Annotated in this window: 41 protein-coding genes, 1 tRNA gene and 1 pseudogene; 11 read left to right on the top strand and 32 right to left on the bottom strand. The window is 45.8% G+C overall.

The annotated features are described in order from the left end of the window. Positions 1-86: 86 nt before the first annotated feature. The gene (locus GXP22_06710; protein ID NOX09164.1) at positions 87-917 is read right to left on the bottom strand and encodes a methyltransferase domain-containing protein; all 831 of its coding nucleotides are present in this window, start codon (positions 915-917) and stop codon (positions 87-89) included. After that, positions 917-2,866: a c-type cytochrome gene (locus tag GXP22_06705; GenBank protein NOX09163.1), complete on the bottom strand. Its 1,950-nt coding sequence runs from the start codon at positions 2,864-2,866 to the stop codon at positions 917-919. Before GXP22_06705 ends, GXP22_06710 begins: the two co-directional genes overlap by 1 nt. A 143-nt stretch (positions 2,867-3,009) precedes the next feature. Between GXP22_06705 and GXP22_06700 the strand changes: the two genes are divergently transcribed. After that, positions 3,010-3,663 (top strand): PilZ domain-containing protein, encoded by a 654-nt coding sequence (locus GXP22_06700; GenBank protein NOX09162.1) that lies wholly within the window; start codon positions 3,010-3,012, stop codon positions 3,661-3,663. An 8-nt stretch (positions 3,664-3,671) separates the two neighbouring features. Continuing rightward, positions 3,672-4,160, top strand: a complete 489-nt coding sequence (locus GXP22_06695; GenBank protein ID NOX09161.1) for a hypothetical protein — start codon at positions 3,672-3,674, stop codon at positions 4,158-4,160. Here GXP22_06695 and radA read toward each other — a convergent pair. From radA to rnr, 10 genes are all read right to left on the bottom strand, one after another. After that, positions 4,142-5,515 (bottom strand): DNA repair protein RadA, encoded by a 1,374-nt coding sequence (gene radA / locus GXP22_06690; protein ID NOX09160.1) that lies wholly within the window; start codon positions 5,513-5,515, stop codon positions 4,142-4,144. The two genes, GXP22_06695 and radA, sit on opposite strands and share 19 nt — an antisense overlap. Then, entirely contained in the window at positions 5,499-5,666 is a 168-nt protein-coding gene (locus GXP22_06685; protein NOX09159.1) for a hypothetical protein, read from the bottom strand. Before GXP22_06685 ends, radA begins: the two co-directional genes overlap by 17 nt. Next, positions 5,663-6,769 (bottom strand): alanine racemase, encoded by a 1,107-nt coding sequence (alr, locus tag GXP22_06680; GenBank protein NOX09158.1) that lies wholly within the window; start codon positions 6,767-6,769, stop codon positions 5,663-5,665. Before alr ends, GXP22_06685 begins: the two co-directional genes overlap by 4 nt. Next, positions 6,766-8,139 (bottom strand): replicative DNA helicase, encoded by a 1,374-nt coding sequence (gene dnaB, locus GXP22_06675; GenBank protein ID NOX09157.1) that lies wholly within the window; start codon positions 8,137-8,139, stop codon positions 6,766-6,768. Before dnaB ends, alr begins: the two co-directional genes overlap by 4 nt. Positions 8,140-8,268: 129 nt before the next feature. Continuing rightward, positions 8,269-8,721, bottom strand: a complete 453-nt coding sequence (gene rplI / locus GXP22_06670) for a 50S ribosomal protein L9 (protein NOX09156.1) — start codon at positions 8,719-8,721, stop codon at positions 8,269-8,271. Positions 8,722-8,766: 45 nt separating this feature from the next. Then, positions 8,767-9,663 (bottom strand): DUF2232 domain-containing protein, encoded by an 897-nt coding sequence (locus GXP22_06665; protein NOX09155.1) that lies wholly within the window; start codon positions 9,661-9,663, stop codon positions 8,767-8,769. A gap of 68 nt (positions 9,664-9,731) precedes the next feature. After that, on the bottom strand, positions 9,732-9,956 hold the full coding sequence (rpsR, locus tag GXP22_06660; protein NOX09154.1) for a 30S ribosomal protein S18: 225 nt from the start codon (positions 9,954-9,956) through the stop codon (positions 9,732-9,734). Between the two features lie 37 nt (positions 9,957-9,993). Continuing rightward, on the bottom strand, positions 9,994-10,455 hold the full coding sequence (gene rpsF, locus GXP22_06655; protein NOX09153.1) for a 30S ribosomal protein S6: 462 nt from the start codon (positions 10,453-10,455) through the stop codon (positions 9,994-9,996). Positions 10,456-10,603: 148 nt separating this feature from the next. Next, on the bottom strand, positions 10,604-11,347 hold the full coding sequence (gene rlmB / locus GXP22_06650) for a 23S rRNA (guanosine(2251)-2'-O)-methyltransferase RlmB (GenBank protein ID NOX09152.1): 744 nt from the start codon (positions 11,345-11,347) through the stop codon (positions 10,604-10,606). 6 nt (positions 11,348-11,353) lie between these two features. After that, on the bottom strand, positions 11,354-13,849 hold the full coding sequence (gene rnr, locus GXP22_06645; GenBank protein NOX09151.1) for a ribonuclease R: 2,496 nt from the start codon (positions 13,847-13,849) through the stop codon (positions 11,354-11,356). A 108-nt stretch (positions 13,850-13,957) separates the two neighbouring features. On the opposite strand from rnr, the gene GXP22_06640 reads away from it, so the two are divergent. Beyond that, positions 13,958-14,044, top strand: a tRNA-Leu gene (locus GXP22_06640). Between the two features lie 38 nt (positions 14,045-14,082). Here the strand turns inward: GXP22_06640 and GXP22_06635 are convergent. The 11 genes from GXP22_06635 to GXP22_06585 all read right to left on the bottom strand — a co-directional run bounded on the left by GXP22_06635 (position 14,083) and on the right by GXP22_06585 (position 22,499). Next, positions 14,083-14,289, bottom strand: a complete 207-nt coding sequence (locus GXP22_06635) for a hypothetical protein (protein ID NOX09150.1) — start codon at positions 14,287-14,289, stop codon at positions 14,083-14,085. Then, positions 14,277-15,494 (bottom strand): organoarsenical effux MFS transporter ArsJ, encoded by a 1,218-nt coding sequence (arsJ, locus tag GXP22_06630; protein ID NOX09149.1) that lies wholly within the window; start codon positions 15,492-15,494, stop codon positions 14,277-14,279. Before arsJ ends, GXP22_06635 begins: the two co-directional genes overlap by 13 nt. Continuing rightward, a complete protein-coding gene (locus GXP22_06625; GenBank protein ID NOX09148.1) occupies positions 15,495-16,496 on the bottom strand; it encodes an ArsJ-associated glyceraldehyde-3-phosphate dehydrogenase in 1,002 nt (333 codons plus the stop codon). 235 nt (positions 16,497-16,731) lie between these two features. Continuing rightward, the gene (locus tag GXP22_06620; protein ID NOX09147.1) at positions 16,732-17,070 is read right to left on the bottom strand and encodes a metalloregulator ArsR/SmtB family transcription factor; all 339 of its coding nucleotides are present in this window, start codon (positions 17,068-17,070) and stop codon (positions 16,732-16,734) included. 62 nt (positions 17,071-17,132) lie between these two features. Further along, positions 17,133-18,356 carry a diguanylate cyclase gene (locus GXP22_06615; GenBank protein ID NOX09146.1) on the bottom strand — a complete coding sequence of 408 codons (1,224 nt, stop codon included), beginning with the start codon at positions 18,354-18,356 and terminating at the stop codon, positions 17,133-17,135. Next, complete coding sequence (locus GXP22_06610; protein ID NOX09145.1) at positions 18,356-18,817, bottom strand: hypothetical protein; 462 nt, start codon at positions 18,815-18,817, stop codon at positions 18,356-18,358. Before GXP22_06610 ends, GXP22_06615 begins: the two co-directional genes overlap by 1 nt. Further along, positions 18,814-19,908, bottom strand: a complete 1,095-nt coding sequence (locus GXP22_06605; GenBank protein ID NOX09144.1) for a hypothetical protein — start codon at positions 19,906-19,908, stop codon at positions 18,814-18,816. Before GXP22_06605 ends, GXP22_06610 begins: the two co-directional genes overlap by 4 nt. 157 nt (positions 19,909-20,065) lie before the next feature. After that, positions 20,066-20,413 carry a cytochrome c gene (locus GXP22_06600; GenBank protein ID NOX09143.1) on the bottom strand — a complete coding sequence of 116 codons (348 nt, stop codon included), beginning with the start codon at positions 20,411-20,413 and terminating at the stop codon, positions 20,066-20,068. 71 nt (positions 20,414-20,484) lie between these two features. Continuing rightward, entirely contained in the window at positions 20,485-20,766 is a 282-nt protein-coding gene (locus tag GXP22_06595; GenBank protein ID NOX09142.1) for a cytochrome c, read from the bottom strand. A gap of 13 nt (positions 20,767-20,779) precedes the next feature. Next, entirely contained in the window at positions 20,780-22,003 is a 1,224-nt protein-coding gene (locus GXP22_06590) for a hypothetical protein (GenBank protein NOX09141.1), read from the bottom strand. Positions 22,004-22,157: 154 nt separating this feature from the next. After that, positions 22,158-22,499 carry a hypothetical protein gene (locus GXP22_06585; protein NOX09140.1) on the bottom strand — a complete coding sequence of 114 codons (342 nt, stop codon included), beginning with the start codon at positions 22,497-22,499 and terminating at the stop codon, positions 22,158-22,160. A gap of 174 nt (positions 22,500-22,673) precedes the next feature. On the opposite strand from GXP22_06585, the gene GXP22_06580 reads away from it, so the two are divergent. Continuing rightward, positions 22,674-23,468 (top strand): transporter substrate-binding domain-containing protein, encoded by a 795-nt coding sequence (locus GXP22_06580; GenBank protein ID NOX09139.1) that lies wholly within the window; start codon positions 22,674-22,676, stop codon positions 23,466-23,468. A gap of 3 nt (positions 23,469-23,471) precedes the next feature. Next, on the top strand, positions 23,472-26,444 hold the full coding sequence (locus GXP22_06575; GenBank protein NOX09138.1) for a PAS domain S-box protein: 2,973 nt from the start codon (positions 23,472-23,474) through the stop codon (positions 26,442-26,444). A gap of 6 nt (positions 26,445-26,450) precedes the next feature. On the opposite strand, the gene GXP22_06570 is transcribed toward GXP22_06575, so the two are convergent. Then, positions 26,451-27,305: a class I SAM-dependent methyltransferase gene (locus GXP22_06570; protein ID NOX09137.1), complete on the bottom strand. Its 855-nt coding sequence runs from the start codon at positions 27,303-27,305 to the stop codon at positions 26,451-26,453. Positions 27,306-27,946: 641 nt separating this feature from the next. On the opposite strand from GXP22_06570, the gene GXP22_06565 reads away from it, so the two are divergent. The 4 genes from GXP22_06565 (at position 27,947) to GXP22_06550 (ending at position 31,793) form a co-directional block, all read left to right on the top strand. Then, positions 27,947-28,555 (top strand): hypothetical protein, encoded by a 609-nt coding sequence (locus tag GXP22_06565; protein NOX09136.1) that lies wholly within the window; start codon positions 27,947-27,949, stop codon positions 28,553-28,555. Between the two features lie 2 nt (positions 28,556-28,557). Continuing rightward, positions 28,558-29,946: a hypothetical protein gene (locus GXP22_06560; protein NOX09135.1), complete on the top strand. Its 1,389-nt coding sequence runs from the start codon at positions 28,558-28,560 to the stop codon at positions 29,944-29,946. A gap of 102 nt (positions 29,947-30,048) precedes the next feature. Next, positions 30,049-30,528 carry a hypothetical protein gene (locus tag GXP22_06555; GenBank protein NOX09134.1) on the top strand — a complete coding sequence of 160 codons (480 nt, stop codon included), beginning with the start codon at positions 30,049-30,051 and terminating at the stop codon, positions 30,526-30,528. Between the two features lie 662 nt (positions 30,529-31,190). Next, complete coding sequence (locus GXP22_06550) at positions 31,191-31,793, top strand: VPLPA-CTERM sorting domain-containing protein (protein ID NOX09133.1); 603 nt, start codon at positions 31,191-31,193, stop codon at positions 31,791-31,793. 73 nt (positions 31,794-31,866) lie between these two features. Here GXP22_06550 and GXP22_06545 read toward each other — a convergent pair whose 3' ends face one another. Together GXP22_06545 and GXP22_06540 are read right to left on the bottom strand one after the other, a co-directional pair. Next, positions 31,867-32,595: a hypothetical protein gene (locus GXP22_06545; GenBank protein NOX09132.1), complete on the bottom strand. Its 729-nt coding sequence runs from the start codon at positions 32,593-32,595 to the stop codon at positions 31,867-31,869. Then, the gene (locus GXP22_06540) at positions 32,592-33,158 is read right to left on the bottom strand and encodes a sigma-70 family RNA polymerase sigma factor (GenBank protein ID NOX09131.1); all 567 of its coding nucleotides are present in this window, start codon (positions 33,156-33,158) and stop codon (positions 32,592-32,594) included. The genes GXP22_06545 and GXP22_06540 overlap by 4 nt, the downstream gene beginning before the upstream one ends. Positions 33,159-33,374: 216 nt before the next feature. Between GXP22_06540 and GXP22_06535 the strand changes: the two genes are divergently transcribed. Then, positions 33,375-35,537: a hypothetical protein gene (locus GXP22_06535; GenBank protein ID NOX09130.1), complete on the top strand. Its 2,163-nt coding sequence runs from the start codon at positions 33,375-33,377 to the stop codon at positions 35,535-35,537. 197 nt (positions 35,538-35,734) lie between these two features. Here the strand turns inward: GXP22_06535 and GXP22_06530 are convergent. The 5 genes and pseudogenes from GXP22_06530 to GXP22_06510 form a co-directional block, all read right to left on the bottom strand. After that, positions 35,735-35,821 (bottom strand): annotated as a pseudogene (locus GXP22_06530) (VPLPA-CTERM sorting domain-containing protein). 926 nt (positions 35,822-36,747) lie between these two features. Beyond that, complete coding sequence (locus GXP22_06525) at positions 36,748-37,431, bottom strand: VPLPA-CTERM sorting domain-containing protein (GenBank protein ID NOX09129.1); 684 nt, start codon at positions 37,429-37,431, stop codon at positions 36,748-36,750. Positions 37,432-37,721: 290 nt separating this feature from the next. Further along, positions 37,722-38,516, bottom strand: coding sequence for a DUF2797 domain-containing protein (locus GXP22_06520; GenBank protein ID NOX09128.1), 795 nt, complete (start codon positions 38,514-38,516; stop codon positions 37,722-37,724). A 48-nt stretch (positions 38,517-38,564) separates the two neighbouring features. Then, entirely contained in the window at positions 38,565-39,680 is a 1,116-nt protein-coding gene (locus GXP22_06515) for a response regulator (GenBank protein ID NOX09127.1), read from the bottom strand. A gap of 11 nt (positions 39,681-39,691) precedes the next feature. After that, on the bottom strand, positions 39,692-40,606 hold the full coding sequence (locus GXP22_06510; protein ID NOX09126.1) for a response regulator: 915 nt from the start codon (positions 40,604-40,606) through the stop codon (positions 39,692-39,694). Between the two features lie 237 nt (positions 40,607-40,843). On the opposite strand from GXP22_06510, the gene GXP22_06505 reads away from it, so the two are divergent. After that, on the top strand, positions 40,844-43,150 hold the full coding sequence (locus GXP22_06505; protein NOX09125.1) for a PAS domain S-box protein: 2,307 nt from the start codon (positions 40,844-40,846) through the stop codon (positions 43,148-43,150). A gap of 2 nt (positions 43,151-43,152) precedes the next feature. Here GXP22_06505 and GXP22_06500 read toward each other — a convergent pair whose 3' ends face one another. Next, positions 43,153-43,593, bottom strand: coding sequence for a CBS domain-containing protein (locus GXP22_06500; GenBank protein ID NOX09124.1), 441 nt, complete (start codon positions 43,591-43,593; stop codon positions 43,153-43,155). Between the last annotated feature and the right edge of the window lie 228 nt (positions 43,594-43,821).

Here is a 43,821-nt window from a genome sequence, read left to right as displayed (position 1 = left end):
CGTTTCTTTATGTTGATGGTATGTTGAACTTCCATCATGGCGCATTACGACGCCGTATTAAAGGGGGAGGAGACCATCTCATCACCCTACCTCACTGCGCTAACGAAATGAACGGGGACATCCAGCCATAGGCCTTTCTCTGTCATCAGGGGCTCCAACTCAGCCAGATGATCGACTTTTAACTGTTCCAGTTGTTGTTCAGTGAGTTGCTCCAGATAACGACGAAATCCGGTATTCCAGATCACATCCCACCATTCATCAACCTTCATCAGATGATAACCACATTGCTCCTGATGCACCTCAATCTGACTCCAACCGGCTTGCTGTAATAACTTTTCACATTGCTCTGCCGTTGCCAGCCTATCCCAGGTATAGGTTCCGTTCTCACCGGCGAGCTTAACACCCAGGGCTTCAAAGCGTGCCGATAACAAAGCCCCCATCGGTTGAAACGCCCCTTTAACAAAGCAACTCAAGACAAGACGACCCTGAGAACAAGTTACTCGCCGCCATTCTTCCAATGCTGCCTGCATATCCTCAATAAAAAACAGGCCGAATGAACAATAAACCGCATCAAAATAATTATCCCGAAATTCCAGCTTCGAGGCATCCATCTCATGCAAATCAACATTCTGCAACGCCAACCTACGCATATTATGGTAGGCGACATCCAGCATACCGGGAGAAAAATCAATACCAATTACGCGTCCATTACCCCGCCCCATATTCTGCGCTAGCGACAATGCCAGGGCACCGGTGCCGGTTGCAATATCCAACACCTTACTATCTCTTCCCGGCGGGAAACGATAGGCCATGCGATCGGCACAAAAGGGAAAGAAACGCGTTGCCGCACCATCATAAACCGAAGACAAACGATCAAATAAGGCAGCAACATCTTTCTGATAAGGTGATAACTTCATTATGATTTCGCTATAACACGTTGATACAACACCCAGGCAAGGGCACTAAACACTAGAATACCCTGGGTCAATAAACCCTCCTGACTGGGATATACGCCGAGCAGATCAATACGTGGAAAATCAACCATAGTCAGGGAGAATATTCCAGCCTCCTGCATCGCAGCAATACCCTTACCGGAAAAGATCACTGCCAGTACAAACAATAAAACAGCATTCACATTAAAGAATAGACGCAGTGGTAAGCGCGCACTAAATTTGAAGATCAACCACGCCACAAACACTAAAATAACCGCACCCACCGACATCCCGGCAAGTAAGCTACTCTGACTCTCCTCACCACTCTGTAACCACAAGGTTTGATAAAACAATACCGTCTCAAACACCTCACGATAAACAGCCAGAAAAGAAATAAAGGCAATGCCCCACAAAGTCCCCTGACCCAGGACACTATTCACCTTCTCATGAATAAATAATTGCCACTTGCGTGAATGAGCCAGACTATGCAACCAATAACCCACATAAAGCAGCATCACTGCCGCCACTAATGCGGCTATGCCTTCCGTCAGTTCACGACTGGCACCGCTAATCGACACTACATGCGAAGCAACATACCAGGTGACACCACCCGCGAGTAATGCAATCACCCAACCCGCATGGAGATAACGCAACCCATCCCTACGTTCAGTCTTGACCAGAAAGGCTGCAATCGCCGCCAGTACCAGAATAGCCTCAACACCTTCACGCAACAAAATGAGCATGGCACTGAAAAAAATCATAGCAGGTGACAAAGAAGTACTACTCATACGATTGGATGCCTGGTGCAACAGATCTTCCAACATATCTACCTGTGCGACCACTTGGGCAGTATCTACCTGCTTCTTAATCAATGAACGATAAATTGCCATTTCACGTTCAATCTTTAATGCCAGCTCACTATCAATCAGCCGTAGACCATTCTCGGCTAATTCAAATCCCTCCAGATAAGCCGATATTGCATATTGCTGCGCCTGTTCGACATCACCGGCAAGATAACGATCCCGACTCACCTTTAGCTCACGAATACTAAACAACAGGGTATCCTGCTCTGATGGCTGCGCACGATTCATGGATTCGGGATTGGCACGAAGATAGGCAAACAGGGCAACGCCTTCCTCACCATAATGTTCTCTCACCTCATCCGTCGAGGTATTCGTCACACTGGAAATATCGGGAAATAATGGATCACCCGTTTGTTGCTGCCAGAGCAGTCGACCCTGTTGACGCTGCATATCATTATCTGCAAAACCACTCACATAAAAGGCCAGCATCCAACGTTGTTCATCACTATAATTACTAAAACTCCTCATCGCCGTGCCATTAACGCCCAGACTAATACTATTATAAATAGCGTAAAGGCTACGTGCGCCCTGCCATGTTGCATCACTAAAATTGGTTGGCGTGGGAGTATAACGAGAGGCAACAATACCGTTACCTTTGCCGCTATCACCATGACAGGCCGCACAGTTTTCCATATACAGTGCCTTAACCCCCGATAATAGCGGGATAATCTGTGGCGCAATGGATACATCATAGGTCTCGATCAGACCCAGACTAATTTCCTTACACAGATCAGCCACCCGCTGTGGCGCCGCCTTGGCATCAATCAATCGAACCAGTTCTGTAATCTTCTGCTCCAGCACCCTTTTGCCCGGTCGATTGGGCAGCTGACGAATCTTTTGTAACAAATTACCGGAAAATTCCTGCTGTTCAGCATATTCATCCCAATTCAATACCATGCCATCGGCTACTGCACGACGGTAATCACCGGCAACATAGTTCAATAGATGCATAATCATCTGTTGATCCTGTGCCGCCATATCGGCATCATCACTCGCCATAACAAGAGGTGAGCATAACGACAGGTAAACAGTCAGCAGAACTTGTAAAACAAAATACCTCAGAAACTTCATAGTTAATGATCCAGAATAACGCAAATGAGAATGATTATTAATTAGGTGTATTGTATAGAACCCTTTTCCCTATAGCAAGTAACGACTAATAAAGGCTATACTCTGAAACAGCCTATATTAATCATTCTTGATCAGGAGCAAAGATGAGCGATACCAACACAACCTCTCACGCTAGTTTACAAGTAATCATTGGCCCTCATACCGGACGCCATATCGAACTCACTCAACACCGAACTCAACTAGCGCACCCCGGTACGCACAACGTCACCATCAGTTGTGAAGACGAAGGTTACTATCTGTCTTATACCGGCACCGGTTATACCCCGGTCATTAACAATCAGGATGTTGATAGCGAAGGTCAGCTACTCGCCAATAATGACCTGATTAATATCGGTGCTATCCAGTTAAAATTTATTCTACACGATACCCAGAGTTCTCAGGATCAACAGCGCCAGTTTAGTCGCATCCCCTTCTCTGCCGTCGTCAATCTAAGTAGTGGTCGATCAACAACAGAGTGCAAACTCATTGACATATCTCTGCGTGGGGCATTGATTGAGCGCCCGGATGAACTCTCAAGCTGTGAGGATGATCATTATTTGTTAACCCTGAGTCTCAGTGAATCTGAAAAGATATCAATGGTTACCCGGGTGACTCGCATTAATGATAATGTGATCGGACTGGTGTGTAAGGATATCGACCTCGATAGCATCACCAACCTGCGCCGACTCATTGAACTTAATCTCGGTGATCATGAAATGCTCGAACGCGAACTGGGTGAATTAGGCGAACTAAATTAATCACCCGGATGGACAAGTTTTTTATCCTGGGTCTGCCAAGAAGCCGGACTTACTGGTTAAGTCAGTTTCTGGGGTGCATGCATGAAGGCCTGTACTATTATCCTGATTACCGTTTATTCATGGAGTCAGAGCACATTGGTGACAGTACAACATGCTACACCGGGATAAAAGATTACATCACCAACTACAAAAAAGTCATTATTCACCGCAAAGAGGAAGAGGTTATAGCATCCCTCACTCATGTCTTTGGTGAAAATGACTATAGCTTTATTGAGAACGATGCCCTCATCCTCAAAGAAGAGCAAGGCCTGCACGTTATGTTTAACGACATTAACGAGAGACTTCCTGAGATATGGCGATTTTGCAGGAATGAGAGTTATGATATTGACAGGTCAAATGAGCTGATAAGAAAAAGACTCGAGAATAAATTTATGATTAGTGAGACCATGAGGATTATCCACGCCAATCAGGGGTCACCTCAAGACTCCGCTAAATAATCAATCACCTCAGACAAACGATTAGCGGCAAGGATCTCCATTCCCTTCAATTGCCCACCACGCGGAGCATTGGCCGCTGGAATAATGGCCTTTTTGAAACCATGCTTCAACGCCTCCTTCAGACGTTCCTGACCATTAGGTACCGGACGAATTTCACCTGCCAAACCCACCTCACCAAAAATAATCAGATCACGCGGTAGCGGACGATCACGAAAACTGGAGAGAATTGCTAGAATAACAACCAGGTCAGCCGCCGTCTCACTCACCTTAACACCGCCCACCACATTAACAAACACATCCTGATCCACCATTGGGATACCCCCATGTCGATGTAATACTGCCAGCAACATGGAAAGACGATTCTGCTCCAGCCCCAAAGTGACACGCCGCGGCTGCCCCAGATGACTTTCATCCACCAGTGCCTGCACCTCGATCAATAATGGCCGCGTGCCCTCACGCGTTACCATAATCCCGCTGCCTGCCACCGTATCCTGATGCCGCGACAGAAACAGGGCAGAGGGATTATTAACCTCCTTCAAGCCCTTGTCAGTCATGGCAAACACACCCAGTTCATTGACTGCACCAAAACGATTTTTGATCGCCCGAACCAGACGATAACGGCCACCCGGATCACCCTCAAAATACAGCACCGTATCCACCATGTGTTCCAGCACCCTGGGGCCTGCCAGCGTACCCTCCTTGGTCACATGACCAATCAGGAATAACGCCGTACCCGACTGTTTGGCATAGCGCACCAACTGAGCCGCACATTCCTTGACCTGTGCCACCGAACCCGGTACCGATTGTAGCTGCATCGAAAACAGGGTCTGGATCGAATCCAACACCATCACCTGTGGGCGCTCACGCTGCGCCACATCCAGAATACGTTCAACCCGAGTCTCCGCCAGCAGATGAATACCGTCCGCATCAAGCCCCATGCGTTGCGCACTCAGAGACACCTGCTCAGGCGATTCCTCACCACTCACATACAAGGTCTTCAAACGCCCCCCCAGACCCGCCATCGCCTGCAATAACAATGTCGACTTACCAATACCAGGGTCACCCCCCAACAGGATCACAGAGCCCGCCACCAGACCACCGCCCAGCACCCGATCCAGCTCATCCATCCCCATTGAGATACGAATATCCTTACCCGCGACAACCTTGGATAACAACACCACCCGGCCATCACTCTTGCCCGCATAACCCGCCAGACGCGTCGATACCGGAGCCCCCTCAGCCACCGTCTCCTCCAGCGTATTCCAGCCCCCACAATCCGTACATTGCCCCGCCCACTTGGGTGAACTTACCCCACAGGCACTACAGATATAGACTGATTTATTCTTTGCCGACATCAACACACCCATCCAATACTGTAACCCACTGAAATAACACAAGAGATAGGGATGGCTCCTTTCTATCAGAGACCCTTGCCCGCATGGACGCGGGCGTGGAGCCTACATGGATGTATTCACGGCGCGTCTCTGATAGAAAGGGGTCATTCATATCTCGGATTCACATCTCGATTTCATATCTCCACCCACATACTCAACCGCTACCCGCCCCGCCAACCCACAAACCAGCTCATAGGGGATCGTCATTGCACAGGCCGCTATCTCTTCAACCGGCAGACCCTTACCCCAAAGCGTCACCTCAGCCCCCACCGTCACCGACAGACCACGTAGATCCACTGCAATCATATCCATTGATACCCGACCCAGCAATTGTGTCCGTTGCTGATCCACCAATATCGGTGTACCGGTCGGCGCATGGCGTGGATAACCATCGCCATAACCAATCGCCGCAATTCCTACCGTCATATCCTGCGGACACTCCCAGTCACCGCCATAACCCACACGGTCTCCCCGTTTGAATTGATGCACGGCAATCAACTGGGTAGTCAGGTGCATAACCGGTCGCAAGCCATCATCCACCGCACAGCCATCCAGTAAAGGTGATATCCCGTACAACATTAAACCTGGACGCACCCAGTCATAATGTAAATCTGGCCATGCCATAATGGCTGCTGAATTGGCCAATGAGGCCTCACCTCCGATCTCATTAAGTACAGTTTGAAAGGTGCTACCTTGCTGTTGAGTATAACCAGAGCCCCGGTCATCGGCACAGGCGAGGTGTGAAAACAAACGAATACTGGAAATGACATCCATTGCGCTCAGTTGCTGATGAATCTCTGCTGCCTGCTGTGGAGAAAAACCCAGCCGATGCATACCCGTATCGATCTTTAACCATATAGCAATAGATCCGCTAGCGGAAAACGCTGTCAAGACAGCAAGCTGTTCTGCATTATGAATCACTGGCTCCAGCCCCAGAGCAATCACCTCAGTTAATTCATCCGCAGAAAAGAACCCCTCCAGCAGGACAATCGGCATGACTATACCCGCATCACGCAACTGCCTCGCTTCTTCCACACAAGCGACTGCCAGGGCATCAACATCAGTAAGGGCATGGGCTATCGCTAACAGGCCATGACCATAGGCATTGGCCTTAATAACAGCAATAATTTGACTATCAGGGGCGAGACGGCGAACTTGCGCCAGATTACTGCGCAGTGCAGCCAGATCCATACGAGCACGTACAGGACGGCTCAATAGGATTCACCATAATCACCAAAGGCGGCATTTTCAAAGCGAGTATATTTACCCAGGAAGGTCAGTTTACAGGTACCAATAGGGCCATTTCGTTGCTTACCAATAATGATCTCAGCCGTCCCCTTGTCAGGACTATCCTCGTTATAAACCTCATCACGATAGATAAAGACGATTAAATCGGCATCCTGCTCAATAGCACCAGACTCACGCAGATCAGACATCACCGGACGTTTGTTCGGGCGTTGCTCCAGACTACGATTGAGCTGTGACAAGGCGACCACTGGCACCTCCAGTTCCTTTGCCAGCGCCTTCAACGAACGGGAGATTTCGGAGATCTCGGTGGCACGATTCTCTTTGGAACCATGCACCTGCATCAATTGCAGGTAATCAATAATAATTAGCCCAAGATCACCGTGTGTACGCTTCAGGCGACGCGCACGAGCACGAATCTCGGTGGGAGAAAGTGCCGGAGTATCATCAATAAACAAGGGGGCTTTATTCAGCAAACTGGTGGCCGATGACAGACGCGGCCAGTCATCATCTTCCAGCTTACCGGTACGAATCTTGTGCTGATCAATGCGTCCCAGTGATGACATCATACGCATGGCCAACTGATCACCCGGCATTTCCATACTAAATATAGCCGTTGGAACATTGTTCTTGATCGCTGCATTCTCAGCAATATTCATGGCAAAGGTGGTCTTTCCCATGGAGGGACGACCGGCAACAATCACCAGATCAGCCGATTGCAGACCGGCGGTTTTGTCATCAAAATCAGTAAAACCGGTAGACACACCGGTGATGGGATCATCGAGATGAAATAATTCCTCGATACGATCCACGGCCTTCTTTAGCAGATCATTAATACCAACGAAACCGGCCTGTCCACGACTACCCTGCTCCTTGATCTTGAATACATCTTTTTCGGCGCGATCCAGTAATTCCGATACGGAACAGCCCTCGGGGAAGAAGCCACTCTCGGTAATCTCGCCACCGACCCGGATCAACTGTCTTAATACCGACTGTTCACGCACCAGATCCGCATAATGCTTAATATTAGCCGCACTGGGTGTGCTCTTGGCTAACAAGGCAAGGGCAGCTAAACCACCGATCTCATCAAGTTGTTGATGTTTTTCCAGTTCGCCGGAGAGGGTGACAACATCACAGGCCATAGACTGCGATGCCAGTACGGCAATGGCGTTAAAAATTAAACGATGATCTTTACGATAAAAATCATCTTCGCTGATACGATCAGCAATCCGGTCCCAGGCCTCATTATCCAGCAACAGACCACCCAGGACGGCCTGTTCGGCTGCGATGTTATGCGGGGGCACCTTCAAAGTGTCCGCATGAGTAACACCCAGATCCATCGATTGAAAACTCTCCGACACCAGATAACCCCATATAAGCCCGACAAATTCTGTTGGGTTACTACGCTACGCTAACCCAACCTACACAGAAAAACCAACCCATACGGAAAACAACCCGACAAATCCAGCTTATTCTTCTGCTTCAATGACCAGCTTGATGGTTACATCAACATCAGTATGCAGATGTACGACCACATCATACTCACCCAAGGCACGGAAGGCACCATCCGATAGGCGCACCTCAGTACGAGCAAGTTCTACACCCACAGTGGTTATGGCAGCAGCAATATCGGAGGTTCCAATGGAACCAAACAACTTACCTTCATCACCCGCCTTGGCAGTAATGGTGATACCCGCCAATTCAGTAATCGTAGCAGCACGCTTCTCAGCCGCTTGCAGCAGTTCAGCAGCAGCCTTCTCCAGCTCTGCACGACGCGCCTCAAAATGAGCAATATTTGCAGTCGTGGCAGGCATAGCCTTACCCTGGGGCAATAAATAATTGCGTCCAAAACCAGCCTTCACATTAACCTGATCACCCAGGCCACCCAAATTTTCAATCTTTTCCAGAAGTATTACTTCCATTGTTCACATCCTCAACATCATATTTTCTAAAATTAGTATTACACATCAAGCACTGGCTGATGGAACCCGTTCACGGTAATCTATCCATGCGTCCGTTAGTGCCAACAACATAACCAGCATCGTAAACTGCATTGGCAGAATAAACGACAACACATAGACACCCACTAACCAGCCTCGTCGCAATTTCATTTTTGCAATCAGCGCATGAATAATCGACAGACCCAACAACAAATAAGGCACTACCATAATAATCAATGCCTGATCGACCAGATGAGTCCACGATTCATCAAGCCAGGCGGCAGCTGCAAACAAGGCAAATACCAACCAGGAACTCCACTGATTCAACCTCAGCTGATAAAACTCCTGCTGGAAGCCACCCGGATTATACAATCTCGACTGCCACCATCGACCTAATAACACGCACAATAACAGACCACCTTGCCACGCCGTCAACATCAGCCCCATCATATACAGACTAATCTGTTTTAGCAGAGCAGGATCACCAAATTGTCCCTGTTCCCACAAAGGCAACAGACGTTGCTCCCACCAGGCCGCCGGGTTATCCATCAGGGCATAACTCACCAGCAACCCGGCCAATGCAATCAGGCTTGTCACCAGTACCGTTAGCCCCAACGAGACCGAGGCACGCAATACCCTGGCCAGGATATAGACCGGTATCCATAAGGATAACCCGGTCATTAATATTGCAACAACCTGACCAAACAACAGATAACCCACCAGTGCCAACAACGCACTTGCACCCAGGATTACTGTTAGCGCCTCGGCACCATGACGCAGGGTCACCAGTACCACGATGGCACCACCGATATAACTAAATGGTGAACTGAGAGGCAAAAACAACAATGCGATTACCGCACTCAATGCCACCATCAAGGTCGCCCGCCAGCGACCACTCATAATTAATACGAGTAAATTCTGCATCCAGCACCCACCACCTCAGGTGATGGATAACCCCGGATGTCCGTTTGGACACACGAGGTTATACGTTATCAATGGGCATCGCAATAAGGCAACAGAGACAGAAAACGTGCGCGCTTGATGGCGGTGGTTAACTGACGCTGATAACGCGCACTGGTTCCGGTAATACGGCTGGGCACAATCTTGCCAGTCTCGGAAACATAGTTCTTTAGAGTTGCGATATCCTTGTAATCAATCTCTTTTACACCATCAGCGGTGAAACGGCAAAAACGTCTACGACGAAAAAAACGGGACATAATCTTATTCCTATATTCTTATAAAATGTATACTGCGTTACTCAGCATCAGCCTGAACGGCATCGTCAGCCTGAACGGCATCGTCAGCCTGAACGGCATCATCAGCTGTGGCGACAACCTCATCACTCTGTTCTTTAGTATCTGAAGCAGCATCGGTAGAACGATCACTATGCTCTTTCTCTTCCTTACGGGAAAGAATCGAGGCATCAGTAACCGCTTCTTTGCGACTAATAATAAGATTACGCAATACAGCATCATTGAAACGGAAATTACTCTCCAGTTCCCGCAATGTATCCACACCACATTCAATGTTCATCAGCACATAGTGTGCCTTGTGAATCTTCTGGATAGGGTAAGCCAACTGACGACGGCCCCAATCCTCCAGACGATGGATTGCACCACCACCTGCCTCAATATTAGAACGATAGCGTTCCAGCATACCCGGAACCTGATCACTCTGATCTGGATGAACCAGAAATATAATTTCATAATGTCTCATAGAATCTCCCTATGGATTTGTTTTTAAAGCTTCCCGTGACAAGCGATGAAGCAAGGAGTTAAAGGTAAGACCCATTAAGATCAATACCCAGTAAAAGGTCGGCTATTTTATGCTATTTAGTACCCATTAGGCAAATTCTTTTAATCATTCAAGGCAAACGCTGACGGTTCGCTTCAAATAACAACACCCCGGCAGCCACCGAGACATTGAGACTCTCCACTGCTGTAGTCATTGGTATATGCATCAAAACATCGCAATGTTCACGGGTAAGTCGTCGTAACCCCTTACCCTCTCCGCCCATAACAATAGCTATCGAACCTTTCAAATCAACCTGATAGACCGATTTATCCGCTTCTCCAGCAGCACCGTAGAGCCAGATACCACGCTCTTGCAACTGACGCAGAGTTCGCGCCAGATTACTCACCAGATACAATGGCACCACCTCAGCGGCACCACTCGCTACCTTGCGCACCACCGAGGTCAAGCCAACCGCTCTGTCTTTAGGAATAATCACCGCATGCACCCCGGCAGCTGCTGCACTACGCAGACAGGCACCCAGATTATGCGGGTCTTGCACACCATCCAGTATTAATAGAAAAGGAGGTTCATCAAGGGTCTCCAACAATCCCTCTAGTCCCTGCTCAGTCGCGGGTTCTGGTAATAACACCTCAGCCACGACACCTTGATGCCGACGACCATCGACCAGATCATCCAATGCCCGGCGCGACTGAACCTGCACCTGAACATCCTGCTCTCGCAACTGCTCAAGTAATTGATTCAGACGTTTATCACGACGACCATCCTGTAACCAGATCCGGCACACAGCATGGGCATTATTCTCCAACAGACTCTGCACGGCATGCAGACCGTAGATCAATTCCTTATTTGCCATGGTAATTTACTCTGCTGCGGCCTTCGGCTTCCGGTGCCTTCTTCTACGTTTCTTTTTAACCGTTGTCGCCTGATTACCTGATGATTCCGATTCATTGGTATCAGTCTTAGCGACATTACCATTAGCCGGATTATCCTCTGCCTGCCTTGATTTGGGTTTTCTTCTACGTGGCTTACGCTTCTTACCCTTCTTCTCAGACGAAGCTTCATCCACCTGTTCCGGTTTGCCACCCGAGCGTCTACGTCCTTTATCCTTTTTATTACCAGGGCGTTTACCTTTACGCGCACCACCGGCTGCACCCGGCTCCTGATCACTCGGCTCAAAGTCAATTTTACGATCATCCAGATTCACTCGTACTACACGCACTTCAACGCGATCACCAAGGCGATAAACCTTACCACTGCGTTCACCACTCAGACGATGGCCGACTGGATCAAAGTGATAGAAGTCATTACGCAGGGCGGTAATATGCACCAGACCCTCAACATAGATATTTTGTAGTTCGACAAAGATTCCAAACGAGGTCACGCTGGTGATAATACCTTCGTAAACCTCACCCACCTTGTCGCTCATATACTCACACTTGAGCCAGTCATCCACATCACGCGTCGCCTCATCGGCACGACGTTCAGTCATTGATATATGTTCACCGGTAGACAACATCATCGCCGTACCCGGCTTGAAGTCCTCCTTCTTACCACCACGCAGGACATGACGGATACCACGATGCACCAATAGATCAGCATAACGACGAATGGGCGAGGTAAAGTGTAGATACTGATCCTGCGACAGACCAAAATGCCCGACATTATCCGGGTGATATTTGGCCCGATTCATCGAACGCAGCAGAACCGTTTGAATCAAGTGGTAATCCGGCCGATCCTTAATACTCGACAGGATCGTTGCATAATCCTTGCCTCCCGGTTTATCACCGCCACCTAGACCCAGGCCCAACTCACTCAGAAATTCACGCAGATCAATCAACTTCTCCAGTTTGGGTTGTTCATGGACACGATAAAGCGTCGGAATTTTGTGACGTTCAAGGAAACGTGCTGCGGCTACATTTGCCAGGATCATGCACTCTTCAATCAGCTTATGGGCATCATTACGGTGTACCGGAACAATACTGTCGATCTTGCGATCATCACAAAACACAATGCGCGTCTCGGTGGTATCAAAATCAATCGCACCGCGTTCACCCCGACTCTCATGCAGGGCCTTATACAGGCGATAAAGCTCCTCCAGATGTGGTAACAGGTCAGCATGTTGCTCACGCAAGGCGGTATCACCATCAACCAACATCGCTGCTACCGCATCATAGGTCAGACGTGCATGTGAACGCATCACACCTTCTTTAAAGCTGGATCGAGTCATCTTGCCAGCCTTGTTGACATACATCTCACAGACCATGCACAGACGATCAACATCGGGGTTCAGCGAACACAGACCATTCGACAACGCCTCTGGAAACATCGGTATCACACGTTCAGGAAAATAAACCGAATTACCCCGGGTATACGCCTCTTTATCCAGCGCGGTATCCGTTGCGACATAATGAGATACATCGGCAATAGCCACCAGCAAACGCCAGCCCTTGGGGGTTTTTTCACAAAAAACCGCATCATCAAAGTCACGTGAATCGGCGCCATCAATGGTAACCAGCGGGGTATCACGCAGGTCCAGACGACCCTGTTTAGCATCCTCCGGCACCTCAGCACTAAAGCACGCCATTTCATCATCAACTGCCGCCGACCAGCTACCCGGCAACTCATGCCGCAGGATAGCAATATCAATCTCCATCCCCGGTGCCATGTGCTCACCCAGGATACGATCCACCTTTGCTACCGGACGATTACGTTTACCCGGTTGCTCGATAATCTCGACACTAACGATATGACCATGTTCGGCATCGCCCTGAAAATCCTTCGGCACCACAATATCATGGATAATGCGCTTGTTATCCGGGATAACAAAACCGACACCACCCTCCACATTGAACCGCCCCACCACATGATGGGTATTACGCTCAATTACCTCAACAATCGCACCCTCACGCCGACCACGCCGATCCACTCCAACCACATGCGCCACCACCCGATCTTCCGGGAATACCCCACGCATCTGCCGTGGTGACAGGAATAAATCATCGCCACCCTCATCCGGCACCAGAAAGCCAAAGCCATCGGCATGACCGAGTACACGACCACTGATCAGATCCATCTTATCCAGCAAGGCATATTCATTGCGCCGATTACGAATCACCTGAGCATCCCGCTCCATCGCATTCAGACGGCGGCGCAGCCCTTCCAGGGTGTCCTCGCTAGTAAGTTGCAGCATCTCGGCAATCTTCTCACGCCGCAGCGGAACACCCGCCTCATCCAACAACTCCATAATAAACTCACGGCTGGCTATCGGTTGCTCATACTGGGATGCCTCACGCTCGGCATGGGGGTCTTGTTTACGTCCTTTTTCAGCACGTACTTTCGAATTTTTTTTCTTCATTCACCAAATCACTAATATTGAACCCATTCAAACGATGATGGATTGACAAGTGCTCAAACTGCTAGTACAGTTCGCAACCTGATATTCTACATGAAATTCATATCCTTTGCCGAGGTGGTGAAATTGGTAGACACGCTAGCTTCAGGTGCTAGTGAGCTTTGGCTCGTGGAGGTTCAAGTCCTCTCCTCGGCACCATTTTAAAAAGCCATCAAAAACCACGAAACGCACCGTATTCAATGCACACGAATCCTTGCTTGCAAAGACTGTCGAACAAACGGCATTGACGCACTCTCTTTCGACTCGACAAGTTGCCGAATCTGACTAGCTACATCATCAACCTTATTCAAGCTGAGTGCCGCATCCAGCGCCCGGTCATAGGCCTCGACACCATAGCGCCGATAATGCCACAATGGTGTGAATATAGCGCTTATTCCCGCCAACCCCAGTCCACTCCGACATCTTTCCAACCCAACGACAACAAACCCGCTACCAGTACAAACCCTGCTGACCACCACAGACACCCCACCAGTCCCTGGCTCTGGTAGATCCAACCCGATAGCACGGTACCTGTTAGCCGTCCACCGGCGTTCGCCATATAGTAAAAGCCGACATTCATTGACACCTTGTCGCGCTCGGACCAGGCGATAATCAGATAGGAATGGACAGCAGAATTAATAGCGAACACCATCCCGAAGACAAACAATCCTACAATAATCACCCGATTCGGTTCCATACCCTGTTGCAGAGCCCATGCGATGGCAACGGGGATCAACATCAAACTAAACAGCCCAATCCTTACTGTACCTGCATCAGGATGACGACCACGCAATATCATCGGCGCACAGGACTGAACAATGCCGTAGACGATCACCCACAATGCCAGAAATGCACCCACCTCGCTAAAATGCCAGCCCAATACTGAAGAGAGAAACACGGGCAAGCCCACTACGAACCAAATATCCCGCGCACCGAACAGAAAAAAACGTGCTGCCGAGAGTCTGTTAATAGCAGCTGTATTGGAAAATAGCCGGGTAAATCTTACTCGGGTTTTAGTTTTACCCAGACCTTGGGGTAACAATAGGACAGTGATAGTCAACACCAGCAACAAACCACCTGCCAGTATCAACAAGGCATTGCGGAATCCGACAAACTCAAGCAGGGTTGCACCGAGAAAAAATCCCACACCCTTTAGTGTGTTTTTAGAACCCGTCAAACGCGCCACCCACTTGAACAGGCGTGAATCATCCTCCCCTTCACACGAGTGGGGCAGCAACATTTTTACACCTGCCTTGGCAGACATCTTGTTCAGGTCTTTGGCGATGCCGGAGAGTGCCTGCGCCAACATGACATAGGTCACACTGAGCCATGCCTCTGGCACAGCCAACATCACCAACGCGGCCACCTGTAAGCCCATGCCAATGTGCATGGTGAGATTAAGCCCGATACGCGCTCCCAACCAACCGCCCAGCAGATTAGTAACGATGCCGAAGAACTCGTAAAAGATAAACAACATCGCCACCTCAAGCGGCGAATAACCCAACTGATAAAAATAGAGCACCACCAGCATGCGAATCGCCCCGTCAGTAAGGGTAAAGGCCCAGTAGCCACCGGTAATCGTCAGGTAATTGCGCAACCCCTGTTCCATTTACAGGCTCCGGGCAACCTTGGCTGCCAACTCCATCATACGATTCACATAACCCCATTCATTGTCATACCAGGCGTAGATCTTTACCTGAGTCTCATTAATGACCATGGTAGAGAGCGCATCGATGATGGATGAACGTGGGTCATTGAGGTAATCAACCGAGACCAGTGGACGCTCCTCGTAGCCAAGGATACCTTTTAGCTCACCCTCCGCTGCCACGCTAAAATAAGCATTGATCTCTTCTGCCGTTACCGGACGCAATGCCTCAAAGACAAAATCGGTGAGTGAGGCATTAAGCAGTGGTACCCGCACTGCATGACCATTAAGTTTGCCTTTCAATTCAGGAAATATCGTGCTAATCGCCTTGGCCGATCCGGTGGAGGTAGGAATCAGTGAATTGCCACAAGCACGCGCGCGACGCAGATCATTGTGACCCTTATCAACAATGGTCTGCGTGTTGGTAATATCATGAATAGTGGTCATGCAGCCATGCTTGATACCGACCTTCTCCTGCATCACCTTTACCACTGGGGCTAGACAGTTAGTGGTGCAGGAAGCGGCACTCAGTAGATGATGATGTTCAGGATCGTACTGATCGTCATTAATGCCGTAAACAATATTGAGCGCACCCTCGGTGGGCGCGGCAACGATCACCTTTTTCACACCCTGATCAAAATAGGCCTTTAAGATCTCTGGCCTTTTATGATGTTTACCCGTCGCCTCGATCACGATATCACAGCCCGACCAATCGCTATCGCCAATGGCTGTATTTGAAGAATAAGCCAGAGTCTTATCATCAATCAGTACATCACCATTCTCTGCTGCGGTATCGTAAGGCCAGGTGCCGTGTACTGAATCAAATTTGAGTAGATGCGCCGAACCGGTTGCATCCGTGGCAATCTCATTGATCTGCACAATTTCAAAATCGGTTTTATCCCAGGCGGCACGCAAGCCAAGCCGACCCATGCGCCCAAAACCGTTAATACCTACCTTCATTGTCATTTTCACTAATCTCCTACCTAATAATAAACCCGTATAACCGTATAAACAAATATATAAAAGCTAACCACCACCCCGTTAACTCAAGAGACAGGAATTGCTCTCCTCTAACAGAGACCGTTGCCCGCATGGACGCGGGCATCGAGCCTACAGGGATGTATTCACGGCGTGTCTCTGTTAGAGGAGAGCAATTCCTGTCTCGACCTTACCGGGACAGCGGTGATAAAAGCTAAAAAAATCACCCGCATAGATTCTGCCGCGCTGTCGCCTTCAACCTGGCTACATCAGCCTGCATCTCTACGTTATCCTCACCACACTGACGAATATGCTCAAACAAAGGCTGGCAACAATCACCCACGATACGATAATAAATCCACACACCCTCACGCCGGGTCGCAACCAAACCGTTATTGCGTAGATAGGCCAGATGACGCGACACCACACTCTGGGACAGCTCCAGCGTATCCACCAGATCACAAACACACAGCTCGCCTTGTTTCAGCAACAGATAGATAATCCGTAAACGAACCGGTTCGGAAAGGGTTTTAAATAATATAGCGAGGGATTCCGTATTCATGGGCTTATTATATTTGCCTAGCCAAATATGTCAACTCTCTCACCACACTTCAGCGCAAAAAATTAATCACTGCCATCAACATCCACCGCCGGATCATACATGACGGCACCACTACCTTGAGCCCGCTTACTGATATACATAGCAGTATCAGCACAATGCAGCACGGTCTCAAAGTTATCACCATGTTCCGGATACAGGGCAATACCAATACTGGCCCCTATCTGTAATTTATTATCATTAACCATAAAATGCTGCTGTAAACGATCCGAGACCAGTTGCGCTGTTTGTTTGGCACTTTCACTGCCCGTTGCAGGCAGGATAATGGCGAATTCATCCCCACCCAGACGGGCGACGGTATCGGATTGTCGAATACAATCCAGCATGCGTGTTGCTGTCTGTTTAAGTATCTCATCACCTGTCAGATGACCAAGGGTATCATTGATCTCCTTGAAACGATCCAGATCAACCAGCAACAATGCGATATTCTGTTTTTGATCCATGTTATCTGAGAACACTTCATTAACCCGATCACGCAATAACAAACGATTGGGTAGCCCGGTCAAGCTGTCATGTGTCGCCAGGTGCTCCATTCTTTTGTTTTGCTCCACTAGTTTATGGCGCATAAATTCCAGTGTCTCCGCCAATTGCTGTATATCGAAGACATTGGTTTTCACATTCAATGCCTGCTCATAATGCCCCTGGGATATATATCTGGATGCCTTATGTAATTGCTGGATGGGTCGCGTCACCTTTTTACTCACCAGCAGGGTCAGTATCAATGCAACAAGAATATAGGCAATAGCCAGATATAAACCACTCTGGTAGGCCTGTGCAATCAATTCGTGGGTCGGGGTCTCGTCATAGCCCAGATGAAGTTCCCCCATGCTATCCCCTGCATTATCATAGCGCGGGATGGTGATGTTATAGACCGTATCATCATGCGCCCCGAAGAAGAAATCCTCATCCATTGAGGAAGAGGCCCGCCTGTCACCCCAGACATTAATTATATTACCCTGCTCATCAACAATCTCGGCATACAGCAAACGACCACCGATCACGGCATCCTGCAAAATACTCTCCTGAAAATGCAGAGTCTCCTGATCTTGTGATTGACTCAGTGATGCCAGAATAAAGGCATCATTACGCACCTGATTGATAAAATGATTCTGATAATTAACCTGCACCAGGTAGAGCACACCACCAAATAATATCGGCGCCATGAGCAGGTGAAGCAGAAATTCTGACAAGGCAAAGTGGGCAGTCAATGTCGATAAATATTGCCGCATCAGTGCACCCTTCCCTTAAAGGTCTGTATTATCCTGAGCGCATTATCCTCATTAACATCCTTAAACCAGATGACACTGATTGATGCCGGTTCATGTTTAAGTGCCTGAATCAAGCTATTGTGATCGGTATAGATCGGAGGTCTTGAACGGCCCGTACGAAAGGCCAGCGACAATAATTGACGATCATAATGCCGTTCCGACATATACATCACCTTTTGCAAAAAAGTTTCCTTCAATAAGTCATCACTATAATTACGCAAAGGAATTAAAGTCGTTCCATCAACAATGATGGGGAAGCCTAAAAATAGCTTACGCAACTCATTGGGCGGAAATCGTTTTATAGCCAAATCACTGTTCGTTACCAACACCAAGGTATGCGCGGGTATATCAGAGGCGAGCACAACAGGCTGTGGCAATAAGATAGCCAACAGACAAACCATACTCATTAACCATTGCCTCATGGAAACACCGCCGTCCAGCTCAGGATTGCATTGCTTACACTACCCCCAATTTCATGCTCTCTGGAGACCTCCAGTTTTATCGCCTGTCTGGAGGTAATATCCCAGCGCACCCCGGCAGCATGACGCTTACCAGCAAAACCTGTCATCAATTTAAGATAAGGGTCACTCTCTTTTTCAGAGGTATTTTCTAAACGAGAAAATAATATCCATTCATCACTGGCACGATAATCCACTTGTATATAAGCACTACTGAAATCACCACGCGTAGTATTGGCAATCGCACTGACCTTATCATTGAATAAAAACAATGCACCATTAAGAGTAAACCGGGCAACATCCCAACGTGCAAAGACACCCATTGCCGAGATCACGGCCTTATCAAAGGCAACATCATCAATCGGAACAACAGTATGGGTAGCAAAGGCACCGAGTTGATTATCACTCAACATATCCGGCCGATAACCCACCCGTGCGGTAACGCTGTATTTGTGATTACCCTTATTGGGGTTAAAGACATTGACCGGGTGCAGGGTCAGCCCGCTGGCACCATGTCGATTAGTAGAAGGGCGTAACTGAGGTCCGGTACCGATAGCAAAAGTATAGTTTAAGTCACCATCACCAAGCTGTTGACGCATCTCAACCAGCAACCCGACAATATGACTAGGAAGCAAACCACCATCATGATCCAGCATTTCAATCTCTGGACGACTAATCGATGGCTGTAAATAATTGGCATGATAATACTGGGTATTCCAGTAACTGACCGGGTTATGGGCACGACCAAGCCAGAGGGTACTGTCAGGGGATAACTGATAACCGATCTTCAAACGTTCAAAATCGGCCTTGATCTCACCCGACCCTGATTTTGATACAAACAGCTCACCCAGAAACTTTATTTTTCTGTATTGAACCGAGGCAAAGAGATCAACATTGGCTACTGTGCTGGCATGGTCAAAACTGTTCCCTTCCATTTGTTCGAGACGGATTTCAGGGAATATAAACAGTTCTCCCGCAGCACGTACAGGGTATGAAAACAGACTTATCACACTAATGAATGATAGATAACCAAGGGTGGATAATGAACCCTTCATCCATTGATAAATCCAAGCATATATAGAATGTAAACGCATTCTCTAAAGAGTAATGGCGCATCTGATAAAAGTCTATAGTTTATTGAGGCAACTCTATGCTACTACTGGTTCTAATGACAGCTTGCTTGAGAAACATCCCTGTTCTCGATAAAATCATTTAACCGCCAAAGGTTGTACGAATATATTTCAATACATCCTCAAGATCATGACGGGTCAAGCTACTATTACCACCTTTAGGTGGCATTGCCATAAATGATCCAGGACTCTGGAAACCATGCTCCATATGATCCAGCAAAATGGTATCCTCTTGTGATAAACGACCATGCTTATCGGTAAAATCAGGTGTACCCGGCAAGGCACCCTTACCATCCGCACCATGACATGCTACACAGGTCTGGCTATAGATATCTGCACCATCTGCGCTAACATTAGCGGTCAGAGCAAGCCCTGATACCAATACAGATGAAATCAGCAGTCCTTTTACAGGATTAAATGTCTTATTCATAATATTCTCTTTCTGGTTAGTTTTATGGGTTGATACCCCTTGTATATCAAGGGGTATCAACTGGGTTAAGATTAATTACTTTGTTGCAGGAAGGTCAAGATATCGCGTGTCTCCTGACCGGTGAGTCCACCACGTACACGCATGTGAAACATAGTAGTCAACCACTGATCATCCCGTAACTCCTTGGGATCACGCAGATTATGACAACGGGTACAATTATCAGCCCATGCCTTGGCACCAGCGATAAAATCACCCTTTTCAGGAAAATCAACCGCATGCAACAAGGTTGAGGACATAGCCAGACTCGATACAGCCAAACCAATTAACGCACTTTTTTTAATATTCAATTTCATGATTGATTACTCCTTAGAATCCATAAGCCAGTTGAACTAACAGGCGATTATCAGTATTGAAACCAGCATTCGGGTTCTTATTTAATTCATAGTTAACCTTGGCAACAAAGTTACTGGCAAACAGGTAATTAACACCCACCGCTACCTGTTTGCGATCAGCTGCAGGATGCGGGCTATTAAAGTCACCATAACGCGCAACCACCTCATACTTGGTAGCAGGGATCTTATAGGCGGCTTGGGTATACCAGGTTGTCCATTTGGCTGATGCCAGGGTATTAGCACCCATGGTAGCGGCACCTAACTTAGATTGAACATATTCAAATCGCACATCCACAGCCTTGTTGCGCCATGAGACATCAACACCCGCCACATCATAATTAGTGGATGTGACACTACTTAACAGAGTGGATGTATTACCTGTATAAGCACCAATGTTTTCAAAGCTGGTAACATCAGCCTTACCCGTCAATAGTGACACACCAATTTCCAGGGCAGGTATTGGCAAGAGACCAAAACGACCACCAAAGACCTTATTGCCATCGGCATCTACACCAAAACCTTCAGCATCAATACCGTCATATTCAACATCATCAACCAGCGCATTATTAATTGCATTCGGTGTCAACTCAGCCTTGATCTCCGGACCATTACCGGTATAGACCGAATAATTGGCCTTCATCTCACCGATATGAAACCCACCGCGTAATTGAAGTCCGGTATCGGATACTGGTGCGGCACCATCATGACCAAAGCCAGGGGCTGCCGATGCCATCTTGTTAATCCATGAGGGATGGATATTCTGACGGAAGGTACCAATCGGGCTTAGGAACTTACCCGCTACCAGGGTGACATAATCATTCAGAAATACATCCAGGGTCAGGTATTCCAGTGCGGTCGCAGTACTACCATCGGCCATGGTCTTAAATTCCAGCTCCGATTCCAGCATCACAATATCACGGTACTGATAATGAAAGATCGGTGCTAGTCTGCCTGAATTGAAGCTACCATCATCATTCGCAGCCCCGCTGTTGGAATAACCGACATCAGCATAACCTGCCATATGAACGAGTGTATTCGGTACCTTCCACTCATCTCTACCTGCAATCTGCTTTTTAAGCTGATCCATTTCTTGTCTCAGAACCTCAAGATCAGTAGCCGCAAAACTGTTAATGGGCAAAAGCGCAGACACTGTTAATGCTAGTAGCGTCTTACGATATAGTTTTTTTGTCTTAAACATGTCATATCTCCATTGTTACTTGTATTGTTTATTTATTAAAATCCAGAATAAGCAGGTGAGCAATCTTATATCTATCACGGCTATTAATAAGCCTACTTTTTCAATGGTAATTTTTCGATTAAAGAACCAAATTGAAGCACTCACCTGTTCAAATTTATATTATTGGTGGTCTCAATAGACGAGTAGAGATATATTCTATATGTCTATCCGGGTAGTAAGGCACAAAACGGCTAATAAACAGATCATCCAATACGACAGGCTTATTTTGCACGATGCTCGGGATATCAATAACACAGCAACACTGACTCGCATCATCGCCTTGACACAGGCCCTTTATCGCCATTTCATCCCTGTCATAGGAATGATCCAGAGCAAGCGCTGGGTGTTGCAAATCATGCGCCTTGTAGTGATCATCCACTGAAGCGCCCGCTACAGGTATTGATACCAGTATCATCGCCAGCGTGTAATGGATAATAAGTTTGCCGATTGCTAACATGGCGGTATTATGTCGTCCTCTTCTATAAATTGAAAGTTCTGGCGCACTTTATATATTAGAAAATACTTATGGATATTGATATGGATCAATTGTTGTTAACAAGAGGGCAATAATAGTATTATCAAATGACCTGAAACAGGTAATCACAAGCCATTATCATTAAGGTAGGCAAGGATGATCAATAGTAAAACAAATTTCGTTTCATTTTATTCAGTGTTAAATATCCTGCTATTAACCTTTAGTATTCTTCCAATTAGCCCTGCTTTTTCTCAACCCACTATCGTTCTCAATACCGCCTTTGCCTCACCCATCAGTAATTCTTCACAAACAGGTTTTGCCGACAAGGTATTAACCGAAGCATTCCATCGTATCGGATATCAACTGGAGACCGTTCAATTACCAGCAGAAAGAGCGCTCATCAACGCCAACCGAGGGATTGATGATGGAGATTTGTTACGCGTTGCCGGTCTACAGAGTAAATATCCAAACCTGATACAGGTACCCGAAAAAATAATAGATATGGATATGGTGTTATTTACCAAAAACCAGCCCTCTTTTTATGTCGATAGCTGGCAGAGTATAAAATCCCATTCCATTGCCATTATCTCCGGCTGGAAGATTATGGAAACCAATTTTGGTCAGCTGGGTGATCAGATAGAGATTATTAAAACCGATAATATTGAGCAATCATTGAATTTACTGATGAAGGATCGGGTCGATTTTATCGCCTATTCACGCTGGTCGGGCTTGGCTTATCTAAAAGAACAGGGTATCAACGGCATAACCTTACTATCACCGCCCCTGGTTAGCCCTGCCCTTTATACTTACCTACACATAAAACACAAAAAAATCGTACCTGAACTCGCCGCAGCAATCAGACAAATGAAGTATGATGGCAGCATACACGCGATCTATGAACGTATTCTAAAACCGTTGGAACAAACTGCGGCTAAAAAAACAGAGAACTAAGTCATGTTAAACCTTCGTTCTGCCCGATCACCGATTGCTTACCGTCTGATTATCTATATCATCCTGTTTAGTTCCGCCATTACACTGTTAACCACCGCAGCCCAACTCTATCGTGACTATAGTTCTGACCTTGAACACATCCATGGTGAACTACAACAGATTGAAGGTGTTCACCTGGAAAGTCTCGCCTCCGCCCTATGGACATCCAATCGACAACTACTTCAAACCAGTATTGAGGGCATATTACAGATACGGGACATGCAATATGTCGAGATACGCGATACTGAACAGGTTTGGGCGCGCGCAGGAATAGAAACCGACAACAGCAGTAGAAATAATTCCATTGAACGCATCTACCCCATAAACTATCGCCATAGAGGCAAAGATATCAATATCGGTAGACTAAGCATTGTGGTCACCCTTGATGGCGTTTATCAACGTCTGATTAGCAGGGTATGGGTCATATTAATATCCAATGGACTCAAGACCTTTTTGGTCGCTATCTTTATTTATTTTCTCTTTCACCATCTAGTTACCAGGCATTTATCAAGAATTTCAGCATTCGCAGAAGAACATAATCCATTATCAGACCATCCGCCTTTAACCCTGGATAGAGACACCCAGAATTATGATGAATTCGATACCGTGGTCAAATCAATTAATGATATGCAACGCAGACTACAGCAACAGGTAACAGAAATTGGTCAACAAAAACAATATCTACTACAAACACTCAATAGCATTGGTGATGCCGTCATTGCCACCGATGCCGAGGGTAATATCACACGACTGAACCCAGTTGCAGAACAACTAACGGGCTGGTCATTAAAAGAAGCCAGGGGCCTATCGGTAAAAGATATTTTTCCTATCATCAATGCCAGTACCCGCAGAACCATTGAGAATCCCGTCGAAAAGGTTATTAGTAGCGGTGAGACCGTCTATCTTAGTAATCATACGACCTTGATTTCAAGAAATGGTAGAGAATATCAGATCGCAGATTCTGCCGCGCCCATTCGTGATGAGGAAAACAACATCCTCGGTATGGTGCTGGTTTTCAATGATGTAACAGAAGCGTATCGATTACGTCAGGCAGCAGCCACCAGCAAAAAACAGTACGAGACCCTGACAACAGTAGCGCCCGTAGGCATTTTTTATGCCAATAGACAGGGGGATTGTTTATTCATCAATAAAAAATGGAGTGAAATAACCGGTATCGCCATAGGAAAAGCACAAGGTGATAACTGGAAGAACGGTCTGCATCCACAAGACCGAGAACGAGTCCTTGCCGAATGGAGGCAATTAATTGAACAAAACAAACCATTCAAATGTGAATACCGTTTTCAGCATGCGAATAATATCCGTTGGGTACTCGGTGAGGCTCTAGCAGAAGAAGGAGAGAATAATGAGGTCGTTGGTTTTGTTGGCAGCATCACCGATATAACGGATCGCAAGAAGGCTGAAGAGGCTGTATTAGTGAGTGAGCAGGCAATGGCCGAGGCTCAACGTATGGCACATATTGGCAGTTGGAAACTAGATCCAGTAACCAACAAGTTACTCTGGTCTGATGAAGTTTATAGCATATTTGAAATTGATCCGAAGCAGTTTGAAGCATCATACGAGGTATTTATTAATGCAGTACACCCCGATGACCGGGAGAAAGTGCACTTTGCATACACAGAATCCTTGAAAAACAAAACCTTTTACAATATCAATCACCGCCTACGCATGTCCGACGGAAGCATCAAATATGTCATTGAGCGTGGCAAGACTATTTACGATGATAATGACAAGCCACTCTGTTCCACCGGTACCGTACAGGATATTACCGAACAGGTTATCCTCGAGGAAACCCTGCAACGTAGTCAGAAAATGGATGCCCTCGGTAAACTGACGGGTGGCATTGCCCACGACTACAACAATATGCTCGGTGTTATTATGGGTTATGCCAGTATCCTGGAAGAACAGTTAGGCGCACAGCCCAAATTGAGAAAATACGCCCAACAAATACATTATGCTGGTGAACGTGGTGCCAAGCTCACTCGAAAACTACTTTCCTTCTCCCGACACAAAAGTAGCGATACCGAAAAATTAAACCTGAACGTCTTGTTAAAAGAAGAACAGGATATGCTACAAAAAACCCTGACAGCACGGATTCAACTGTCCTTCGAGTTAAGCGATAATTTATGGTCAACATACCTCGATAGGGGCGATCTGGAGGACACCATCGTCAACCTGTGCATCAATGCCGCTCATGCGATGGAAGACAAGGGTTTATTAACCATCCTGACAGCTAACATACAGATCAATGAACTCGATGCCCGTTTATTACAAATAGACACAGGGGATTACGTCCTTCTCAGCATTACCGATACCGGATGCGGCATGAATAGCATTGAAAAAGAGAAGATATTTGAGCCTTTCTACAGTACCAAAGGTGACAAGGGAACAGGACTGGGGTTAAGTCAGGTCTACGGTTTTGTTACGCGTAGTCATGGTGCAATAAAGGTTTATTCCGAGCTTGATCAAGGCACTCAATTCAAACTCTACTTCCCTCGTTGTGAGAGAAATAATCAATACAACACCTCTCAGAAAGAAAATAACCCAGCAAGTATCCAAGGGAATGAAACTATTCTTATCGTTGACGATGAACCCGCATTACTCGCATTAAGTAGTGAAATTTTGAGCCAGCAGGGTTATCAAATCCTGTGTGCTAACAATGGACAACAAGCCATAGACATCCTTGAAAACGAATCTATCGACCTGCTTCTGTCTGATGTCATTATGCCCGAAATGGATGGTTATGAGCTTGCTGCCATTGTTGAAGAAAAATACCCAGAAATAAAGATACTATTAGCTAGCGGCTTCAATGATGAACGTCACAGGAACATGGTCAATGAAAACCTGAGTAATAATTTACTCCACAAACCTTATAATTCACAAACCCTGCTTAAAAAAATAAGAAATTTACTAACATAAATATATTCACTTATCCGCATGGGCGATCCAGGTCGCACCAGACATACGCAGGGTTCCATCCTTACTAAAGGTATCAGCCATCTTGATCACGTCATTAATGTAGGCAACCCGGGAACTATCATCCAGTTGCCTGACCAGCGCCATAACCGGTGCTGCCAGATCGGATATTGCCTCCCAATAGGCTCGGCCATCAGCGACTTCAAGCACATCAATGACCAACTCTTCCAACACGACATTCTGAAAACCTGCTGTCTCCAGCATGTTCTGTATCCGCTGCGGATCAGCAAAGGCAAAGATGCCAGGGGTACCGGGAGGTGGTTTGGGGATATCCATATAGTGCGCCAACGTCTGCATAAGTACACCAACAAAGGGGTTCTTATCCGGGGCAGCCCAACAAGCAAGGCTGATACGCCCACCGGATTTTAACGCCTTACAGGCTGAGAGCAGGCATTTCTCCGGCTCAGGCATAAACATCAAGCCCCAACGTATCGTTACTGCATCAAACTCACGCCCCGAAAAATCAAGTGTCTCCGCATCCAGGCAATGAAATTCAATATTTTCCAACTTAGCCAGAGCCGCCTTATCCCGAGCCACAGCCAACATCTCTTCAACCAGGTCCGTACCAACAACCAGCCCCGTCTCACCGACCCTCTGTGCAGCCGATAGCGCTGGTTCTCCGGTACCCGAGGCAATGTCCAACAGGCGACTACCCGAGGTGATAGCCACCCGATCAAGCATACGTTCGGTCACGGGAGCCGCGCCTTTTTTCAACAATTCATCGCGTCGGCGCCAACCTTCAGCTGCCGCGGCCCAGTTGTCACGTTCACGTTGCTTTAATTCTGATTTATCTGCCGTATGCATAATATCCCAATCCTGTATCGCATATGAATACCCGAGAATAAGGGTAGGAAGCACAAAACACAATTAATGACTAAAAAATAGCAATATACTTTACACTTTATAATACACCGCAAAAAAGTCATAACATATTGAAACAAATAAAATAAATGTGTAAAATAAGCTGATTTTTTCATCCTCACACAAAACAAGACGGTTTTTTTTACACCAAGAAAAAAACCAAAAAACAGCACTAACTTCATGATAAAAAAATGAATTATATTAATTTTAATTAGAAATGATATATTTTTTTGTCGAATAAAATTACACTATCTCTTACCCATACCCCTCATAAAGAACACATAAAACACTTAACCTATTAAAAAATAACAACAATTATAAACAGGCATAAATATTGCTTCTGGATATTTTGAATTATAATTAATTTTAAAGAAAAACAATTAAGTTTTACATGGAGATATAAAATGAAATCAATCCGATTCTTATTGGTGCTTGCGCTCGGTTTGTCCAGTGGGCTCATAAATTCAGCAAATGCAGCTCTCATAGGGGCCTGTACCTTCCCCGGGGGATGCGCTCCCGACTTTAACATAGTCGGTTTAACGGTTGATTATACCTATGATGGTGGTCTTAATGAGGGAACACTAGTGGTAAACGGAACCGCAGGCAACACCTCTTTCCTCCCTGATCAACTCAGCCCTTGGCCTGATGCATCAGATATGACAGGCATTGCCGCAGGAACTAATCCGGATACCTCTATCCTTGTAAGCCCTGCAACAGGGCCAGGCAATGACGATTTCTCTATGACAATGTCGGTAGATAGTAGTGGCAATCTACTCGGTGGCTCAATGAGCCTGAATGGTAAAGTTGCTCAATATTTTGGTGGCTTTAGCAATACAAACCCACTCTTCCAGACACCTGGACTTTATACCGCCACCGCAGCAAATGGCACCGTACTAGATGGTGCCTTGATCAGTGGTAGCAGCATAACCGCGATGGGATTTGATGGAACTACTATCGATTTTCGTGCCATCATCGATTCAGCCAGCCTGCTGAGCCTAGCGGGTTATGGCTCTACCGCAGAAGGTATTCTATCCCTAAGCGGTATCACCTCATCAACAAATACGGTCAAATGGGATGAAAGCTGGACAGTCTCATCAGCAACGCTGGATGTTGCCGTACCTGTACCTGCTGCATTCTGGCTCTTCCTATCAGGTATAATCGCACTTTTCTCAACCTCAAAATCAAGGAGATAACAATGAAAACAAAAAAGATTCTTCTATTAGCCACGGTGGCATTGCCTGTTTTTGCAGGAAGTGTATCTGCAGCACTACTGGGTATTACCCCTGGGCAACCACTGTTCAACTACAACTCTGGTGGCACGACCGTATTTGATGCAACCACTGGCGCACTGAGTGTTAATGCGACGGCCCTGGACTACACCCAGGTGGGTGGTACAGCGTTACCCATCTATCCACTCGCAACAGCCCCGGCTGTAACCATGAACATCTCATTGGATAGCACTTGTAATCTGGTTAGTGGTGATCCAGGCGGTGATGATCTCACCGTAGCTGGCGATATCGACCTGAATCAGGATTTTGTCCCTGAATATTCAGGCACCTTACTAACAGGTGAGATTATATCATTAGGCCTGGATCCTGCCAGTACTACAGTAAGAACGACCTTTGATGCAAGGTTTGCAATAACTGGTGGTGCATTAGTAACCGCTGGCGACTATGTTGTTGGTGCCGAGGTCGGCATGATACTCAATGTTGAGGGCAATAATTTCACTGGAGATTGCCTGACAAACTGGAATGGCGGTGCAAAAGGACAAATCGGCGCTGTTGAGCCAGCCATTGTCGTCCCTCCTGTTGCCACCTGTTATGATGTCAAAAAGATATTTGTTCGTGATGGCAAGAAAAACTATCGTCACTATGGCCGTTATGGAAAATCAAAATCCAAGATTAAGGTTGCATTATCAACAAGTTGCCCCGCTAATTTTGATTCCACTCAGTCACTGGTAGTATTATCACTTGATGGTGAAACCTTTGAATTCCCGATTGGTTCATTTGCCAAGGTCGGTAACAAGGATAAATATCGCGCCTGGATTGGTGGTTCTCCACACCTGGCCGCAACACTGAACTGTACCAAGGGTAAATTCAGCTTCATCGCCTCCAGGGCAGATAACAGTCAGATTGATAATAGTGATGGTGTAGATGTAACGCTGGTACTCGGTGATGTAACCGCAACCAGCAACGTTGTGCTACAGGAAACAGGGCATCACTACTGGAAGAAAGGACATAACAATGTTTCCTACTACCAGAATGATACCCCATTGGATTGTTCAACGACTGCTGAAGCTGAAGAGTCAGACATGCATGAGATCAAGATTCGTCATAAATCTTCTGGCAAGATCTACTCCTTCCAGCGCGCCAAAGGTGGGTATGGCAAGAGCTGCCTGGTCTATGATGCAACCTCTGGAGACTATGGCTCTTTCGATACATCGAAGCTAACCACAGTCACCTGTGGATCAAGTGACGCAAACTTCGAAGTCGTTAGCATTGAGCATAAGTACAATAATCAATCTTGTACGCTGCTAAGTGAAGACGAAGAAGATGATGACACAGAAGACAACCAGAATGATTAGTCAAGACTAATCTAAGGAGAACAAAAGGCTCGCTAACGCGAGCCTTTTTTATTGCCCAATATTTTTCTTATGAAAACTCGATACCTAACGATAGCCATACTCTTGTTGACACTCATTACAACAGGCATCTTTTTTTTCCCCAATAACAAAGATATCCCCGTTCAAGACGAGACAACACTTGACCCTGAAAGCACATCTGTAGCAAAAGAACCGTCAGATAAAAAACCATCACCAGCTCTGCCCAAGGAAATCAAACCCTCCGATATTAAAGACGAATTCACCGGTATTAATGAACAATTTGATGACGAACCCCGGATACAAAAAATGTGGATAAACCGGGGGCAGGACATCACCTTAAATAATTACCCTGCAGCAGATGCCGCCGATTTCCAGCATACTTTCTTTCATCGAGGTTTTAAAAACCGTGTGGTTACCTGTGGCGAGGTACAATTCAGATCGGAGGGGATCGCTATTAGCAACTATCAACGTTTCATCTATGTTGGCATACAATCCAGCTATCTGGAAAGTGACGTTATCAACTTTGATATTTTCTGGGATAAACTTTGTGTTCAGACCTACTAAATCGTCAGAAAAAATTACACTTAAAAACCGTCTGTCAGTCAATATAAGCAACAAAAAACAACGCTAATAAACTGATAAATAAAGGATTAATATCACATCTTAAGAAAGACAACATCAATTTATATGTCGAATAACTTTACAACCCACTATTAAACTCCTTAAGGGATCAAACCATAATTACTCATAACTCATTGTAAATAAAGTGAAATTATTTGTTGGCATCAATACTGCATAGTATTAATTAAATATTGATGCTGGTTTTAATAAACCACTCTGATAGCCGGAAGAACTTACACTTTAAATTACACGGGCAAACAAACATAAGTGACTGATTATTAATAAATAAACGTATAAAATAACGCCAGCTGTAAAGAATAATGAAAAGCTATTCATTATTCTTTACAGCTGGCGTATCATCCATCAAATAACTCCAACTATTTGATAAAAAAGGGTTTATCTTCATTTAAGAGGATAAACACCCTTGCCTTTGTGTCGAATAATATTACACATCCCCCTTAAGCAACCTGATAAAAAACCAACAATCACTGATAAGTGATTGAAAATCAATGTCAATTATTAATAGGCATGGATTTTGCTCTGGTTGTATTCGAAGAATAATAAATGCTTCAATAAGAATACTAAATAGACAAAGGGAATAGACAATGAAAGACATAAAAAAATTAGCGTCATCACTCGTTGCTGCGCTCAGCTTATTAACAGCAGGCTCAGCAGCAGCCACCACTGTTACACACTACAGCGATGTCTATAATGCTGGAGAGATCACATTAAGCACCAGTGGCACTAATAACGACTCATGGATATTTAACATTACCACCGATGGTTTTAATCCGGTTTCTCAAGACGTATCATCCGCCACTATCATATTAGAGTGGGAAGAAGATGAGGATGACGATAAGAGCCATGACACTGATAACGATGGAGAGGATGATGAACCTGAGGAACATAAATCAGGTACGGTTACCCTCGCTAATCTTACCGTTGGTACAGAAAACTTCAGCAGCGTCACCAGTGAAACAGCCATCACCGTGGGACTGACGTCAATAATAACCTTGAGTGCAACAGGTGAACTGAGCGCAACTCTGGAGGTGACCTCAGGTGAGATCGAATTTAAAAAAGCAACGCTAGATGCATCAGCAATAGAAGCTACTGTAACACCACCTACAGCGGTACCTATACCGGCTGCTATGTGGTTGTTTGGTTCAGGTCTGATAGGCTTATTTGCAATAGCAAGACGACGAAAATAAAAAATAAGCGCTGCTTTATCTTAATTTCGGGACAGACTTAATGTCTGTCCCGGATTTTTTTACCCGCTAAACCCTAGATCTTGATATAAGCCCAGCCCTGCTGTTTCTTATCAATCATCTCACCTAAGGCAGAAGGTACTATCTTCACACCCGGCAATAGATTAACATCCGTCTTATACTGTGACTTCAAACGATCAATCGTTTTCTTACAGGCAAGAAAAGCAAGATTATCATAACGTGATTGTAGTGCATTAATCCGTTCAGCAAAGTCTGCACCCCCCACTCTTAACAAACCGAGCCCCTGGCCATTGGCAAGGATCTCAACCTCAGGTTGATTTGCACGCCCTTCATAACGCTTCAATAAGGATTCTGTTTCTTCCAACACTGTCGCCAGTTTTACCGGATCATTCGTTGTGACATGAAGTACCAGACGCGGATTATCATGTAAGCCATGATTCACCTCTACCGTCTCGGCAAACTCCAGTAAATTAGGAGAATGATTAAGAGACTGTGTATACCAGCCACCCAGCACACCCACACTCAATAATACGCTTGCTGCCAGTGCTGTAGTTGCCCATTCTGTCCAGGGGGTCTTTAATTTATAAACGACTGTAGCGGTTGGCACCTCAATACAATCATAGGCATTTTTAGTCATTTCCTTAACCTTCTGCAACTGACAGACACGACCCGCCAGGGACTCATCATCCCGGATCTGATCCAGCAGCCTGGCTCTATCATCAACACCTAATTCATTATCAATATAGGCATTGATAAAATCATCTGAAAATTCATTCTGACTCATTGCTTCTCTCTTATTGAATATACATTCGTAGCCTTAACATCATAGACATCAAGTTGACTGCGTTGCGGCAATAACAATACTGCCAATTTTTTTCTTGCTCGACTCAAACGACTCATGACCGTGCCCATCGGGATCTCCAGAATCTCCGAAACATCAATATAACTGGCACCACCAATATCAATCAGCGTGACGATCTGGCGTTGATCCTCAGGCAAATCGCTAATCGCCTGATGCACAAGATCATTAACACGCCGCCGCGCATATTGTGTTTCGGGATGATCTTCCTCAGACAGGCTATAGTCCTGAATATCATCCATCTCACGCTGTTGTCGACAATAATCGCGCCAACAGTTGGCGAGTATCTTGTATAACCAACCATCCAGGGCAGCGTGTTCCTTTAACTGATCAATCTTCTTCAAGGCCTTTTCCATCGCCTCCTGGGTGAGGTCATCCGCAATGCTCTGACTATGTGACCAGGCATAGGCGATACGGTAAAGACGCACACGGCTACGCGTCAGATCAATCTGACCCAATCGCCTTTTGTTACACAGCTGTTTTAAAATATTCACCGCAACATCTTAACATTTCCCCTTCCTTCTATATAGACGCAAGAAGATGAGGAAATATTCCCTCTATTAGTATTTTAATACATACTATTTATTGATTATTGTCATGTTTTTTTCAAAGAAGGGAATAAAACGCTCGCCTATAACGTCTTAATAAATGTTAAGGCGAATAATAACTATATCGCCTGTTAAACAATAATCTTGGAGGATCACATGAATAAGCCACGCGCTTTCATTAAAAAATATCTGGGGGCAAGCATAACAACACTGCTAACCCTCGGTATAGCCACATCATCTGCTTATGCCCGACATGAGCATGAACACCATGACAACAACCGTTTTAACATCACCCTGATGCAATTATCTGATGTTCACGGAAATATCATTCCCCATGCCGGTGTTATCCATAATCCGGATGGCACAACGCGTTATGTACAAAACGCCGGTGGCGTAGCTAAACTCAAGACCCTGGTCAATGAGGTTCGCGCCAGCAGCAACAACAGCCTGTTACTGGCCGTTGGCGACTCGACTCACGGTACCGCTGAGACCATGTTTACCATTGGTGATGCTATTATGCCTGCGCTGAATGCCTTTGGCATTGATGCCTACACCCCAGGTAACTGGGAATTTGGCTACGGCCCTGCTGTATTCCGCAATCGCTTTACAGCACCAACAGGACCACTCCCGGCTAACCTCCGAGTTATGGCAAATGCCTATGATGGCCCTGGCGTCACCAAGGCAACCTTCCCGACACTGGCTGTTAATATCTACAATGCCAACGGTGAGCCAATCCCTGCACCTGGACGTAACCGTCGTGTTCTGCCTGCTTATAAGGTATTCGACATGGGTGGAGAACCGGTTGCTGTTATCGGTATCACCGCGTCGATTGTGCCGCAACAAGCCAATGTCTTTAATATCGGTTTCCGCTTTACTCAGGGCATCGAAGAACTACCTGGCATCATTGATGAAATCAAGGATCAAGGCATTGATATGATCGTGGTTCAATCTGAATTGGGGCTTCCCCAAAACATCCAGATCGGTAAGATGTTCAAGGATGTCGATGTTGTATTATCCGCACATACCCATGAATTAACCCTGGGTGCTTTGTTGGTAAACCAACATGAAACAATAGCAACCACACCAGGTTCCAATCTGAGTGGTTATGAAAGACATATGCTTGCCAAGGGTGCCGCTATCGTGGTTGAGACCACCGAAGACTTGTATCTTGGTCGCCTGGATCTACGGGTTAGAAACGGTCATGTCAGAGACTTCAAATGGACAGCCATACCGGTAGATGATGATGTCATTGAAGATCCAGCCATGAAGATCATTGCCGATGCAGCAGAGGAACCTTTTATTGCTGGTGCTGACAATGCCGTTGCGCGTCACAGCTTTATGCCTGGTGGTTACTGCCCGGCAAATAACTGTGGTGATGTAACCGTACGCGGTCATCAATTAACCGAAGATCTGGATACCGTTGTTGGTTATACCGATGTGTTACTCAAGCGTAGTCACGTATTGGAAGATGTAATCAACAATGTCATCGCTGATGCCATGCGTAGCATTACCGATCCAATTGTATCCAGTCAGACCGACTGGACAAATGGTGTCGATCTATCCATGACCAATGGCTTCCGCTTTGGCAATGTGATTCTATCCAGTAATGAGGGTGGCAGTGGTGAAATCACTCTACGTGATCTTTATACGCAATTCCCTATCAGCCCGGCTGTTGCTGTTGCTGAATTCTCTGGTTTAAGCATTGAAAGAGATCTGGAATCGGTATTATCTGCTGTGTTTAATCGCAACCCCTTCCTGCAACGAGGTGGCTGGTATGTTGGTCTGTCCAACATTACACAAAAGGTTGATCTGGACAATCGTCCATTCGGCACATCCAGTGGCCGTATTGTAGAGACTATGGTTGGTGGTGTACCTTTAGATCCGAGCAAGCGTTATGTATTCGCTTCATGTTTCCCGCATGGCGAACCACTGGATCGAATCTGTCGCACCAATGGTGGCGAAAAACATCAGTTCTTTGAACTGGCTAATGCCGACGATTACAACAGCGCAATCACCGTTGTACCGCCGTTAAACACCACCAATATCATCCGCTTTATTACTCACCCTGTAACAGGCAGACGTGTACCTATCGTTAAGCAGGTTGCACCGGATCGTTTCGTACATCCAGTACAAGTACTGAGACGCTTCCTGGATGAGAATGGAACCATCTATGAGGCAGACTTTGCAGTTGGTCGAGTACAGAATGTTGATTCCACCACCGTGGGTAATCCAGCATCACCTGCACCAGCATCAACAATTGATCCGCTGTTCATTCAGCCGCCAGAAGGCATGGGACCTAACTTCTTTGCCGTTCGTTAAAACTTCTCTACAGTAACGATAGTTACTGATTTAGGCGGCGCTTTTGTGCCGCCTTTTTTTGTCTGCGATTACATCGCTATTCTTTTAACTCAAGAGACAGAGATTGCGTTTCTCTATCAGAGACCCTTGCCCGCATGGACGCGGGCGTGGAGCCTACACGGATGTATTCACGGCGTGTCTCGAACCTACCACACACCTTATCTCTTTTTATGTCGAGCCATACCCACCAGTCCCAACAGACCTGAACCAAACAACCATGCCGCAGCAGGAACAGGTACCGTTGAATAATTATAGATCACCGTCACATCAGCACTGGCATCGGTAGTAAACCAGGTAACTAAGTTACCTGAACCCGTACCCATGGACTGTGCGCTTGCACTCACGCCCAGATCAATCGTACCAGCACCGGTAAAGAGTGCCAGATCAGCGGCTGAGGTCGTGCTTGCCGAGTTCGACAGCGTTGCCGTCAAACCTATATATGCACCACCTGAAGTCCCGCTCCAATCAATAACAGTATCAAAAGGACCCGGTGTAGCAACGACACTCACAACAGGAAAGACAACAACCAAAGGAGCTCCGGATGGACGCGCCAACTCAAGCATCGCTTCCAGACTCAAGGTGACCGTTGAAGGTGCGCTATCCATACTCTCATACCTTGCATCACCTGCTACCACACCTGTAATTTCAAAGGAGACCGAATCCAGAGTACCGAGCGAGCTATCAAACTGATTAAAACTCAGTGTATTACTCCAATTAGTATTGGACATTGCAATAGCATCACTTTGCGAAATAACTGCTGCATTAACATTACTGGATAAAGTCATAGCCCCCGCCAGAATCAAAGCTCCTACCAATGCTGAGGTCTTATTATTGTGCTGATTAAACATGTTTGTTCACCTATCATTTATTAACTCATTTACTTTATGTATGCACAGAGCATGCCAATAATTAAATTCTAATTAATATCAATGAGATAAAGCTATATAGTCATAAAAAAAACAGGTATTAAAGGTGTTTTTGTAAAATATACCGCTACAACCCGATAAAAAAATGAATGAAAAGTGTAAATAAAACAAATAAAAATAACATTTATACTTTAATATCAATTAGATACATAAATTACATGAATGTAAAATATTTCGACACGCATTATTCAGGCAATAAAAAACCCCGCCATTAGGCAGGGTTTTTTATTAAAAAAGACTGGCTATCAGCTCTTTTTACGTCGTGCCACACCGACCAGACCTAACAGACCTGAACCGAATAACCATACCGCAGCAGGGACAGGAACGGCTGTCGTATAATTGTAGGTCACTGTCACATCAGCAGAAGCATTGGAAGTAAACAAGGTAGCCAAGTTACCTGGACCACTACCCGAGGACTTACCCATAGAAAACACACCCAGATTAATAGTACCTGGACCTGTGAATAAGGCAAGATCACCAGCAGAACTACTGCTTGCTGTCTCGGTCAAATTGGCACTTAGACCACCAAAGGTTGATCCTGAGGGACCATCATAATCAGGATTACCATCCGATGCACTAGCTAATTCTGACACAGTAGTCACTGGTAATGATGTCACTACCGTTGAGCTATCTGGACGAATCAAGGTCAACAAGGCAGATAAATCCAGATATACCATCGCTGCAGATGTATCTGTGCTTTCATAACCCGCTGAACCCGATACATTACCTGTTAATGAAAAATCCACAGAGTCCAGTGTACCCAAAGAAGGATCAAACTTGGAAAAACTCAGTGTATCCGTCCAGTTGGTTGGCTGTAATACGCTTGAATCACTAAATGAGACAACCGCTGCACTGGCATTGCCAGAGATTGCCATCACACCTGCCAAGATCAAAGCCCGACCTAATATTGATTTCCTATTCATTGTCATTTCCTGTTCCACCCTGTTAATAAATTCGTTATTTGATTGTTCGTAGTGAAACAATATGCAGATGTCATGCCAATAATGAAATAACACTTAAAATCAATAGGTTATAAAAATAAGCACTCTCGAAAATTTGGGGTGTGTAAAAAAAACCGTCGAATTAAGCATGGTTAATAATGATAATACCTAGAAATAAACCGAAAACACGCAATTTAATACTTAAATATCATGGGCTTGTGATGAAAGTGACAAATATCAAAAAACCGTAAAAACCAACAAGCTAGATATAAAATATGCTAACAGCCAAACACCACATTATAACCAGCAAACTTCCGAATATTAATCACACCACTATCCAATATAAGGTACTGCCCCTTAATACCTTGCAGTATTCCTTTAACTTCGGGTGTCTTGTCCAGGTTCAATGACTTAACCTTGAGCGGATATTGAGCAACAGGAAAACAAATATCAACGGGGCTCTCTTGCCTCAGATAAGTAATAGAGCTTGCACCCTGCCGCTGTTCGATAGCCGCCAATTCCTGCTGACACAGGGCATACAGTTCATCTCGTTTAGCAGACAGATCAACAGGATCAGGAACGCCCTTCAACATCCGTTGCCAATGGGTCTTGTCGGCCACATGAGCTTTCAATGCCACTTCTACCAGACCCGAGGTCAAACGATCTTTAACGCGAAATATCGGCAATGCCTGTACGGCGCCCTGATCCATCCAGCGTACAGGGATCTGAGTCCCCCGGGTAATGCCTACCTTGATACCCGATGAATTTGCCAGATAGACATAATGATCCTGTAGACAATACTGCTCACCCCAGGTAGGCTCTCGGCAACTGCCCTCAGCGTAATGGCATAGCTCAGGTTTAATAATACAGGAATCACATTGCGCCAAAGAACGCAGGCAGGGATAACAATAACCTTGGTTAAAACTCTTGTTGATCGGGCGATCACAAGCGATACAATTAATTCGCCCATCATGGTGCAAGGTGATCTCTTTACCCATCAGATCATTAATATCAACCCGATCATCACCAATGGGGAGTTGATACTGAACCACATCACCCAGGTGGGTGTGCATCTTTCCCAGATTACCGGAATACTTCATAACACAATAAACATACCGGAATCATTCACCGATAGCCTGCTTTAATTGACTAATAATCAAACCAAAACGTTCATCCATGGCAACACCTTCTGCATGCATCGCGTCGGTATTTTTCTCTGCCTGATTCACCAGCGTCATCAAAGCCGTTTCCTGCTCGGCCGTCAGCCCCAGATTCATAAAAGATGCCTCGATCTCACCTGCCAAGTGTGATAATTCCTGCGCCACATTACCCTGTATACGCCTCTGTTCAAGATCAAGGTCCTGCATCTCAGTCTGTGCGATTTCAATCGTATCAACCAGTGCCAGCTGGGTATTAATCGCCCTTATTCGTGCATCAATGCCATCAACCAGGATAGCAATATTGTCCTTGATACGCCCAAATCGATCTTCATCACCAATGGGATTATCCTTGGTTAACAAGGAAACAAGCCTGCCGTTATAGATCACCTTTTCATTAATCGTATAGATGCGTCCCTTATCCCTGAGTTGTTCCAGCACGGTTGCTTCCAGCGGGCGATGTTTAGTATCACTGGTAAACACACCCACCCGTTCACCACCTTCACCCTTATATACCACCAGGGTCGCACTCAGACCATACGCCAGACTACATTCAAACGCCTTCTGCGCAACCTCTTGATAGCTATTACAGCTAAAACTTTCCTGTAAAAAGCGTAATACCAGACCGAGCTCACTAGTACTGGTCATTGCCGTCATTGCCGTTTTTGAGGCAAAATCGGACATATCCTTTAACTGAGCCTTCTCCTGGGTATTCTCCAGCATCAGGTTAATCTTGATAAGCAACTCACGTTCATTAAAAGGTTTGGTTATATAATCATCCCCACCCGCATCATAGCCTGCCATACGTTCGTCATAGGATGCTAGGGCAGAGACAAAGATAATGGGTAACTGCTTGTATTCAGGAACCTCCCGTAATGCAATACAGGTATCCAAGCCATTCATTAGCGGCATATTAATATCCAGCAAGATCAAATCCGGTTTACGTTCCTTTACTGCATCCAGACACGCCCGCCCATTATCAACACAGATCAATTCATACTGTTCACCCAGTAATTCTTCCAGAATAACCTGATTAACAGGTTCATCATCCACACCCAGAATATATGCCTTATCACCCACAACCCGCTCCTTTAGTTTCCTTGAATATCCGATACAATACGCACACAATTCCCGTTCCCCGAGTACTCAATCAAATCGGCAAACAGATAAGCGAGCGCTATACCACGGCCATGATTATCGTAGATCCGTTCGGGTGACATCTCTGTATACTTCCTCCAGTCAAAACCATCCCCGTGATCATTAATCTCAATCGCAATGCTATTGCCATCACGCTTACACTCAACGGCAACTGACTTCTGATCTTTATCAAGTTGCTGCAGGCGATGATTAACCTCTTCCTCCCAGCCACCTGCCTCAATTAATTTTGTCTTTGCTTCATAGCCGATACGCGCCACACCATGTTCAATGGCATTGAGTAATAATTCATAGAGTGCCAGCAGTATCCTGTCCAGCCCTGGATACTGACTCACAATATTAATTGCCAGATTATGCACCTCCTCCAGGGAATGAATGGTAAAGGATTCTGCTGTTATAGTGGACTGGTCAGGCTTATGCGCTTGCAAATCCTTACGCAAATTATTGTACAGAAAATGATCGCGCGCAGCTGTCTGCACAATCGATATCAGGGAGTCACCATTGAATGGTTTTGTCAAATAATAATAGGCACCTGCCGAGATCCCTTCCCGAATCTCGTCATCACTGGCACATGCGGTTTGCATAATAACAGGAATATGCATCAGAACCGGATGAGAATAAATTCTGGCAAGAACTTCCATACCGCCCATATCCGGCATCATTCGATCAAGCAGTATCACATCAAACCTCTCCGGGTCTGCTTCCAGCATCTTCCATGCCTCCATTCCATTACCAATAGTAGTGATTTCATAATGATAAGGCGACCCAACCTCCTCAAACAGGTCGCAGATAATCATCAAATTCAATCCTTCATCATCAACAGCCAGAATTTGTGCCACAGGTAAATTCATAAATCCCTCTCACATTCCATTTCATTGACCAGGTTCTCCATGACCGTGTCAGATCAAAACAACATAGCAAAAAATACAACTTATTCCTAGCAGTATATACAGACAGAACAGGATAACAGGAAATAAAACCGACAAAATCGCTCACCGGGTAAAACCTGATAAAATCTGTGCTATTACTCAGGGTCAGCCATAGGTTATGATCTCCCTGTCCACTTTGTTACTTTAAGGCCTGGAAACATGACAAAACTCAGGGATCGACCGGTACAACAACAGTTATTCTTCTGGTTTACTGTTATCGCACTGATACCCTTGTTTATTGGTGCCTCATTCAGTTATTACTTCTCTACCCGAGCCATAGAACAAACCATTGAAAACAAACTGCAAATCATCGCACAGGAAAAGGCACGCTATATCAACGCACATATTCGTGAGCGTATCAAACAGGCCTATTCATTAAGTATTAATCCTGAATTAATCCAGGAATTCTTACATTATTACAATCATGGTGAGGAACATCACTATGTCCACCCATTATCCGATGCTATTATCCAGCACCTGCAACAATACCGGGATATTACCGACCTTTATGATATTTTTATAATCACTCCCGGTAAAGAGATCATACGCAACACCCGCAAGGATAATAAGCTATGGGACAGGATTCACACTCTCCCCTATAAGCAATTTATTCATAGCTTGTCGCTGAAACATGCGGGTAAAACCCAAGAAGAACAGGGTTATTATCTGTATATTAATCCCGATGAAAAAATAAACCTGATTACCCTGCCCATGACTAGCCAGGGCAATATCATTGCCTATGTCGCCATACAACTTATGCCAGACGAACTCATCAATCTAAGCAATGACTATAGCGGTCTGGGCGATAGTGGTGAGATCCTGATTGTATCCTGGCACAACCAGAAACTTGAATTTATTACCCCGCCAAGACATGCGCAAGAAGCGCAGAAAAACAAAGACTACCTGGACACAAGACAGGCACAAACACTCATCAATGCGGCCAAAGGCCATTCGGGTATGGGGCGATTCATTGACTATCGCAATAAGGAGGTCATTGCCAGTTGGTCTCATCTGGATTCAGCAAACTGGGGCATCATCACCAAGATTGATATCGATGAAGCACAACAACCCATACACGAATTGACTCAAAAAACCATTATTATTGTCATTGCCTTGCTCATCATCATGGCAATAGTAACTTCCCTGTTTTCCAGACACATGATTGCCCCCATACACAAACTGATTGCTATCACCCGCAAGATGGCAAGAGGTGACTTTTCTGTGCACATCCCTATCGATAACACCGATAGCAAAAATGAAATTATTGAACTATCAAACAGCTTTAATCAAATGGCAGAGATGCGAAATAAATATGATATGGATATGAAGAACAACCATATCAGACTGGACACCTTAATTAATAATGCATCCGAGGGCATACTGACTGTTGATGAGGAACAGAAAATAACCTTGTTTAACCCGGAGGCAGAACGGCAATTTGGTTATTCAGCTAAAGAAGTGCTTGGCAAGAATATGAATATCCTGTTACCCCGATATGTGCATGATAAACACCTGCAGTATGTGCATCAATTTAGAGACTCAAAGGAACGAAAAACAAACGAACGAACCCTCTTGTTAGCCGGTCAGCACCGCGATGGAACAACATTTCCAGCCCGTGTGAATCTATCCAAGGCACGTATTAATCATCAGTGGTATTTTACTGCCTTTATCAACGATGTCACCCAGCAACAGGATGCCGAGAAAAAACTCATTGCCACGAAAAATGAGGCTGAACGTGCCAACCAGGCAAAATCAGAGTTTCTAGCCAATATGTCTCACGAACTCCGTACGCCCATGCACGGTATTCTCAGCTTCGCCAATTTGGGTCTGAGGCGTATTGACTCCTTATCAACAGAAAAAATCGAAATGTATTTCCAGCAGATCAGCAATAGTGGTGATCGTCTGCTCAACCTGCTAAACGATCTGCTTGACCTGGCCAAACTAGAGGCAGGAAAAATGGAGATGTCATCCTCATCCCAAAGCCTGCAAACAGTAACCGAGATCGCCATCAACGAACAACGCGCACGACTGGACGAAATGGATATCAATATTATCTGGGCCGATGATAACTCGGCTGGTGACGGGATATTTGACAAGGAGAGGATCGCTCAGGTTATCACCAACTTGCTATCCAATGCCATCAAATTTACTCCGTCTGGTAGCAATATACATATTCATATCGAACAGCAATTCTCCGGGCAATACGACATGTTGCACTTCAGCATCTATGATGAAGGTGATGGCATACCTGAGGACGAGATAGAAACTATCTTTGGAAAATTTAACCAAAGTAGTCGAACAACGACAGGCACCGGGGGAACAGGACTTGGATTACCTATTTGCCAACAGATCATTGAGGCTCATAGCGGTAAGATATGGGCAGATAACAAGCCTGATGGTGGAGCATTATTTCAATTTACTATACCGGTCAATGCGATGTGTTCACTTAAAAACAATAATAGCTAAAGTCAGCCGACACTAACATCGGCAATATTTTTCTTGAAAAGAGCCTTGTGTACATCACCCATGCTCAGCATACCCACCAACTGTTTCCCATCTGTCACCGGGATACGACGAAAACGATGTCGTACCATAATAGAGGTTGCCTTAAGAATAGGCATATCGGCAGATACACTAATAACACCGCCACTCATCAGGTCACTCACCTTCAGGTTAATAACGGATGAGTAAGTATTTTCCATACCTTCAAAATCCATAGTCACCATACTATTCATAGAATCTTCCAGCGACGGGAAGAGATAGTGAAGCACATCTTTTTCAGCAATAAAGCCAAGCATTGTTTCATCGTCATCAATCACGGGAAGACCACTTATACGATACAGTGTCATGGTCGACACCACTTCACGCAGTGGGGTATCCGCATTAACTGTACGACAATGGCGGGTCATAATATCCTCAACATGCATTGGCTATTCTCCTCAGGCTATCTAAAAAAGCACATTATACGCTACTTCCAACAGCTTACACTCTCCCAAAAGGGTTAACCTGACATTGATCAAGACTTTTTAAGAGCACAAGCAATTAATGGCTCTTCAGGAAAATTAGTGGGTAAAATATAGCGGATTCGTAACAAGAGAGATCGTTTTTCAGGGGATTAGGGTAGAGCATCCTGCCCC

It is taken from the genome of Gammaproteobacteria bacterium (assembly GCA_013151035.1).
GTDB lineage: Bacteria > Pseudomonadota > Gammaproteobacteria > JAADJB01 > JAADJB01 > JAADJB01.
This window is presented reverse-complemented; position numbering and strand designations above follow the sequence as displayed.

Coding starts and splice junctions, on each gene's coding strand:
- GXP22_06710 (NOX09164.1), bottom strand. CDS start 917: ATGAAGTTATCACCTTATCAGAAAGATGTTGCTGCCTTATTTGATCGT.
- GXP22_06705 (NOX09163.1), bottom strand. CDS start 2,866: ATGAAGTTTCTGAGGTATTTTGTTTTACAAGTTCTGCTGACTGTTTAC.
- GXP22_06700 (NOX09162.1), top strand. CDS start 3,010: ATGAGCGATACCAACACAACCTCTCACGCTAGTTTACAAGTAATCATT.
- GXP22_06695 (NOX09161.1), top strand. CDS start 3,672: ATGGACAAGTTTTTTATCCTGGGTCTGCCAAGAAGCCGGACTTACTGG.
- radA (NOX09160.1), bottom strand. CDS start 5,515: ATGTCGGCAAAGAATAAATCAGTCTATATCTGTAGTGCCTGTGGGGTA.
- GXP22_06685 (NOX09159.1), bottom strand. CDS start 5,666: ATGAATGACCCCTTTCTATCAGAGACGCGCCGTGAATACATCCATGTA.
- dnaB (NOX09157.1), bottom strand. CDS start 8,139: ATGGATCTGGGTGTTACTCATGCGGACACTTTGAAGGTGCCCCCGCAT.
- rplI (NOX09156.1), bottom strand. CDS start 8,721: ATGGAAGTAATACTTCTGGAAAAGATTGAAAATTTGGGTGGCCTGGGT.
- GXP22_06665 (NOX09155.1), bottom strand. CDS start 9,663: ATGCAGAATTTACTCGTATTAATTATGAGTGGTCGCTGGCGGGCGACC.
- rpsR (NOX09154.1), bottom strand. CDS start 9,956: ATGTCCCGTTTTTTTCGTCGTAGACGTTTTTGCCGTTTCACCGCTGAT.
- rpsF (NOX09153.1), bottom strand. CDS start 10,455: ATGAGACATTATGAAATTATATTTCTGGTTCATCCAGATCAGAGTGAT.
- rlmB (NOX09152.1), bottom strand. CDS start 11,347: ATGGCAAATAAGGAATTGATCTACGGTCTGCATGCCGTGCAGAGTCTG.
- rnr (NOX09151.1), bottom strand. CDS start 13,849: ATGAAGAAAAAAAATTCGAAAGTACGTGCTGAAAAAGGACGTAAACAA.
- arsJ (NOX09149.1), bottom strand. CDS start 15,494: ATGGAACAGGGGTTGCGCAATTACCTGACGATTACCGGTGGCTACTGG.
- GXP22_06625 (NOX09148.1), bottom strand. CDS start 16,496: ATGACAATGAAGGTAGGTATTAACGGTTTTGGGCGCATGGGTCGGCTT.
- GXP22_06620 (NOX09147.1), bottom strand. CDS start 17,070: ATGAATACGGAATCCCTCGCTATATTATTTAAAACCCTTTCCGAACCG.
- GXP22_06615 (NOX09146.1), bottom strand. CDS start 18,356: ATGCGGCAATATTTATCGACATTGACTGCCCACTTTGCCTTGTCAGAA.
- GXP22_06610 (NOX09145.1), bottom strand. CDS start 18,817: ATGAGGCAATGGTTAATGAGTATGGTTTGTCTGTTGGCTATCTTATTG.
- GXP22_06605 (NOX09144.1), bottom strand. CDS start 19,908: ATGAAGGGTTCATTATCCACCCTTGGTTATCTATCATTCATTAGTGTG.
- GXP22_06600 (NOX09143.1), bottom strand. CDS start 20,413: ATGAATAAGACATTTAATCCTGTAAAAGGACTGCTGATTTCATCTGTA.
- GXP22_06595 (NOX09142.1), bottom strand. CDS start 20,766: ATGAAATTGAATATTAAAAAAAGTGCGTTAATTGGTTTGGCTGTATCG.
- GXP22_06590 (NOX09141.1), bottom strand. CDS start 22,003: ATGTTTAAGACAAAAAAACTATATCGTAAGACGCTACTAGCATTAACA.
- GXP22_06585 (NOX09140.1), bottom strand. CDS start 22,499: ATGTTAGCAATCGGCAAACTTATTATCCATTACACGCTGGCGATGATA.
- GXP22_06580 (NOX09139.1), top strand. CDS start 22,674: ATGATCAATAGTAAAACAAATTTCGTTTCATTTTATTCAGTGTTAAAT.
- GXP22_06575 (NOX09138.1), top strand. CDS start 23,472: ATGTTAAACCTTCGTTCTGCCCGATCACCGATTGCTTACCGTCTGATT.
- GXP22_06570 (NOX09137.1), bottom strand. CDS start 27,305: ATGCATACGGCAGATAAATCAGAATTAAAGCAACGTGAACGTGACAAC.
- GXP22_06560 (NOX09135.1), top strand. CDS start 28,558: ATGAAAACAAAAAAGATTCTTCTATTAGCCACGGTGGCATTGCCTGTT.
- GXP22_06550 (NOX09133.1), top strand. CDS start 31,191: ATGAAAGACATAAAAAAATTAGCGTCATCACTCGTTGCTGCGCTCAGC.
- GXP22_06545 (NOX09132.1), bottom strand. CDS start 32,595: ATGAGTCAGAATGAATTTTCAGATGATTTTATCAATGCCTATATTGAT.
- GXP22_06535 (NOX09130.1), top strand. CDS start 33,375: ATGAATAAGCCACGCGCTTTCATTAAAAAATATCTGGGGGCAAGCATA.
- GXP22_06525 (NOX09129.1), bottom strand. CDS start 37,431: ATGACAATGAATAGGAAATCAATATTAGGTCGGGCTTTGATCTTGGCA.
- GXP22_06520 (NOX09128.1), bottom strand. CDS start 38,516: ATGCACACCCACCTGGGTGATGTGGTTCAGTATCAACTCCCCATTGGT.
- GXP22_06510 (NOX09126.1), bottom strand. CDS start 40,606: ATGAATTTACCTGTGGCACAAATTCTGGCTGTTGATGATGAAGGATTG.
- GXP22_06505 (NOX09125.1), top strand. CDS start 40,844: ATGACAAAACTCAGGGATCGACCGGTACAACAACAGTTATTCTTCTGG.
- GXP22_06500 (NOX09124.1), bottom strand. CDS start 43,593: ATGACCCGCCATTGTCGTACAGTTAATGCGGATACCCCACTGCGTGAA.